The following is a 55776-nucleotide window of genomic DNA, read 5'->3' as shown; positions in this document are numbered from 1 at the left end:
CGCCGACGCCGACGAGCGCTGGTGGCTCCCCGCCCACCTCGGCGGCACCGCTCCCACCCCCGACGAGGCGGCTGCCCTCGACAGCCAGTCCAAGGGGGGTTAAGACCTGTTGAGGAATGCGACGGTGTCGCTGCTTCAGGTGTGGGACTCAGCTCGCACCGCCGCGGGTTCTGACACGTCGTCTGGGTGAGGACGCCGCGACGCCGTGCATTGGCATGCATCAGTCGTGGCCCCGGAGGCCAGACGGCGTGTCAGGTTCCGCTACCCGCACCGACAAGCAAAGCAATTCCTCAACAGGTCTTTCCGGTGTTGGATCAGATCGAGTAGTCCACGTTGGCCATGTGGGCGTTCCCGCTGCGCACCCGGACCTCGACCATCGAAGCGGTGTTCTTGGGCCACTTGATCTCGCCCGTGCCGAGGGTGCCGCACCCCAGCGACTGCCACTTGTCGGGGTTCTTCGCCTTGCTCATCCGCGCTGCGACGCACGCGTACTGGTTGGTGCTCTCCTGCACGTTCCAGGTGATCCGCAGCTTGCCGTCCCAGCCGCTGGCCGGACTGGTGTAGGAGCACTCCTTCGAGACCGGTCCCCACTTGCCCGGGAACCCGCTCGTTCGGCTCTTGCAGATCGCAGCGGACGCGGGAGCGGCGAAGAAACTCGCCGACAGCAGCGACAGCAGAGCGGTCATCATCAACGCGGTAGCGGTCTTCCTCATCTGGGCGCACTCGCTTTCGGTGAGAGGTCGGGTTGAGCTCGGCGGCCGGTGAATCCGGAGAACCGCCGGTGAACTCGACACTGTCCAGCGCGGAGAAGACCAGCAACCGGAACCGTTGTTCGCGGCCACCGGGCTTTGACCACGGCCAATTGAGGTGGACGTCCGCGCAGGTCAACGGCACTCATGTGCGCGTCGAGCTCGCGATTGGCCTGCTCGCGTGACCATGCCCCGAGGGCAGGCGCTCGAATGCTCTTCGTTCTCGAATCGCGAAGAGGTGGGGCGACGATGAAGCGAAGGCGCGCAGCGGTGCTGGCGGTGATGGTCGGCCTGGCGTGGTCGGTGGTCACACCGACCGCGGTGGCCGAAGAGGGGCCCGCGTGGGGTCCGTGCTCCGCGGACGTGAAGACGGAGACGGTCGTGCTGGAGTGCGCCGCGATTGCCGTCCCGCTCGACCACGCCGACCCCGGCGGTGAGCGCATCGAGCTCATGGTGTCGCGGCTGGCCAGCACGAACCCGGCCAAGCGGCGGGGCGTGCTGATGCTCAACCCCGGTGGTCCGGGCGGATCTGGCCTGGCGTTCCCGGACTTCCTGGCATCGCGCGGAATGCCGGCCAGCGTCCTGGAGAGCTACGACCTGATCGGCATGGACACCCGAGGCATCGGGCACTCGGCGCCGGTGAGCTGCGGATTCACCGACGAGCAGGGCTATCTCGGCAACATCCCGCCGTACGCGGTCGACGACGCGGCGGTCGTCGCGCAGGCCGAGTCGGCGAAGCGGGTCGCCGAGCAGTGCGCCGCGCACGACGTCGACGGCCGGATGCGGCACCTCTCGACGGCGAACATGGCGCGCGACCTCGATTCGATCCGCGCCGCGCTCGGCGAGGAGAAGGCGAGCTTCCTCGGCTACTCCTACGGATCGGCGCTCGGTGCGGCGTACGCGTCGATGTTCCCCGAGCGGTCCGACCGGATCGTGGTCGACAGCAACATCGGCGACACCCACCTCGACCACGACGGTCTGCGCAGGTACGCCCTCGGATTCGAGGAGACCTTCCCCGATTTCGCGAAGTGGGCGGCCGAGCGGCACCAGACCTACGGCCTGGGGCGCACGCCCGAGGAGGTGCGCGAGACGTACTTCCGGCTCGCCGAACGGCTCGACGCGGCGCCGGTCAACGGCATCGACGGACGCGTGTTCCGGCTGGGGACCTTCGCTGCCCTGTACGGGAAGACGAAGTACGGGCTCACCGCGCAGGCGTGGCAATCGGTGAGCAGCGGCGGCGAGACACCGAGAACGACCGCCGCAGCGGCTCCCACGGACAACCCGTGGTCGGTGTTCCTGGCGGTGACCTGCAACGACTTCGACTGGTCGGGGGACGTGCGGACCTACCAGCGCGCGGTCTCCGAGGACCGCGAGCGCTACCCGATGTACGGCGCTGCGAGCGCGAACATCAGCCCGTGCGCCTTCTGGGACGCTCCCGCCGAGCGGCCCGTCGCGATCGACCGGAACGGTCCGGAGAACGTGCTGGTGCTGCAGAACCGCCGCGACCCGGTGACCCCGCACCGAGGTGGCGAACTCCTCGACGAGAAGTTCGGCGACCGGTCCCGGCTGGTCAGCGTCGAGGGCAGCGGCCACGGCGTCTACGTGCTCGGCGACAACGCCTGCGCCCTCAACACCACGACGGACTTCCTGGTCGACGGGGAACTCCCGGAGCAGGACACCGCCTGCTGATGACCTGCGGTGGTGGCAGTTCCGCCCGGAACCGCCACCACCTCGACTACCAGGTCACGGGCAGGGAGGTGACGCCGCCGGTGATGGTCGGGCGGACCTCCAGCTCGTCCATCTCCCGGGCCAGGCGCAGGTCGGGGAGGCGCTGGGCGAGGGTTTCGAAGACGATCCGCAGTTCGGTGCGGGCGAGGCTGGCGCCGATGCAGAAGTGCGCGCCGTGCCCGAAGCCCAGGTGGGTGCGCTCCTCGCGGTCCGGGTCGAAGACTTCCGCGTCGGCGTAGGCGGTCTCGTCGCGGTTGGCCGCGTTGACCGACAGGATGACGGCCTCGCCGCGGCGGATCGTCACGTCGCCGATCTCGACATCGGTGTGCGCGTAGCGCAGCAGCCCGAGATCACCCGGAGCGCCCAGCCGCATGATCTCCTCGACCGTGCGGTTGACCCGGCCCGACGGATCGGCGGTCAGCGCCTTCCAGTGCTCGGGCTGGGTCAGCAGGAACAGCACGCCGAGACCGATGCGGTTGACGGTGGTCTCGTGACCGGCGAACAGCAGCCCGACGCACAGCCGGATCATCTCGCCGTAGTCGTAGGTCTCGTCGCTGTCCTGGGCGCGCACCAGGTCCGAGATGACGTCCTCGCCCAGGTCATCGCGCTTCGACTCGGCGAGTCCGGTCATGTAGGAGTTGAACTCCTCGCGCGCCCGGTGGGGGTCGTCGTCGGTGGCCAGCGTCGCCATCCGGCTCGACAGCGAGTGGAAGTGCTCGCGGTCGCTCTCCGGCACGCCGAGCAGTTGGCAGATGACCGCGACCGGCAGCGGGAACGCCAGGCCCGAGTGCAGGTCGACGACGTCGCCGGATTCGCGCTCGGCGATCAGCTGGTCGAGGTAGCCGTCGACCAGCTCCTGCACGTGGTCGGTGAGCATCCGCATCCGCTTGGCCGAGAAGGCCGGCGTCAGCAGCCGGCGCATGCGCGCGTGGTCGGCTTCCTCGGTCTCGTAGTTGCCCGTCGGACCGTCCTGCACCGCGGCGGTCGACACGCGCGACGCCCGCTCGGGTTCGGGGTGGGAGCGTCCGAACCGCTTGTCGCTCAGCAGCGTCCGCACTTCGTCGTACCGGGTGACCAGCCACGCGGGGTCGCCCGCCGGGGTGGTGACCGGGGCGACGGGCGCTTCGCGGCGCAGCACCTCGTACAGCGGAGCGAGGTCGAGGACGTTCGGCCTCGGGAAGGGGAGTTGCAGGCGCTCGGCGACTGAGCTCATGGGTCTCCTCGATGCATTAACTGGCAGTTACTGACAATAATGTTGGGCGGATTAGGGTGTGTCAACACGAATCCCGGCCGGCCTGAGGGAGCTCTCAGTGGTCGAACGACCCCGCCGCGGCCGTCCGCCGGCGAGCGACCAGCAAAGACAGCAGCAGCGACTCGACATCTCCCGCCACGCGGTGCGGTTGTTCCGCGAACACGGGGTGGCGGCGACCTCGGGCGAGCAGATCGCGCACGCCGCCGGGATCTCGGAGCGCACCCTGTGGCGCTGGTTCCGCAGCAAGGAGAGCTGCGTCGAACCGCTGCTGTCGAAGTCCATCGACGCCTTCGGCGCGGTGCTGCGCACCTGGCCGCCCGAGCTCGAACTCGCCGAGCACCTGCGCGCCGCCTACACGCCCGTGCTCGACGCGGGCGACGACATCGAAGCGGTCCTGGCGGTCATCCGCATGACCCACGACGAACCGGCGCTGCGCGCCCTCTACCTGGTGCTGCGCGAACGCGCCGAGCCCGCCTTCGCCGAAGTCCTGGCCGACCGCATGGGCCTCCCGGCCGACGCCCTCGAAGTCCGCATGCAGGCGGCGGCCACGAGCGCAGCCCTCCGAGAAGCCACCGACGACCTCGTCGCCACGGCCACCTCCGACGGCATCCCGCAGACGGTCCTGCAAGAGCACCGGGAGCGCGTCGCCGACGCCCTCCGCCACCTCACCCACCCCTCGGGCTGACGGTTCGGGGTTGCCGAACCCGGCTGACCGCTGGCACACTTTCGATACGCTACAGAAGCGTATCGAAACTGGAGGTGCGGCCATGCAGGTCGAAGCGTTCGCTGTGGACGGGCCAGGCGCCGAGCTCAGGTCGTACTCACCGTGACCACGGGACGACCGCGAGACCCGGACCGGGACCAGGCGATCCTCGCCGCGACCCGCGAACTGCTCGCCGAGCGCGGCTACGCCGGATTCTCGATCGAGGCCGTCGCCGCCAAGGCCGGAACGGCGAAGACGACCATCTACCGCCGCTGGCAGGACAAGCACGACCTGCTGGTCGCGGCGTTGAAGGACCACGTCCCGCACTACCCGGAGATCGCCGAGGCGGACTCCCTGCGCGGCGATCTCATCGCGCACGCGAGCAGGCTCGCCACGCTGATCAACGGCTTCGACGGCCGCCTGGCCCTCGGCGTCATGCAGGCCCGTCCCGATGTCGCCGGCATCGCCGAGGAGCTGGAGCGCAACACCCCCAGCGGCGCTCGGCTCCCGGAACGGGTCATCACCCGAGCCGTCGAGCGCGGCGAACTACCGGCCCCGGTCGATCGGGACCTCTTCGAGGAGATCGTCTCCTCGCTGCTGACCCTCAGGATGATCCGCCGCCAACTCGTCGACGACGACTACGTCGCCCACGTCGTCGACGACATCGTCCTGCCGGCCTTCAGGAACTCGGCCCGGGAAGCCTGAATCAGCCGGGCGGCCAGGTCAGGATTGAAAGCGGTTGCGCAGCTGGGTAGGAGGCCGGTCCGTCGGTGCAGCGCTCCAGCGCGCGGCGGAACAGCTCCTTGTGCCTCGCAGTCGATGGTCCTCGGGAGTGCACATTTCGACAGGGTTGTGAGAGCTACTCATGGATTTTCGTCACCGCGTGGCTAGCCCAAAGCGATTTTCACTTTATTCCACGGAAGGGCGAAGTCGAATGGCGATCAATGTGCGGCAACTCTAGCGTCCTTACTCCCAGTTGGTCACCCATTGCAAGGGGGTTCGGATGCGTCCTCGTGTCGCTGTTGCCGCTGGCGTGCTTGCCTGCGGGGCAGCTCTCCCGCTCGCTGGTACGGCTTTTGCGCAAGACCTTGACTGTGCGGATTTCGCTACGCAGCCGGAAGCGCAAGAATTCTTCGGACATCAGGGAAGTGGTGACCCGCATCGACTCGATGCGGACGATGATGGCGAGGCATGTGAAGACCGCCCTAGCGGCTCGGACTCGTCATCGTCGGTTGCGGTGCCCAACGAGGATGGGGGCGGATCAGACCAGGGCGCCATGCCATCTGGCGGAGTTGAAGCCGGTCATGGAGGGATGGCGGAGAACGCCAGCGATTCAGCGGGGCAATGGAGTCTCGCCGTAGGCGCACTCCTCACCGCGAGCGGTGTCGTTGTCCTGCGGCGTCGCCGAGTGGGCGGCACGGGCTAAGTCCCGTCACATGAAGCGGGCGGAAAAGATAACGGGTGTCGACCAGCCTCGTTTGCGATTGCTGGTCGGTTCCTGTTTTCTTCTCTTGCTGGGAATTGGTGGGTGCAGCGAACGGGCAATCCAGACCCTAGTGGTGAACGATCCGCGACCGGTATCGCAGAAGCCGTCGATGGAGCCTCATTACGTTACCGACGGTCAGGCCCCCGTTCCGATTCGAGTGAGAATTCCAGACATTGAAGTCGATGCCCCGATAATACCGCTGCAGGTAGGTGAAAGCGGAGTGCTGCTGCCACCCGCGAGAAATGATATCGCGGGATGGTGGAAAGACGGCCCCGAGCCTGGGGAAAGCGGTCCCGCCGTGATTGCCGGCCATGTCGATTCTCATACGGGCCCCGCAGTCTTCTTCCGGCTTCCTGATCTACCTCCTGGAGCACAAGTGTTCATCGATCGCGCAGACCGCACGACTGCGGTGTTCACGACCTATCGCCTCGAGAGGCACTCCAAAGACGAATTTCCCACCGATGCTGTCTACGGCTCCACCAGTAACGCTGAGATCCGAATCATCACGTGCGGTGGGGATTTCGATGACACGAACGATCGCTACCTGGCCAATGTCATCGCCTTCGCGCGTCGGAGCGGTTGATCATTCTCTGCCTAGTGCCACATGCGTTCGAAGCAGGGTGGTCCCCGACCTGCATGCCCCGGTGAGCACCGCACCTTGATGGATGAAGCGGAGAGACCGGTGCGCCAGTGGCCCGTGAACCACCCGCAAGCCATCGGCTTCAGCGATGCAACTGGTGGGCAGTCAGTGACCAAGCGGATCAGCATCGAGTGCTCCACGCCTGGTCAGGATCATCTTTCCGCGGCCAGAAGAAAGCGCCCCCGGCAGGATTCGAACCTGCGACACCGGCTTTAGGAGAGCCGTGCTCTATCCCCTGAGCTACGAGGGCCTGATCGGAGGGTACCTGGGTGGGGGTTCGGGTTCGGCACCTGGTGGCGTCTGCGGGTCGCTTCCTCCGCTGATCGCGGTCGGTGCTCGTGGTCGGGTGGTGTCACTGCTGGCGGGCTCTGAGGGGGTCGGCTCGTGGGGCGTCGTCGTTGACCACCTCGGCGTCCTCGGTGGTTTCTCGGCCTCGAACGCACATCGGGTGGATGGTCCATAGGGGATTGTCTGAAACAGGCTGCTTGGCAGCGGTTTCGGACTTCACCGGTCAAGTTCTTGGTCGGTCTCTGCTTGGTCGGTGCCGTTCTCCACTCTGTTCCGGCCTGCTCTTTTGGCCTTGTAGAGGCCGATGTCGGCGGCTGCGAAGAGCTGGTCCAGGTCGTGGGGGCCTGCGGCCACGCCGATGCTGACCGTGGGTTTCTGCTCCAGCCTGCCCAGGACCAGGCGCCAGTCGTGGGCGTTGACCGCTGCGCGGATGCGTTCGGCGACGGCCGGGCCGGCGTCGCAGGAGTCCTCGGCGGCGTCGACGAGCAGGACCACGAACTCGTCGCCCGCCCACCGGCAGAGCAGGTCGCCCGCGCGGCATTCGCGGCGCAGCAGGTTGGCCACCTCCTGCAGGACGACGTCGCCCGCGGTGTGGCCGGCGAAGTCGTTGACCTCCTTGAAGTAGTCGACGTCGAGCAGCACCAGCCACGGGACCCTGCCTGCGGAGGCGTTGCGTTCCAGCAGGACCGGGGCCATGCGTTCCAGGCCTAGGCGGTTGGCGAGGCCGGTGAGCGGGTCGCGCAGGGCGGCTTCGCGGGCCGCCATCGCCATGCGTTGCGCCTGGGTGGCGACTCTGCGCTGCTCCAGCGCTTGGCCGAGACCTTCTTTGAGGATGTCCACGGCCGACACGGCTGCGGACACCGCGCGGCGCAGGGCCGCTGCCTCGCCCACCGGATCGCCCAGCTGCTTGCAGATCTCGGCGAGCTCGCGGGAGAACCGCATCATCAAGAACGATTCGCGGATGTTCTCGGCGCTCTCCAGTGAACGGCTGGCGAAGGTGCGGGCCTCGGTCAGGACGCCCTGCGAGCGCCTGATGACGGCCAGCACCCAGTTCGCCAGCGCCATCGCGTAGCCGTCGGAGGTGTCGCGGCTGAGGATGAGCGTCTCGTGCGCGACGCGCTCTGCCCCCTCCACGTCGCCGGTGCCCACCAACGACCGGGCCAAGCAGGCCAGGGCGCTGCGCTTGACGCGTCCCGGCTTGGCCAGCGCTTGGGCTTCCTCGCAGAGCTCGCGGGCCGCGGCGAACTGGTGGGCGGCCTGCTCGGGCTGGTTCGCGGCGCGGAACACCCGGGCGATGCCTTCGCGGAGCTCGCAGTGGGCCAGCGAGGGCTGATCGCCCGAGTCGCGGGCGATCTGCACCGCCAGCGACATCAGGTCCATCGCCGGACCGCGCCGTCCGATGCCCTCCAGCAGGAAGCCCAGCATGCTGACGGTGTGCGCGGCCGATCCGCCGCTCGGCGGCTGCGTGTCGAGCTCGGTCCAGCCCTCGGCGATGAGCTCCAGGGCGAGCGGGATGCGGCCCAGCCGCCAGGCCAGCAGGGCGCGGTGCACCAGCACCGTGGAGCGGACCCAGCGGTCGTCGACGAAGTTCGAGCCGCCGGCGAGCAGCTCGTCGAAGGCGGCATCGGCCTCGGCGAAGCTGCCAGCGTCGAGCAACCGCCTCACCTGGCGGTCCTGGGCCGGGATGTGCCCGGCGAGCGGTTGTTCCTCCGGCTGCACCGCGACCTCGTCGTGAGCACGTCATCGTGGCCGCTCGGATGAGCGACCTGTCCGAGGTTACCGGTTGCGACCGCGCCCGTACGCTTCGTAGTGGATGACGTCGTCCAGAGGCATCCGCTGGCGCCAGCCGTGACGTTCCAGGTCCGGGGTTTCGGCGAGCTCGCGAACCGGTCCCACGCACAACCATGCCACCGGCCTGACCTCGGAGGGAACTCCTAGCAGCCGTCGCAGGAACTCCTCGCGGTAGAAGCTGACCCAGCCCACCCCGAGGCCTTCGGCGGTCGCTGCCAGCCACAGGTTCTGGATCGCCAGGCACACCGAGTACAGGCCGGCGTCGGCGATGGCGTGCCTTCCCAGCACCTGCGGTGCGCCCCGGCGCGGGTCGTAGGTGACGGCGATGCCCAGCGAGGACTCCACGATGCCCTCGACCTTGATCTTGCTGAAGGTGTCGGCCCGCTCGCCGTCGAGCTTGCTGGCGAACACGCTGCGCTCGGCCAGGACGTGCTCGCGGAACGTGCGGCGCGTGTTCGCGTCGCGGACCAGGATGAAGTCCCAAGGCTGGGAGAGCCCGACGCTCGGCGCGGTGTGCGCGGCGGTGAGCACGCGGCGCAGCACCGGCTCGGGGAGTTCGGCGCCGGAGAACTCGCGGCGGACGTCCCGCCTGCGGTTGATCACGTCGTAGAGCTCGGCGGCGGGAGCGGAATCGGTCAGGCTGGGGTTGTGTCCAGGGGTCTTCATCGCGATCAATGCTGCACCGGGGATACCGGCCACCCGGGTCCAGGGTGACCGGTATCGCACGGCGTTCGACCGGATCGTCCTATTTGTGGTGGTACGGGAGCAGCGCCATCTCGCGGGCGTTCTTGATCGCCTTGGCGACGTCGCGCTGCTCCTGCGCGGTCAGCCCGGTGACCCGGCGCGAGCGGATCTTGCCCCGGTCGGAGATGAACTTGCGCAGCAGCGTCACGTCCTTCCAGTCGACCTGGACGACGCCCTCGCGCTGCAGGAGGTTCGGCTTCTTGCGGCGTTCTACGGGTCGGCGCATGCGATCACCAGCTCGACTTCGTCACGCCGGGCAGCTCGCCCTTGTGCGCCATCTCGCGCAAGCGCACGCGCGACAGCCCGAACTTGCGGAAGTAGCCGCGCGGACGCCCGTCCACGGTGTCCCGGTTGCGCAGCCGGACCCGGCTGGCGTCCCGCGGCTGCCGCTGCAGCTCGCTCTGGGCCTCGAAACGGGCTTCCGGCTCGGTCTCGGGCGAGGCGATGATCCGCTTCAGCTCGGCCCGCCGCTCGGCGTACCGCTCGACGACCTCCTTGCGCTGCTCGTTCCGGGCGATCTTCGACTTCTTGGCCACGATGTCCTCTCTGCTGTGCGTCCTCGACCAGTGATTTCGTGATTTCAGTGGAAATCGGGACCCGGATTTCCACTGAAATCCGGTCACTCCCGGGGTGGGGGTGAGCTGGAGTTCCCCTGGGTTGGTGATCACCTGGGGTTCTTGTCGCGGTGATCGCCCAGGGGGTTGTCGGGTGGTGATCGGTTGGGGTCGGCTCGGCGTGAGTGATCGCCTGCGGTGTCCCCGGGGGTTGGTCAGCGTTCTTCTCGGAACTCGACGTGCTTGCGGGCGACCGGGTCGTACTTGCGGAGGCGCATGCGGTCGGGGTTGTTGCGCCGGTTCTTGGTGGTGACGTAGGTGAATCCGGTGCCCGCGGTGGAGCGGAGCTTGATCACCGGACGGGTGTCGGTGCTCTTGGCCATCAGATGCGTTCCCCTCGTGCGCGCATGTCGGCGACGACCGCGTCGATGCCGCGCTTCTCGATCGTCTTCATTCCCTTGGTCGACACCCGCAGCCGGATCCACCGGTTCTCGGCGGGCAGCCAGTAGCGCTTGTTCTGCACGTTGGGCAGCCAGCGGCGGCGGGTTTTGCGGTGGGAGTGCGAGACCTGGTTGCCGTAGCCCGGCTTCTTGCCGGTCACCTGGCAGCGGACTGACATGACCTACCTCTCGATAACGACATCCATTTTCATATAGCTGACGGCCAGGGTAGCGTGTCGACAGCGAAGATGAAAACCGTTGTCGATTGAGGTGGGGATGTTCACCGATCCGTCCGACCGGACGCCGCTGCTGCTGGTGGCCGGCCTCCGCGAAAGCCAGGTCGCCGAGGCGGCCGAGGTCGCGCGCCTCCGCGACCCGTCAGGAACCGCGCTGGTGCACGCCGACCTGCGCTCGGTCGCCGAAGGAGTGGTGCGCCGCGAGGTCCGGCACGGCGATCACGTCGACAGCCACGTCCTCGAACTCGCGCACGGCTGCGTGTCCTGCACGCTGCGCGAAGACCTGCTGCCGCTGCTGCGCAGGCTCGCCGCCGCGCCCGACATCAACTGCATCGTCATCCGGCTCGACCCGGCGCTGGAGCCCGAGGCGATCTGCTGGGCCCTGCGCCACGTCGAGGTCGACGGTCGCCCGCTGCTCACCGACGTCGCCATCGAGGCCGTGCTGACCACCGTCGACCTCGAGACCTGGCTGCCCGACGCCTCCGGCGAGGAGGAGCTCGCCGAGCGCGGACTGGGCGGAAGCGCCGACGACGAGCGCACGGTGGCTCAGGTGGCCGTCGGGCAGGCCGAGTTCGCCGACGCGATCGTGCTGGTCGGAGCCGCAGAGGACCGCTGGCAGCGGGTCCGCACCGAGGCCGTGCTCGCGCGGCTCACCCCGTCGGCACCGCTGGCCCACCTCGACGACCTGGACCTGCCCGCACTGCTGGCGCGCATCCCCGAGGACTCCCGGCGCGGCGAGGTCGACGGACCGCACGGCCGGCTGCTGCGCGGCCAGCCGTCGCTGGACACCGACGCGGGCGTGGCCACCGTCCTGTTCGAGGAGCGCCGCCCGTTCCACCCGAAGCGGCTGCACGAGGCCGTCGACATGCTGCTGGACGGCGTCGTGCGCACCCGCGGCCGGTTCTGGGTGGCCAGCCAGCCCGACGACTCGCTGTGGCTGGAATCCGCGGGCGGCGGGCTCGCCGTCGCCCACGCCGGACCGTGGCTGGCGACCGTCGACGACTGGGACGGCCTTTCCGACGACCGGCGGCTGCGGGCCGCGCTGACCTGGGACGACTACTACGGCGACCGGATGAACGAGCTCGTCGTCATCGCCCACGAAGCCGACCCGCACGAGATCGTCCGCGCGCTGCGCGACGCCGTGCTCACCGACGACGAACTCGCCGCCGGCGAGCAGGAGTGGGCGCAGTACCCGGACCCGTTCGCCGACTGGCGCACCGAACCGTGCGCCGAACCCGCTGAATCCGAATTGAAGGGAAACCAGTGAAACCCGACATCCACCCCCGATACGAGCCCGTGGTGTTCCAGGACCGCACGACCGGCAAGAGCTTCCTCACCCGCTCCACCGCGACCTCCGACGCGCGCATCGAGTGGGAGGACGGCAACACCTACCCGCTGATCACGATCGACGTGACCGCCTACTCGCACCCGTTCTGGACCGGCAACCAGCGGGTCATGGACACCCAGGGGCGCGTCGAGAAGTTCCGCCGCCGCTACGGCGACCGCCGCCGCTGAACCGCTCGACTCCCCGAAAGGACCCGACATGGCAGTTCCCAAGCGCAAGACCTCGCGGGCCAACACCCGGCACCGCCGCTCGCAGTGGAAGGCGAAGGCGCCCGAGCTGGTGCCGATCGTGGTGGACGGCGAGCGGAAGCTGGTGCCGCGCGCGTTGATCCGCCACTTCCAGGAGAAGTGAGCGCATCCGGCGCGCGTCGTCACGCCGAGTGTACGGCGCGCGCCGGACCGAGACGGCTGTCACCTCGACGGGCGAGGTCGGGCGGGGCTCTCAGCTCGTTCTCAGGGCAACGGGTAACACTGTCCGCATGCGCATCCTCGTCGTCGACGACGATCGTGCCGTGCGGGAGTCGCTGCGAAGGTCCCTGCAGTTCAACGGGTACCAAGTGGAGCTCGCCGCGGACGGCCAACAAGCACTGGACCACCTGGCCGACAACCGCCCGGACGCCATGGTCCTCGACGTGATGATGCCCCGGCTCGACGGTCTGGAGGTGGCGCGGCGGCTGCGCAGCACCGGCGACGACCTGCCGATCCTGGTGCTCACCGCCCGCGACGCCGTGTCCGACCGGGTTGCCGGGCTCGACGCCGGCGCCGACGACTACCTGCCCAAGCCCTTCGCCCTCGAAGAGCTCCTCGCCCGGCTGCGCGCGCTGCTGCGCCGCGCCACACCGCCCGAGGGCGGACCCGACGCGCAGCCAGCGGCGCTGCGCTTCGCCGACCTGGAGCTGGACCCGGGAACCCGCGAGGTCCGCCGCGGCGAGCGCTCGATCAGCCTCACCCGCACCGAGTTCGCCCTGCTGGAACTGCTGATGGCGCACCCCAAGCAGGTGCTCACCCGCAGCAGGTTGCTCGAGGACGTGTGGGGCTACGACTTCCCGACCTCGGGCAACGCCCTGGAGGTCTACATCGGCTACCTGCGCCGCAAGACCGAGGCCGAGGGGGAGACGAGGCTGATCCACACCGTGCGCGGTGTTGGCTACGTGCTCCGCGAGACGCCGCCATGATGGGCAATCCGATGGCCGTTCCCGCGCCGCCACCGCCCGACCTGGACAACCCGCCGCCGCCCAGCAGGTTGCAGCGGGTGTCGCTGCGCAACCGCGTCACCTGGCTGGCCGCGATGTGCGTGGCCGGTGCGGTGGCGCTGGTGTCGGTCGGGGCGTTCGTGACGGTGCGCGACAGCCTCTACCAGCAGCTCGACGACAGCCTCACCGAACGCGCGGTGGAGGCGGCCGAGGGCCCGCTGGTGCGCACCGCCGACTTGCAGCAGGTCCCGGTGGCGTTCTTCGTCGCCACCAACTTCAAGATCAACGTGCTCTCCGGCGACGGCACCGTGTTCGGCCCGGAGCAGCGACCGCCGATGAGCGTGCTGGAGCTGTCGGTGGCCAAGGGCGAGGTCCAGCGCTCGCTGCGCACCGACAAGGCGAGCAACAGCCGCGTCGTCGCGGTGCCCACCGGGCGCAACGCGGCCCTGGTCATGTCGACCTCCCTGCAGCCCACCCAGCGGACGTTGGCGCAGCTCAGCGTGGTCCTGGTGGTGATGGGCGGAGCCGGCATCCTGCTCGCCGCGGCCGCCGGAACCGCGGTGGCGCGCGCCGGTCTGAGACCGGTGCAGCGGCTGACCGCCGCCACCGAACGCGTCGCGCTGACCGGTGACCTGCGGCCGATCCCGGTCAGCGGGGACGACGAGCTGGCGCGGTTGACCGCGAGCTTCAACGGGATGCTCAGCGCCCTGGCGGAGTCCCAGGAGCGGCAGCGACGGCTGGTCGCCGACGCCGGCCACGAGCTGCGCACGCCGCTGACCTCGTTGCGCACCAACCTGGAGCTGCTGCTCGCGGCCGCCCGGCCGGACGCCCCCGCGCTGTCCGAGCAGGACCGGCAGGAGATGTTCTCCGACGTCCAGGCCCAGGTGGAGGAGCTGTCCGCGCTGGTCGGCGACCTGGTCGAGCTCGCACGCGAGGACACCCCGCAGGCCGTGCACGAAACGGTGGACCTGGTCGACGTCGTCGAGCGCGCGCTGGGCCGGGCCCGCAGGCGCGCGCCGCGCACCGAGTTCGACGTGCGGCTGCACCCGTGGGTGATGATGGGCGATGCGACCGCGCTGGAGCGGGCGGTGCTGAACCTGCTGGACAACGCGGCGAAGTGGAGTCCTGAGGGCGGCCACGTGCGGGTCGACCTGCACCCGGAGGAGGGCACCGGGCTGACGGCTCTGGAGGTCGCCGACGGCGGACCGGGCATCACCGAAGCCGACCGGCCCTACGTCTTCGAGCGCTTCTACCGGTCGTCGGACGCGCGGACGCTGCCCGGTTCCGGGCTCGGGCTGTCGATCGTCAAGCAGGTCGCCGAGCGCCACGGCGGATCGGTGCTGGCTGCGGAGGCTCCCGAGGGCGGTGCGCTGCTGCGCATGACGCTGCCGGGAAACTCTCAGCAAAACGAACAGCAATGAACACCCATTCGCCACTTCAAGCCCCAACTCCCCGGCTGTCGGGCCGGTAACCCGTCAGGTATTGTTGGTTTTTGTTGACTTGATGACGGAAAGCTGACGCCCGGCCAGGGAGTGGACGTGCTCGCACGACAACGCCAGGAAGTGATCCTCGACGAAGTGCGGCGCACCGGAGCCGTGCAGGTCGGCGAGCTGGTGCAACGACTCGGCGTGTCGGACATGACGATCCGCCGCGACCTGGACGCCCTCGCCCGCCGGGGCCTCGTCGAGAAGGTCTACGGCGGCGCGACCTCCACGATCGGCACCAGCACCGACGAACCCGGCTTCGAGGCCAAGTCCGTCCGGCAGCTCACCGAGAAGGAAGCCATCGCGAAGCTCGCCGCCGACGAGATCCAACCCGGCACCGCGATCGGCATGTCCGCCGGAACCACGACCTGGACGCTCGCGCGCCAGCTCGACGACATCCCGGACCTGACCATCGTCACCAACTCGGTCCGCGTCGCCGACGCGCTGCAGCAGCGCGGCCGCGTCGACCGGACCGTCGTGCTCACCGGTGGTGTCCGCACCCCGTCCGACGCCCTCGTCGGACCCGTCGCCGTGCAGTCGCTGCGCTCGCTGCACCTGGACCTGGTGTTCCTGGGCGTGCACGGGATGGCCCCGCGCGCCGGCTTCACCACGCCGAACCTCAACGAGAGCGAGACCAACCGGGCCTTCGCCGAAGCCGCGGGCCGGTTGGTGGTGGTCGCCGACAGCTCCAAGTGGTCGACCGTCGGCATCTCCACGATCGTCGACTTCGACGAGGTCGACCTGCTGATCAGCGACGAGGGGCTGCCGCCGGACGCGCGAGAGCTGCTGGGCGAGCACGTCGAACTGCTGCTGGCCGAGCAGCGGTCAACGGAGGAGGAAGAGTGAAGCGCACCGCGCGCCGCCTGGCCGACGGTCGGGAGATCATCTACTTCGACGACGAACCGGGACGGGAACGCACCGCGGAGGACACCCGCGAGCTCCCGCCCCAGGCGCCGGCGTCGGAGATGCGGCGTGATCCGCTGACCGGTGAGTGGGTGGCCATCGCCGCGCACCGGCAGTCCCGCACCTACAAGCCGCCGGCCGCGATGTGCCCGCTGTGCCCCAGCTCCCCGGGACGTCCCAGCGAGATCCCCGAATCCGACTACGACGTGGTCGTCTTCGAGAACCAGTTCCCGTCGTTCGCGCAGGGCATCCCCGGCGAGCCGACCACCGTCGACGGCATGCCGATGGTGCCCGCCGCACCGGCCCGGGGACGCTGCGAGGTCGTCTGCTTCACCTCCGACCACAACTCCTCCTTCGGCTCGCTGAGCGCGAAGCGGGTCCGCAGCGTCGTCGACGTCTGGGCCGACCGCACCGCCGCCCTCAACGAAACCCCGGGTGTCGAGCAGGTCTTCTGCTTCGAGAACCGCGGTGAGGAGATCGGCGTGACGCTGCACCACCCGCACGGGCAGATCTACGGCTACCCGTTCGTCACGCCCAAGACCGAGACCATGCTGCGCGTCGCCGAGCAGTACCGCGCCGAGCACGGCACCCACGTCATGGGCGACGTGCTGGCCGCCGAGCGCGCGAGCGGGGAGCGGGTGCTCATCGACTCCGAGCACTGGACGGCGTTCGTCCCGGCCGCCGCCCGCTGGCCCGTCGAGGTCCAGATCGTGCCGCACCGCAAGGTCCCCGACATCGCCGCGCTCACCGACGACGAGCGGGACGATTTCGCCACCACCTACCTCGACGTGCTCGGCCGCCTCGACCGGCTCTACGACAAGCCGCTGCCCTACATCGCCGCCTGGCACCAGGCGCCGGTGAACACCGGGCGCGATCTGTCGTGGCTGCACCTGGAGCTGTTCTCGGTGCTGCGCAGCGCGGACAAGCTCAAGTACCTCGCGGGGTCCGAGTCGGGCATGGCCGTCTGGATCAACGACGCGACCCCGGAGCAGATCGCCGCGCGCCTCCGCTGAGGCGTCCCGCCGTCGTCGGTGGGCAGGGGCGGTTCTGGTTCGAACCGTCCGTGATCGATGTCGGTCACGCCGGGTCGGTTCGGGCCGCAACCGCCCTCGGCCTCACCTCCCCCTGTCCGCATCCTGCGCCTTTGCCGGAATGGTCGGGGTGGGTGAGGACGATCATGGGACTTATCATGCGTGCCCACAGTCAGATCTCAGGCACTTCTCAGATGCCCGGAGCACAGTGGGAGCCATGACCGAACACACCCCGGAATTCGGTGACAAGCCGGAAGAGCCGAAGCCGAGCGGAGATGGCCTCGGCGCGGGCGACACCCCTCCATCCGGGGTGTCGTCCCAGCAGCAGAGCGCCCAGCCCGGCCCGTCGCAGCAGCCGACCCAGCCCGTCGGGCAGTACGGGACGCAGCAGTACCCGTACGGCATGCACCAGCAGCCGCAGCAGACCCAGCAGTACGCGCAGCCCTGGCCCGGGTACGCCTCCGGTCAGGCGCCGCAGCAGAAGAAGTCCGGCCGCGGCCTGGTGACCGGCGTGGCCGCGCTCGCGCTGGTGTGCGGCCTGGTCGGAGGCGGTGTCGGCGGGTTCGTCGGGTACCAGCTCGGTGGTGACAGCAGCACCGGTGCCAGCGCGCTCGACGAGTCCAAGCCCGCCCGCAGCGCCAGCACCGCTCCCCAAGGGTCCGTCCAGCAGGTCGCGCAGAAGGTCCTGCCGAGCGTCGTGCAGATCCAGATCTCCAGCGCGCAGGGCTCCGGCGAGGGATCGGGCATCGTGCTCAGCAGCGACGGCCTCATCCTCACCAACAACCACGTCGCGGAGGGCGCCCAGAGCGGGCGGCTGACCGCGCTGTTCCACGACAACCGCACTGCGCCGGTGCGCGTCGTGGGCACCGACCCGAAGTCCGACCTGGCCGTGGTCAAGGCCGACATCACCGGGCTGATCCCGGCCGAGCTCGGCCGCAGCGATGATCTGCCCGTCGGTTCGCAGGTCGTGGCCATCGGTTCGCCCTTCGGCCTGTCCGGCACGGTGACCAGCGGAATCATCAGCGCCAAGGACCGCCCGGTGCGTGCGGGCGGCGAGTCGGGCAGCCAGGACACGGTGCTCAACGCGCTGCAGACCGACGCCGCGATCAACCCCGGCAACTCCGGTGGCCCGCTGGTCGACATGGACGGCCGCGTCGTCGGCATCAACTCCGCGATCTACAGCCCCGGCAGCGGCCAGGAGCAGGCCGGCTCGGTCGGACTGGGCTTCGCGATCCCGATCGACCAGGCTCGCCGCATCGCCAATGAGCTCAAGGAGACCGGCTCCGCCACCCAGACCACGCTCGGCGTGACGATCACCAACGCCAACCAGCCCGGAGCGCAGGTCCGCGACGTCATCCCGAACGGACCCGCCCAGGCGGCCGGGATCAAGCCTGGCGATCTGATCACCAAGATCGACGACCGGGCCATCCTCGACGCGGACGCCCTGGTCGCGGCGGTCCGCTCGCACAACCCCGGTGACCACGTCCGGTTCACCATCGGCGGCCCTGGCGGGGAGCGCACGGTCGACGTGACGCTCACCGGCCAGAAGGGCTGACCCCCTGATCGCGTCGGCCGAGTTCCCGCGGCCCATGCCCCCTTCCTGCGTCGCGGGACCGGCCGACGTGCCCGAAGCCCGTTTGAAGAACCCGTTCTGCGCAGCGGCGGAGCCTCCGGCGCCCGCGGCGTCAGTGGTGGGTGGTTGTGAAGATCGATCGACACCTGGGGAGGACCATGTCCGACAAAACGACCACCGTGACCGGCATCGCGCCGAAATTGGTGGAGCTCACCGACTCCTATGAACTGACCGAACCCGACCTTGGCACTACGGTTACCGGCATGGAACGCAGCGCGCAGCGGCTGGGGCGGGCTCTCGTGGTCGTGGTGGACGACCGGGTCGCCCAAGGAGAGCAGGAAGACAACATCGGTCCACTGGTGACCGAGTTGCTGGAAGAAGCCGGATTCATCGTCGACGGAACCGTCGCGGTGGCCGGGGAGACGGTGGACATCCGCAACGCGCTGAACACCGCGGTGATCGGCGGTGTCGACGTGGTGATCACGGTCGGCGGCACCGGGGTCTCGCCCCGGGACGTCACTCCGGACGCCACCGCCGGGGTGCTGGACCGGCCGATCCCGGGCATCGCCGAGGCGCTCCGGGCCTCCGGGCTGGCCGCGGGTGCGGTCGACGCCGGGGTGTCGCGCGGTCTCGTCGGTGTCTCGGGCAGCACGCTGGTGGTGAACCTGTCCGGTTCGCGGGCCTCGGTCCGCGACGGCATGGCGACCCTGACGCCGCTGGTGGCCCACGTGATCGAGCAGCTCTCGGGGCTCGACACCCCCTGAGCCGGGAACGAAGAAGCGGTGGCGGTTCCCGCGCGGGAACCGCCACCGCTTTCCTCTGCAGAGCTGATCAGCCGGGCTTCGAGCCGCCGGTGGGGTCGTCCGGGCCCTTGTCCTGCGAACCGTTGGAGCCGGGTCCGTAGCCGGGGTCGTCCTTGGTGGAATCCCCGTTCGAGGAGTCCCGCTTGAGCACGCCCTCGACCTTGCCGCTCACCGACTCGATGCGGTCGTGGTACTTGCCGCCGGTGGCCTTGTCCAGGCTCGATTTGGCGGCATCGAGCCCCTTGGCGGCGCTGGGGCCCGCCTTCTCGGCGAGCTCCTCCGCCTTGCCCTTGGCTTGGCCGGCCAGTTCCTTGGCCTTGTCCAGGAAAATCATCGCAGCCTCCCTGCGTCGCTGTCTCCCGCGACGGCGAGACACGTACTCACTGTAACCGATTTCACACTCGGTGAGACCGGTCCGTGCGCGAACCGCTGCGATCGAGGCAGGATGGACGGGTGACCAGCGAATCGCCCCAGGCGAAGCCCGAACGCGAGAAGCGCCGCAGGCTCGCCGAGATCTTCGGGGACGTGCTGCCGGAGGCGACCTCCGACGACCGTCCCGAGCCGACCTCGGCGAACACCCGCGAGAGCTGGTACCGCGAGAACCGGCCGCCGCACCACGACGCCCGCTAAGGCGTCAGTTGCGCGAAGCGGCGTTGCCGTTGCCGGTGCCCGTGGTGGCCTGCTCGTCGGTGGCCAGGCCCTCGATGCGCGGCAGGCCCTGCTCGGCGCGCAGCAGGTTGCGGATCTCCATCAGCAGCTCCACGTCGGTGGGCTCGGACTGGCCCTCTTCCTTGCCCTTCTTGCGGCGCTCGGAAATCTTGTTCATCGGGACGACGAACAGGAAGTAAACGACCGCTGCCGTGATGAGGAACGTGATCACGGCGTTGATCACGGCGGCGAAGTCGATCGTCGAGGCCTTGTTGCCCGCGACGATCTCGATGCTCAGACCGGTGACGTTCCCGCCGCCGGTGGCCGCGATCAGCGGCTTGATGATGCTGGTGGTGAACGCCGTGACCAGGGCGGTGAAAGCGCTACCGACGACAACCGCGACGGCGAGGTCGATGATGTTGCCACGCATCAGGAAGTCCTTGAATCCCTTGAGCACGTGGAAACTCCTCTCGAAGAATGCGAGTCCGGATTTTCCGGATCGATGATCGCGCCGCATTCGCCGCGGATCGGCGCGGGCGCGGGCACTGGAAGGCAGCGTAACGGTAACCGAATGAGGGAAAGCAATTGCTCACCGTTGAGCCGTTCAGGTGGCGGCTGTGGCGATGTCCACAACGGAGTGCTGGCTGATCGCCAGAGCCAGGGCGAGCAGCAGCAAAATCGCGGCCGTGATCCTGCGCAGCCACAGCACGCCTCGCCTGCTCGGCAGCAGGTGGCGGAGCCGGTCGAGCGGCGTGGGGTCGAGCCGGGAGTCTGCGGGCATGTCGCCCCCTCGTGCCTTCGGGAGAGATCGGACGCGTTCGAAGTTAAGGACGTGCCCGGTGGCGAGGAAGGGGAAGCGCGAATCTGTGGATGGATTCGGCACCTGGGGACAACTCGTATCACCCGGAAGAATTAACGAGCGCCATTGTTGATCATGAAATGCCGTCGGGAATCGGACTTTTCGTGCGCATGACAAAACCGCCGGCCACATTCGAGTGACCGGCGGTTGAATTGTGCGGAATCAGGAAGCCGCGGCAGTGGTGCTGCTCGACGACGAGCTCGAAGCCGACGAACCCGAGGAGGACGAGCTCGACGACGAACCGGAGTCCGAGGAGCTCGACGACGAACCGCTCGCGCTCGACGAGGACGCGGACGACCGGTTGTCGGTGCGGTAGAAGCCGCTGCCCTTGAACACGATGCCGACGGCGTTGAACAGCTTGCGGAGTCGGCCGTTGCACTGCGGGCACTCGGTGAGGGAGTCCTCACTGAACGACTGCACCTGCTCGAATCGATGGTCACATTCGGTGCAGGCGTACTGATATGTGGGCACGGCCGCGAACCTCCGAAATCTGGGCTTGGCACTCAAACTACGGGAGTGCTAACCCGATAATGCTAGACAACGGGTGTCCAGTGCAAACAGTGCTACGTCACATCGGCAGCTCCACGACCCCGCGCGCAGGCGTGATGACGCTGGTCATCCGCACGTCGTGGTCTTCGCCGGGCAGCGATGGGACGAACTCGGAATCCCGCACCACGCCCAGCAGCTCCGCCGCCGGATCGCGAAACACCAGCGACCGGTCGTAGTGGCCGGCGCCGCGCCCGAGCCGGACGCCCTGGTGATCGATGCCCAGCGCGGGGACCAAGATCACCTCGGCCTGGCCGATCGCCGCAGCGCCCAACCGCTCGCCCGCGGGTTCCAGCAGCCCGAACGTGGCCGGTCGCAGCGAGTCCGGGCCGGTGTACTCGGCCCACTCCAGCGGCTGCTTGCCCGCCACGATCGGCAGCAGCACCCGCAGACCCGCCTCGCGCAGCACCGACGGGAGATCCGCTCCCGGCTCCGGGCCGACGGGCACGTAGGCGGCCACCACGCTCAGCTCGCGTTGGGCCAACCAGCCCAGCAGACTCGACAGAAGTGCCTGGTCGTCGGCTTTCCTGGCTGGTTCGTCCAGCTCGTCGCGTTGGAGCAGGAGTCGGCTCCGCCATTCCGCTTTCGACGTACGAAATTCATCCAGTGAGCTCACGGGTTCACTGTAGGTTTGACCGATAAGCTGCGGCGTCATGAGCAGCCCGACGAGCACGCCGACCGCGTTCCGGACCGCCATCGTGCCGGCGGCAGGACTGGGAACCAGGTTCCTGCCCACCACGAAAGCGGTGCCCAAGGAGTTGCTCCCGGTCGTGGACACCCCCGGGATCGAGCTGGTGGCAGCCGAGGCTGCCGAGGCCGGTGCGCAGCGCCTGATCATCGTCACGTCGCCCGACAAGGGCGCGGTCGCCGACTACTTCCAACCCAGCCCGGAGCTGGAGCAGACCCTCAAGGCCCGCGGCAAGGACGACCTGCTGGCCAAGGTGCACCGGGCCTCGGAGCTGATCGAGGCCGAGACCGCGCTGCAGGAGAAGGCCCTCGGCCTCGGGCACGCCGTGGGGTGCGCCGAATCCGCCCTCGCCGACGACGATGACGCGGTCGCCGTGCTGCTGCCCGACGACCTGGTGCTGCCGACCGGGGTCCTGAAGCGGATGGCCGAGGTCCGCGCCCGATACGGCGGCAGCGTGCTGTGCGCCTTCGACGTCCCCCGGGACAAGATCTCCGCCTACGGCGCCTTCGACGTCGCCGACACCGACGCCGACGACGTCAAGATCGTCAACGGCATGGTCGAAAAACCCGCTCCGGGCGACGCGCCGTCGACGCTGGCCGCCGCGGGCCGATACCTGCTGGACCGGGCCATCTTCGACGCGCTGCGCCGCATCGAGCCCGGCGCCGGTGGCGAACTTCAGCTCACCGATGCCGTAGCGTTGCTGATCTCCGAGGGACACCCGGTTCACGTCGTGGTCCATCACGGTGGGCGACACGACTTGGGAAATCCTGGCGGTTTCCTGAAAGCTGCGGTGGACTTCGCGCTAGCGGATCCCGAGTACGGGCCGGACCTGCGGGACTGGCTCGCCGACCGGATCGACAGAAGCTGATGCCGAGCGCCGGGTAGGCCGACCCCGGCGCCGGTGAGGAGCGGGGGAGAGGCGACAGCCATGAGGTCAGTGGACGAGCAGCTGGCGCGCGTGCTCACGGCCGCCGTCCGGCCCGCCCCAGTTCGGGTGGCGATCTCGGAGGCGCAGGGGCTGCTCTGCGCCGAGGAGGTCGTGGCCGAACGGGCGCTGCCCGGATTCGACCAGGCCGCGGTCGACGGCTACGCGGTGCGCAGCGTCGACGTGCAGACGGCCGCCGAGGAGTCGATCGTGCTCCCGGTGGTCGGGGAGATCCCGGCCGGTTCGCGGCAGCCGCGCAGGCTGCAGCCCGGGCAGGCCGTGCGGGTCGCCACCGGCGCCCCGCTGCCGACTCTCGCCGACGCCGTCGTCCCGCTGGGCTACACCGACGAGCACCCCGCCAAGATCACCGTGCAGCAGCCGGTCCCGTCAGCGGCGTTCGTCCGCCGCACCGGCGAGGACGTGCAGACCGGCGACGTCGCCGTGCGGCGCGGGGCGCCCATCGGCTCCGCGCAGGTCGGGCTGCTGGCCGCGGTGGGCCGCGACAAGGTGCTGGTGCACCCGCGTCCCCGCGTCTCGATCATCTCCCTGGGTGACGAGCTCGTCGACGTCGACCGCACGCCCGGCCAGGGCCAGGTCTACGACGTCAACTCCTACGCCCTCGCCGCCGCCGCGCGCGACGCCGGAGCCGAGGTCACCCGCGTCGGCATCGCCAGCAACGACCCGCGCCGGTTGCGCGAGGTCGTCGAAGGGCGGTTGCTGCTGTCGGAGATCGTGGTGATCGCGGGCGGCGTCGGCGGCACCGCAGGTGGCGACGTGCGCTCGGCGCTGGCCGACCTCGGATCCCTCGACGACGACCGGGTCGCGATGCAGCCCGGCTCGGTGCAGAGCTTCGGCCGGCTCGGTCCGGACGAGATCCCGACGTTCGTGCTGCCCGGCAACCCGGTCAGCGCGCTGGTGGTCTTCGAGGTGCTGGTGCGGCCGCTGATCCGCTCGGCGCTGGGCAAGGAGAACCCGAACCGCCGCAGCGTCTCCGCCGAACTGCTCTCGCCGATCACCGCGACCAAGGGCCGTCGCGGATTCCTGCGCGGGCAGCTGCTGCGCGACCCCAAGAACGGCTCCTACCTGGTGCAGCCGCTGGGCACCTCCGGTTCGCACCTGCTGGCGTCGCTGGCCGAGGCGAACTGCTTGATCGTCGTGGAAGAGGACATCACGGAGGTCGCGGCGGGCGAGGACGTGCAGGTGCGGTTCCTCTCGCAGCGTTCGTGAGCGCGGATGCAGCCCACCGACTCTGATGGGTTCCCGATCGGGCGCCACCCCGGCTGGCCCGCGCGGCTCGGTCCGCTGCGGACCGCCCGCGGCACCGTGGCCCTGCGCCCGCTCCGGCTCCGCGACGCCGGACTGTGGAGCCGGACCCGCCTGCAAGACCGCGACTACCTGCAGAAGTGGGAGCCGACCGCCCTCGGCGGCTGGCGGGAGCGCAACTCGCCCTCGGCCTGGCCCGCCCAGTGGGCGACGCTGCGGGGCATGGCCCGCCGAGGCCAGGCGCTGCCGTTCGCGATCGTCGTCGACGGCGAGTTCGCAGGTCAGCTGACCATCGGCAACGTCGTTCGCGGTGCGCTGCGCTCGGCGTGGGTCGGGTACTGGGTGGCCAGCAGGCTGGCCGGCGGGGGAGTGGCCCCGGCCGCCGTGGCGCTGGCCGTCGACCACTGCTTCGGCTCTGTCGGGCTGCACCGGCTGGAGGCCACGGTCCGCCCGGAGAACGACCGCAGCATCCGCGTGCTGGAGAAGTCCGGGTTCCGCCGAGAGGGGCTGTTCCAGCGGTACCTCGACGTCGCCGGCGCCTGGCGGGACCACTACGTCTACGCCCTGACCACCGAGGAAATCCCCGACGGAGCCGTCGCCCGCTTGATCCGCTCCGGCGGCGCCACCCGCTGCTGACTTCTGAGATCGAACGCACACCGTTACCACTGAGCTGCGGCAACGCGCCTGAGGTTGGGCCGGATGGTCGTTCGAACGAGCGCATTCGGCGGTGTGGAAGGCGACACGCCGGTGTCGATGTTGCTCGCGACTGCTCTGTTCGTGCGGTTCTGTAGTCGGAGGCACAACTGTTGCGCGGCGTGGCTGCGAGACACGAGTGACTGATGTGACTAGCGTGGCGATCGCAGATTTGTGCACTGCCGGTGGCCAGGGGAGGTGGCGAGGAATGCCGAGCTCATTGATCTTCGCTGCGCTGGCGGCGGCCTGGTTGGTCGTCCTGGTGCCCATGTTCGCCCGCCGCCGGCAAGAAGTGTCCAAGACCACCGATTCCGCGCTCGCCGCCCGAGTCGTGCGACGCGGCAGTGATCGGCGACCGGCGAGGTCGGAAGCCGCGACAACCGACAGGGTGGAGGTCGGGATGCCTGAACCCGGGCTGGACGTGGACGAGCAGGACGTGGACGAGACCTTCGAGGAACACGACGAGGACTGGCGCCCCGTCAACAGCGAGGACGTCCGCGCCGGGCGCCGCTACCGTCCTGGCCGGGGCGGCTACGACCCCGAAGCCGCGGCGCTGGTCGCCCGCGCCAAGTACGCGCGCAGGCAGCGCATCGTCCTCACGATGCTGCTGCTCGCGGTGACCACCGGGCTGCTGGCCGCGCTGCTGTGGCCGGTCCTGTGGTGGGGGCACGCCGTCGTCGACCTGTCGCTGGTCGGCTACCTCACCTACCTGCGCAGGCAGGTCCGCATCGAAGAGGACATCCGGGCCCGCCGCCTCGCGCGCATCAACGGCGAGCGCGACGACCTGGAGCCCGAAGAGGACGAGGTCGACTACGACGAGCGCGACGACTACCGCCGCGAGGACCTCGACGACGACTACGACTACGCCGGTGACCCGGAGTTCGACGAGCTCGACGAGTTCGTGGAGGACTACGAGGACGAGGTCGCCGACGACCGCAGGCCGGAGCCCGTGTCCGCCCAGGACCGCGCCGCCGACATCCGTCCCGTCGTCCCCGGCGTCCGCGTCGAGATCGACGACGAAGACCCGGTCTTCGACGAGCTCGACGAGCGCACCTGGGAGCCCTACCGGCGGGCGGCCGGCGAGTGATCCTCGCGAAGAGGGGGGTGCCGCAAGAGCCCGACGCGGGACTTGCTAAGCTTCCCTCACAACAAAGCCGGAGGGCTTGAACCTCTGGTGAGGGGCTGTAGCGCAGTTGGTAGCGCGTCTCGTTCGCATCGAGAAGGTCAGGGGTTCGATTCCCCTCAGCTCCACCGAACTCGGGGCGAGTTGTGTTCGCGGAATGCGCGAACCGGCTCGTCCCGTTGTGTTAGTTGCGGGGGCCGAGCCCCCGCAGGCCCCCACGGTGCGGTGGCCGCTTTCCGCAGGCTCCTCGTTTTGAGTGTCGTTCCCGACCTGCTCATGGACCAGCGCTTCGTGTGGTGTTCGTGTTGTGAAGCGTTGGGCCCACTCCGCGATGTTTTCGCTTTTTATCGCTCCCGTCATTGTTTGGGGAGCGACTTCCCCAAGCCCCCTACGGTGCGGTGGTCGCCTTTCTCCGGATCCCTCGCCCTTGCCCCCGCGCCCTGTCTGCGTTTTTGCAGGTGGGCTCTTTTTTCACGTGCAGCGGAGGGTGTGGGAGGGGGTTACTCCGTAGTGGTTCTTGTAGGCGGCTGCGAATCTGCCCAGGTGGGTGAAACCCCAGCGGTAGGCCGCTTCGGTGACCGAGTCCGCGTTGCCGGCCAGCAGGTCCGCGTGCACTCGTCGCAACCTGATCGCGGTCAGCTCCTGCGTCGGCGTGGAACCCAGGTAGTGCCGGAAGCCCTGTTGGAGGCGCCGGATTCCGACGCCGGCGGTGCGGGCGAGGTCCGAAGCCGTCCAGTCCCGGGCCGGGTCCTCCTCCATCGCCGCGACCACTCTGGACACGATCCGCGGGCGAATCTCGCCCTGCATCGGCTCTTCCGGGAAGCAGGCCGTGACGAACGCGGCCGACAGCGTGCCCGCCAGTCGACGGCTCACCCGAGGATCGCGCGCGAGCTCGGGGGAGACCAGCGCTTCCGCGCCGATCGAGGTCAGCAGCGCCATCCAGGTCCGGCCGCCACCGGTGCGCAGGTCCAGCTGCGCGGGCAGCCGGTCGACGTGCATGCCGACGAGCGCGGAGACCTCGTCGGCGAGGTAATCGCGGTCCACGCGCATCCCGACGATCGAGCAATCCGCTGACCAGCGAGTCATCCGGGTCGGCTGGTCCGGCGGGCAGACCGTCGCCTGCCCGTCCAGCGAGAGCACGTGCCGACCGCCGACGCGGGCCTCGAGGACCCCGCTGCGCGGCACGTTCACGGCCCAGGCACCCGGGTGGTCGGACTCGACGGCGACCTCCGAGCCCCAGCCGATGCGCGCCAGCCGGATCGGGCCGAGGTCCACGGCCCGGAGTTCAGCAGGGCCCGCCGCCTGCGCTCTGATCGCCAGGTCGTGGGGGAAGTAGGCGCGCGCGACCGAGGCCGAGAAGCCGTCCAGCTCCTCGGACGAGGCCGTCAACGTGCCGGTCGTGCTCATACCACTCCTTCGTGATGCACCGATCGTACGTGCTCGGGAGTGGCGCGCATAACAGTTCGACGCTGTCCGATGCGCAATCCGGATCGGTCGTTCGCAGAGCGGATCGCCCGGGCCAGCGGCTCGACCTAGCGTCACCGCTTAGTTCCGGACCGCGCATTTCCGCAGGTCCTGCCACTGCGAAGGAGCAGAACATGGATCCGCGCACCCTGCGATCGACCTTCGGCCGCTTCGCGACCGGAGTCACCGTCATCACCTGCCGGACTCAGGACGGGCACTACCACGGCGCCACGGTCACGGCCTTCACCCCGATCTCGCTCCAGCCGCCGCTCGTGCAGGTCGCGCTCACGCGCACGACGAAGGCCGCCGGTCACCTGGAGGGCACGTCGTTCGCCGTCAACGTGCTGGCAGCCGACCAGGTCGACGTCGCCATGCACTTCGCGGGACGACCGAGCCCCGATCCGCTGCCGTGGGTGGACGGTCCGAGCGCACCCGCGCTCGCGGGAACCGCCGCGTCGATCATCTGCGATCCCTGGCGCGCCGACGACGGAGGCGATCACGTGCTCTTCCTGGGCGAATGCGTCGAAGTCCGCACGACCGACCGGGCTCCGCTGCTGTTCCACGACAGCGCCTTCCACCACATCGGGCAGCGCACGTCCGACACGGTCTGGCTCGGATGCCAGGACGACCCGCACGCCGGCTGGTTCGACGAGACGGCGCGGTTCCACCCCGTTCCCGCGCGGTCCAGCTGAGGTCCCCGCACAACCATCGAGATCAAAGGAGAAGCAGATGGCTGACACCCTCACCTCCGCCCCCGAGGAGTCGGAGTTCGCGGCGAGCGCGCCCGAGGTCAACCCGGCGCAGGACTCTCCCGCCAACCGGCAGGCGAACTTCGCCTCGCGGCCGATGACCGGGGACGAGTACATCGAGAGCCTCCGCGACGGCCGGGAGATCTACCTGCACGGAGAGCGGGTCAAGGACGTCACCGCCCACCCCGCCTTCCGCAACCCCGTCCGCATGACCGCGCGCCTGTACGACGCGCTGCACACCGGACCGCACCTCGACGCGCTCACGGTGCCGACCGACACCGGCAACGGCGGCGTGACCATGCCTTTCTTCAAGACCCCGACCTCCTCGGCCGACCTGATCAAGGAACGCGACGCGATCGCGCAGTGGGCCCGCCTGACCTGGGGCTGGATGGGCCGCAGCCCCGACTACAAGGCGAGCTTCCTCGGGACCCTGCACGCCAACAAGGAGCTGTACGCGCCGTTCGAGGCCAACGCCGAGCGCTGGTACCGCGAGTCGCAGGAGAAGGTCCTCTACTGGAACCACGCGATCATCAACCCGCCCGTGGACCGGCAGCTGCCGCCGGACGAGGTGGGCGACGTGTACATGAAGGTGGAGAAGGAGACCGATGCCGGCTTGGTCGTCTCCGGGGCCAAGGTGGTCGCGACCGGATCGGCGATCACCAACTACAACTTCATCGCCCACTACGGGCTGCCGATCCGCAAGAAGCAGTTCGCGCTGATCTGCACGGTCCCCATGGACGCTCCCGGGGTCAAGCTGATCTGCCGCCCCTCCTACACCGAGCAGGCGGCTCAGAACGGCACGCCGTTCGACTACCCGCTGTCGAGCCGCATGGACGAGAACGACACCATCTTCGTCTTCGACAAGGTGCTGGTGCCGTGGGAGAACGTGTTCATGTACGGCGACGTCGACCGGATCAACGCCTTCTTCCCCCAGTCCGGTTTCCTGCCGCGGTTCACCTTCCAGGGCTGCACCCGGCTGGCGGTCAAGCTCGACTTCATCGCCGGCCTGCTGATGAAGGCCCTCGACGCGACCGGATCCGGCGGGTTCCGGGGCGTGCAGACCCGGGTCGGCGAGGTCATCGGCTGGCGCAACCTGTTCTGGTCGCTCACCGAGTCGATGGCGCGCGACCCCGAGCCGTGGGTCGGTGACGCCGTCATCCCGAAGCTGGAGTACGGGCTGACCTACCGGATGTTCATGATCCACGGCTATCCGCGGGTCAAGGAGATCATCGAGCAGGACGTGGCCTCCGGCCTGATCTACCTGCCCTCCGGCGCGGCCGACTTCCAGAGCCCCGAGGTCAGGCCGTACCTCGACAAGTACGTGCGCGGCTCCAACGGGGTCACCGCCGTCGACCGGGTCAAGGTGATGAAGGCGCTGTGGGACGCCATCGGGTCCGAGTTCGGCGGCAGGCACGAGCTCTACGAGCGCAACTACTCGGGCAACCACGAGAACGTCAAGGCCGAGCTCCTCTTCGCCGCGCAGAACCGCGGCGGCGTCGAGCAGATGAAGGGCTTCGCGGAGAGCTTCCTCGACGAGTACGACCTCGACGGCTGGAAGGTGCCGGACCTGTTCTGATCCCGGTCCGGGCAGCGGGCGCCGAACCACCGGTCCGGCGCCCGCGAGACCGCGCTGTGCTCGACATCGCGTCACCGCGTTCGATTACCGTGGCGACGTGACTCCTGCTCGCGTCCTCGTGCGGTACCTTCCTGCGTTCCTGAGGGCCGATGTCCGGTTGGAGGACGCCGAGGGCAGGGTGCTCGCGGACCTGACGCGAGTCGTCGTCGCCGCGGTGGTCGTGCTGGCGAACCTGATCGGGACCGTGGCGGTCCTCGCTCTCAACCTCGTGGTCATCCCGCTGCCGCCGGACCGGATGCTGCCCAACGGTTTCTACATCCTGGCCGCGGCCGCGTACATGCTGCTCGCGGCGCTGATCGGCGTCGTCGCGGGGATTCGGGGGCAGCGGGGGCTCAACCGGTGGCTCGCCTCCGGCGGCCCGGCCACCGCCCAGCTGCGAGCGGCGGTGCTGCGGTTGCCGCTGCGGGTGTTCTGGCTGCAGGTGTGGCTGTGGATAGGTGGCGCCGTCGTGTTCGCCGTCTTCGAGGCGAGCCGTGACGTCGAACGCGGCGCGTGGGTCGGCGTCATCGTGGTCCTCACCGGCGTGACCACGGCCGCGTGCGCCTACCTGCTGATCGAGCGGCTGCTCCGCCCCGTCGCGGCGCGGCTGCTCACCGGCGTCGACCCGAACGACCTGCGGGTCGGTCGCGGTGTGGCGGTGCGCAGCGTCCTGGCGTGGGCGCTGGGCAGCTGCGTGCCGATGGCGGGGTTGTTCATGCTCGGGCTGCGGACCTTGGCGCCCTCCCAGGTGACCGACACCCAGCTGGCCGTGGCGATGGTGGTGCTGGCCGGCACGGCCCTGGTGATCGGCATGCTCACGGTGTACCTGGCCGCTCGGGCGACGGCCGACCCGATCAGCGGTGTCGCCGACGCCCTGGCCGAGGTGCGCAGGGGGCGTTTCGACATCCGCATCCCCGTGTACGACGGCACCGAGATCGGTCGGCTGCAGTCCGGGTTCAACGAGATGGTCGTGGGTTTGGCGGAGCGGGAGCAGATCCGATCCGCGTTCGGCACCTACGTCGATCCGGCCATCGCCGAGCACGTTCTCCGGGAGGGCACCGATCTCGCCGGGGAAGAGGTGGAGGTGTCGATCATGTTCATCGACATCCGCGACTTCACCGGGCTTTCCGAGACGATCTCCGCGACCGAGATCGTCGGCACGATCAACCGGCTCTTCGAGCGAGCGGTACCGGTGATCCGCGAGCACGGCGGTCACGTGGACAAGTTCGTGGGGGACGGGCTGCTCGCGGTGTTCGGCGCGCCCCGGCGCGTCGCCGACCACCCGAGGCAGGCGCTGCTGGCGGCGCTGGCGATCGCGGCGGCCGTGCGCGAGGAGTTCGGCGGTGACCTGTCGGTGGGGATCGGGGTCAACACCGGGGTCGTCGTCGCGGGCAACGTCGGTGGCGCGGGTCGGTTCGAGTTCTCCGTCATCGGTGATCCGGTGAACGTCGCGGCGCGGATCGAGGCCGCGACCCGGCAGACCGGCGACACCATCCTGATCTCGGAGCGCACCCGCGAGCTGGTCGCGGGTGCTCCGGCGGAGCTCGAAGAACGGCCGGACGTGGAGCTGAAGGGAAAGTCGGAACCGGTATCCCTGTACGCGGTGTACGTATAGAGGTAGTTTTCGGTTCACCCGCGAAAATCACGGATTTTGATGGGCCGATTCGAGCGCATTCACATTTATCTGTCGGAATGTCGCCCTCGCCTTGCGCATTCAACGGTGAATGTGCGGTTGCGTTGAATAATGTTCAGGTGTGATGATTTCGGTCCTTTTGGGGGTATGGAAAGACTCGTCCAGAAAGGCAGACTTCGGGATCGATCACGAGAGAGGATCGGCTGCCCAACGAGGTGGTCCCGTTGTCTCTGGAGGTATCCACATGGTTTCTCGTCGGCGGTTTCTCGGATATTCCGCTGCGGCCCTCACGGCACCGTTCTGGGCCCAGGCGATCAGCGCTCCATTCGCCTCGGCGGCACCGGAAAGCATGAAGTTCGTGCTGCAGAACAACTCCGGCGGTCCGGCCAACGCCTACATCGCCGGATTCTCGGACGCCGAGAAGAAGGCCGTTTTCATCAAGGCGGACGGCACCCCGTACTTCCCCGAGGCGGGTGGCCCGGAGCCGGCGCCGATCGGCGACGACGTGGCCATCCCGGTCGACGGCACCGTCGAGGTCACCGTGCCCCGCATGTACGGCGCTCGCGTGTACTACTCCCTCAACGACACCCTGGAGTTCCAGGTCGTCCAGGGCGCCGACGGCACGACCTCGGTCGTGCACCCGAACTTCGTCTCCAGCGAGGACCCGAACTTCGGCAAGGACTGGACGTTCGCGGAGTTCACCCTCAACGCCGAGCAGCTCTACGCCAACATCAGCTACGTCGACTTCGTCGCCGCCCCGATCGGTCTGCACCTGACCACCACCGGCAGCGGTGAGCAGAGCGTTCCCGGCATGCCCACCGGTGGCATGGACAAGGTCGCCGAGGCCCTCAAGGGCATGGGCGGCAACTGGGCCACGCTGGTGCAGGAGGCCAACGGCAAGGTCGTGCGGGTGCTCAACCCGAACCACCGGCCCGACGACTTCGCCGGCTACATGGAGCCCTACGTCGACGAGGTCTACGCCAAGTACGCGGGCGAGTCGCTGTTCGTCGACACCCAGCGTTCCGACCTGGGCATCATCGAGGGCAAGGTCGAGGGCGAGGAGCTGGTGTTCGGCGCCGAGCGCTTCGCCAAGCCGTCCTCGGTGGACATCTGGGGCTGCAACAGCGGGCCGTTCGCCAACAACCCGGGCAGCGACTCGCAGGAGCGCCTGGCGATCGTGCCGCGGCTGGCGGCGGCGTTCAACCGCACGACGCTGCTGATCAACCCCAACCAGCCGCACGAGGAAGACCCGGCGACGTTCTACCAGAACGACATCACCAACCACTACGCGCGCGTGGTGCACGAGAACCTGCCCGACGGCAAGGGTTACGCGTTCGCCTACGACGACGTGAGCTCCAACGCCGGCGAGGACCACAGCGGCAAGGTCAACGCGGGCGACCCCGAGGTGTTCACCCTGACCCTCAACGCCCTGCGCTGACGTCCGCGCTCGCGGCGACGCGCTCAGCAGCGGTGAACGGCGGCCGATCCACGACGTGGGTCGGCCGCCGCTTTCGTCGGCTGGGCTCGGGGGCTCGGTGGGCGTTGCGCAAGAATGAACGGCGTGGACGGTTCTGTGATCAGGGAAGACGACTCGCGCAAGCGCGGTCGCAAGCAGCAGCGCCCGGACCCGCAGGAGAGCCCGGTCGCGGAGTTCGCCTGGCAGCTGTGCGAGTTGAAGGAAGCTGCGGGCGACCCGTCCTACGACCGGATGCGCAGCGAGTTCGGCGCAGCGGCGTCGAAGTCGGCGCTGTCGGCTGCTGCGCGCGGCAAGGACCTGCCGTCGTGGGAGACGACGTGGGAGTTCGTCCGCTGCCTCGCGGTCGGGGTGCTCGGCCAGGACGAGAGCACCGCGCGCCGGGAGTGGTCGAAGCGCTGGGAGTCGGCGCGGACCGTTCCCGAACCTGATCCGGAACCTCCCCGGCCGGAGCCCCGGCGATGGCCGAAGTGGCTGGTCGCGGGCGTAGCGGCGGTCCTCGTCGTGATCGGCGCGGTCTGGTGGTGGATGCCGGAGCAGCGCCCGATCCCCGGGGACGCGTCGCTGATGCTCAGCGAAACCGTCCCGGACGGCACCGAGTTCGCGATGCGGCAGAACTTCGCCAAGACCTGGGAGGTCCGCAACGTCGGCAGGGAACCGTGGGAGGGCCGGTACCTGGCGCAGGTCTTCCGCGAGGGCGACGCGGCGTGCACCGCTCCGCAGCGGGTCTCGGTCGGCGACGTGTCGCCCGGCGAGACGGTCACGCTCGCCGTTCCGGTCTTCACCGGGAACGAGCCCGGTCGTTGCAAGATCGCGTGGAAGATGGTCGACGAGGACGGTCGGCAGTTCTTCCCGGAGGACCTCCGTCCCGTCTTCTTCGACATCCAGATCCGGCCTTGACCCCCGCGGGACTCCCCGGCACCCCCTGTCGGCCGAGGAGTCCCGCTCGGGTCGACGCCCACGTTAGGCACCCGGCGGCCCGAGATCCACGGATCAATGGGCACACCTGCACCGCGAGACATTTCCGGATGTCTTCGCAGCTCACAGCTTTGGCCAACCGGGCCGCTCGGACAAAACCGCGGCCTCAGGAGCGGTCCGGAGCGAGGGTTTGGGTGCCGAGGACGCCCAGGAGGTCGAGCTTGTCGGCGGAGTCGGTGCCGACGGCGGGGGTGAACCACAGGAGGCGTTGACGGCAGTCCTCGCTCACGAGGTTCAGGCAGTTGACCTCGATCGTGCCGAGCTCCGGGTGGACCAGGCGCTTGCGCTCGTCGCGGCGGACGGCGATGTCGTGCCGGGACCACAGGTCGGCGAACTCGGCGCTGCGGACCTTGAGGTCGTCGACGAGTTCGCGGGCCTCCGCATCGTCGGGATTGCGGCGGGCGACCGCGGCGCGCAGGTCCGCGACGAACGTCCAGGCGTGGTGCGCGTGGTCCTCCTCCGGGTACAGCGCGCGGGAGCTCGGGTCGGTGAACCAGCGGTGGACGAAGCTCGCGCGCATCCCGCTGTCCGGCACCTTCGGCCCGAGCAGCGCGACGGCGAGGTCGTTCTGCACGAGCGTCACGTGCAGGTCGGTGATGACCTGCGCGGGCGTGCCCGACAACCGGTCCAGCAGGTCGAGCATCCCCGGGTGCACGTGCGCGGCCGAGCCGCCGCGCAGCGGTAGCGGGCGTCCGGCCAGCGCGTAGAGGTGGTCGCGCTCGTCGCGGGTGAGCCGCAGCGCGCGGGAGAGGGCGGCGAGCATCTGCTCCGACGGCTGCGCACCGCCGCCGCGCTCCAGCTCGATGTAGTAGTCCACCGAGGCACCGGTGAGCTGCGCGACCTCCTCGCGGCGCAGCCCCGGCACCCGGCGTCGAGGCCCGGAGGGCAGCCCCACGTCGGTGGGCCGGATCCGGTCGCGCCGCTTCTTGAGGAAATCGCCGAGCTCGCCGAGGTTCACGCCCTCCAGTCTCCGCCGGACGATCGGAGCCGAACCAGGGGACGGCGACCCCCGGGTCAGCGGCAACTGGATGGTCCCGTTGCCGCGCCGCAGGCTGGTGCTCGTCACCGACGAGAGGAACACCATGACACGCACAGCCATCGTCACCGGCGGTTCGCGCGGCATCGGCCGTGACGTCGTCACCCGGCTCGCCGCGGACGGCTTCGCGGTCGTCGCCGGTTACGCGGGCAACGAGCGGCTCGCGGAGGACGCCGTGCGGGCCGTCGATGCGGCGGGTGGGCGCGCGATGGCCGTCCAGGCCGACGTCGCCGACGAGCAGGCGGTGGCCGCGATGTTCGACGCCGCCGAGGCCGAGTTCGGCGGGGTGGACGTCGTCGCGCACGCGGCCGGGAAGATGGCGCTGTCCCCGGTCGCCGACCTGGACCTGGCCGTCCTCGACGACGTGTACCGCACCAACGTCCGGGGCGCCTTCGCCGTCGCGCAGCAGGCGGCCCGCCGGATCCGCGACGGCGGAGCGCTGATCACCTTCTCCAGCTCGGTCGTCGGCCTGGCCTTCCCGACCTACAGCCCCTACACGGCGACCAAGGGAGCCGTCGAGGCGATGACGATGGTGCTGGCCCGCGAGCTGCGCGGCCGCGACATCACGGTCAACACCGTGGCTCCCGGACCGACGGCCACCGACCTGTTCTTCGAGGGCAAGGACCAGGAGACGGTCGAGCGCCTCGCCGCCCAGCCCCCGCTGGAACGCCTCGGCACCCCGGCCGACATCGCCGCGGTCACGTCCTTCCTCGCCGGTCCGGACGGCCGCTGGATCAACGGCCAGGTCCTCCGCGCCAACGGTGGCATCAACTGACCACCGCCACACCCCGCCCTCCACGGGGCCGTGCGGATTACGGCCGTTTTCGGTCAACGGATGACGGCGGTTTTCCGACGGCGGACTGCCCCGGTTTTCCCGGTGGCGGATTACGGCCGTATTCGGGTACCGGATTGCGGCGGTTTTCCGGGTTGGGGAGTGAGGGTGGTCGTTGGGTTGTGGCGGTGTTGCCTGGTCAGGGGTGTGCGGAGTCCGGGTAGAGTGAAGTCAACAGTGTTGACTTGGCTTGTGGAGGTGCGCGGTGGGTGACGTGCTGAGCGGTAGGAGCTCGATCGGGGAGTGGCTCAGCCACCCCGAGGGAAGGCCGCTGATCGAGGAGCTGCTGGCCGGCTCCGGCCGCGACGCCGAGGCGCTGGCGCCGGTGAGCGGGATGCCGCTGGAGCAGTTGGTCGAGCTCAGCCAGGGCGCGTTCAGCCGCGAGGCCGTCGACGACCTGGTGCTGCGGGTCAACGGCGGGGTCATGCCGGAGGTCGAGGGCGTCGCGCCCGGCTGGCAGGAGCGCCTCGTGCCCGGCCGCTTCGAGGGCAAGACCGTCATCGTCACCGGTGCCGCCTCCGGCATCGGGCGCGCCACGGCCTCGCGCATCGCGCGCGAGAGCGGCCGGGTCGTCGCCGCCGACATCAACGCCGGTCCGCTCGACGAGCTCGCGGCCGAGCTGCCCGGCGCGGTCGCCGTGGCCGGGGACATCTCGCAGGCGTCCGACGTCGAGCGGATCATCGCCGCCGCGGGCGAGCGCATCGACGGGCTCGCCAACGTCGCCGGGGTCATGGACGACTTCAGCCCGCTGCACGAGCTCGACGACGCCGTCTGGGAACGCGCCTTCCGGGTCAACGTCGACGGCCTGATGCGGCTCACGCGCGCCGCGCTGCCGTCGATGCTGGCGGCCGGCAGCGGTTCGATCGTCAACGTCGCCTCCGAGGCCTCGCTGCGCGGCAACGCCGCCGGGGTCGCCTACACCGCCTCCAAGCACGCGGTTCTCGGCATCACCCGCAACACCGCCTTCATGTACGGGCCGTCGGGGATCCGGGTCAACGCGGTCGCGCCGGGTGGCGTGGCCACCGGCATCAGCGCGTCGATCGGGGAGATGTCGGAGTTCGGCAGGCAGCGCACGGGCGGGTTCACGGGGCTGATGCCGCCGGTGGCGACGGCGCCGCAGCTGGCCGCCTCGATCACGTTCCTGCTCAGCGACGACGGGGTGAACCTCAACGGCGCGATCCTGCCCTCCGACGGCGGCTGGTCGGTGCAGTGATCAGGGCGTGAGCAGTCGCTGCAGGAGTTCTCCGTAGCGTTCGACCAGGCCGGCTCGGTCGGCGGCCAGCTGCTGGTCGCCGACCACCCACAGCGCGTAGAGCAGGCCGCCCACCAGGGCTGCGGCCGAGCGGGCGCGGTCCTCGGCGTCCGGGCCGCGCATCCGCACTCGCAGCGGCTGCACGAACGAGGTCTCGTGGGTCTCGCGCAGCCGCGCGGCGATCTGCGGGTTGCCGCTGCCCTGCACCATCGCCAGGTAGATCGCGCGGCTGCGGCTGTCGGAGTCGAGCAGCACCTCGACGAACCGCGAGCCCAGCCGTTCCAGCGGCACGTTCAGCAGCGGTTCGTCGTCGATGCTCAGGTGCATGGTGTCCAGGAACAGCAGCTCCTTGCTGCCGAAGTGCCGGATCACCAGCGCCGGATCGGTGGCGGCCAGCGAGGCGATGTCGCGGACCGAGGTGTCGGCGTACCCGTGCTCGGTGAACAGCCGGGTCGCGGCGTCGCGGATCGCCTCGCGCGTCTGGGATCCGGACCTCCTGGCCATGTCGCAGAGGATATCGGCACGACCCTTCCGCGTGACCTCTCCCGCGTAGGATTCACGGCACCACGGTGGAGGGAGCTGGAAGCGGTGGAGATCGACATCAACACGCCGCAGTCGGCGCGGATCTGGAACTACTGGCTCGGCGGCAAGGACCACTACGCGGTCGATCGCGAGGCCGGGGACGCCGTGATCGCGCACATCCCGGACATCCCGGAGGGCGCCCGCGCCGAGCGCGCGTTCCTCGTGCGCGCCGTGCGCCATCTGGTGAAGACCGAGGGCCTGCGGCAGTTCCTCGACGTCGGAACCGGTCTGCCGACCGCCAACAACACCCACGAGGTCGCCCAGCGCCTCGCTCCCGAGAGCCGCATCGTCTACGTCGACAACGACCCGACCGTGCTCGCGCACGCCCGTGCACTGCTGACCAGCACCCCCGAGGGCACGACCGATTACCTCGACGCCGACATGCGGCGACCCGAGGAGATCATCGAGGCGGCCAAGCGGACCCTGGACTTCAGCCGGCCGATCGGTCTGATGATGCTCGGCGTGGTCAACCACCTGATGGACGACGAGGAGGCGTACCGGGTGGTGCGCGAGCTGGTCGACGCGCTGCCCGAGGGCAGCTTCTTCGTGCTCACGCACTCCTCCGCCGAGGTGCACGGCGAGCCGATGCTGCGCGCGATGCGGGAGACGACCGAGCGCGGCGGCACGCCGATCCGGGCGCGCACCGCCGCCGAGATCGAGGACCTGTTCGCGGGCACCGAGCTGCTGGAGCCCGGCGTGGTCAGCTGCTCGCAGTGGCGCCCGGACACCGAAGGTGCGACGCCCAAGCCCGTGTACCTCTTCGGAGGCGTCGGCCGCGTCGGCTGATTCCGCGGATTCTTCTGCTCCAAGGGTGGAGTGCACCCGGAGCAGAAGAATATCTTTCGTTCATGCGGACGATCAGCTGAAGTATCTTGCTCGAACCACGGCTTCCTGTGTAATTCTTGTTGTGTGCGTGAGACCCGCGCACACGCAGCCGGGAGGCCGAATCATGACCGCTCAGCACGAGACCGTTTCGACCGCAGTCCCCGCCCAGCGGGCCGGAACCGACCCCGTAGCCGCGCTGAAAGCGCAGGTCACCGGCGATCTGATGGACATCGTCGTGGATCTCGACGCCGGCGAGGGCTGCCGCCTGCGCGACGTGCGCGACGGCACCGAGTACCTCGACCTGACGATGTTCTTCAGCTCCGCGCCGCTCGGGCACGGGCACCCCGGCCTGCGCACGCCTCAGTTCGAGGCCGCCCTGCTGCGCGTCTCGCGGGTCAAGCCGTCCAACCCCGACTTCGCGACCGAGGAGCAGGCGCGCTTCGCCGAGACCTTCCAGCGGGTCGTCGGGATCCCCGATCTCCCGCTGCTGTTCTTCATCGACGGCGGCACCCTCGCCGTGGAGAACGCCCTCAAGGTCGCCTTCGACTGGAAGACCAAGGTCAACGCGCGACGCGGGGTCGCCGTGCGCGGCAGCCGCGTGATGCACCTGGAGAAGGCGTTCCACGGGCGCAGCGGGTACACGCTGTCGCTGACCAACACCGACCCGTCCAAGATCCGCGACTACCCGATGTTCGACTGGCCGCGGATCCCGAGCCCGGCCATCGAGCCCGGTGAGCGGTGGGACACCGCTGAGCTGCTGCCCGAGGAGGTCCAGGCGCTGGGCGCGGCCGAGGCGGCGCTGCGCCGCTACGGCGCCGAGATCGCCTGCTTCGTCTACGAGCCCATCCAGGGCGAGGGCGGAGACCGGCACCTGCGCCCGCAGTTCCTGCAGGCGGTGCAGCGGTTGTGCGTCGAGCACGACGTGCTCACCGTCGCCGACGAGGTGCAGACCGGTGCGCTGACCGGTCAGGCGTGGGCGCACCAGGCGCTGGGCCTGGAACCCGACCTCGTCGCCTTCGGCAAGCGGCTGCAGGTCTGCGGGGTCATGGGCGGTCGCCGGGTGCTCGACGTCGCCGACAACGCCTTCCGCGAGCCCAGCCGGATCAGCTCCACCTGGGGCGGATCGCTGACCGACATGGTCCGGGCGACCCGGATCCTGGAGGTCATCGAGGCCGACGACCTGTTCGCCCACAGCCGCGCCATGGGACAGCTCCTGCTGGGCGAGCTGCGGGACCTCGCCGCCGAGTTCCCCTTCCTGATCCACTCGCCGCGCGGCCGGGGCCTGATGTGCGCCATCAGCTTCCGCGATCCGGACCACCGCGCCCGAGCCCTGGAGATCGCGCGGGACCAGCACCGGACGCTGTTCCTGCCGTCCGGACCCGACTCGCTGCGCGCCCGGCCGCCGCTCTCGGCCCGCCCGGAGGAGATCCTCGACGCCGTCGCAGCCCTCCGGAAGACCCTCACGTCCCTCGCCTGAGTGAACGATTCGAATTTCGCGCGAAGTTCGACCGATATCTTTCGGATTCAAATTTCGCGCGAAGTTCGAATCCCGCCCACGCGCCCGGGCGTGTATCCGCAGGTCAGGGGCGTTTTGGTGGTGGGTTGGTCGAACTTCGCGCGAAATTTGAACGCTGCGGTCCCGGGTCGAATTTCGCGCGAAATTCGAATCCTCCTGCGGTGGGTGGGTCAGATCCAGCCCTCCTGCCAGGCCCGCCGGGCGGCTTCGTGGCGGGTGGTGACGTCGAGCTTGGTCATCGCGGCCGACAGGTAGTTGCGGACCGTGCCCTGGGCGAGGTGGACCTCGGCGGCGATGCTGGCGATGGTGCCGCCCTTGAGGGTGTGCCGGAGCAGCTCCAGCTCGCGATCGGTCAGCGGGCAGGCGTCACCGGTCAGGGCCGTGGCCGCGATCTCCGGGTCGATGTAGCGCCCACCGGCCTGGACGTCGCGGAGGATCGCCGCGAGCTTGGTCGCCGGCGTCGTCTTCGGGACGAAACCGCGAATCCCCGCCGCCAGCGCCCGCTTCAGCACGCCCGGCCGCGCGTGCCGGGTGACCAGCACGATCGGGAGCTCCCCGGTGAGCCGCTTGGCGGCCTCGACCCCGTCGAGCTCGGGCATCTCCAGGTCGAACACGGCGATGTCCGGTCGGTGCAGGCGAACCGCCTCCAGCGCTTCGGCGCCGTTGCTGCACTGGGCGACGACCTCCAGGTCCGGCTCCAGCGCCAGCAGCGCGGCCAGCGCGCCCCTGATCAGGTCCTCGTCGTCGGCCAGCACAACGCGGATCACAGCGCAGCCCCCGGTTCCTCGGCCGTGCCGATGAGTTCGAAGCGCTCGCCGTCGTGGCGGGAGTCCACGTGCCCGTTCAGCGTGGCGAAGCGGTGCCGCAGCCCGTCGATGCCCGAACCTCCTTGCCCGCCAGCGGGATTCGCCGCATCGTTGCTCAGGGCCACGCGGGTGCGCGACCCGTCGACGGCGATGTCGAGAGTGCAGCGGCGAGCTCGGGAGTGCCGCAGGATGTTCGTCGTCCCCTCCCGAACGAGCGCCCCGAAGAGCGGTTGCAGCGGTGGCGGGACCAGCGTCGCGTCGCCGCGCACCTCGGTCTTCACGCCTGCGGCCTCCAGGATCTCCCGCGCGTTGGTGAGCTCACCGGTCAGGTTGCTGCGCCGGTAGCCCTGCACGACCGCGCGGGTGTCGCGCAGCGCCGTGCGGGCCAGCTCGGCGACCTCCGCGGCCTGCGCGCGTGCGGCGTCGTCGTCGTTGCCGACGAGGCGTTCGGCGAGCTCGGCCTTCAGCGCGATGGCCTGCAGGTGGTGGCCCTGCACGTCGTGCAGGTCGGCGGCGAAGCGCAGCCGCTCGCGGGCGATCGCCAGCTCGCCGCTGACCGACCGGGCGCGGTCCAGCGTCAGCACCATGTCCCAGAACCACACGACGCCCACCGTCAGCGCCGAGATCATCGACACGATGACGATCGCGTAGAAGGCGAAGAACATCCCGACCATCGGGTGCGGGCCGCCGAGCGCGCCGCCCACCCACGCGACCGCGGTGGTGACCACCAGCGCGACGAGCTGGATCGGCCAGCGCAGCCGGGGCGTCGCCAGAGACACGTGCACGCCCACCAGCCCGCCGACCGGAAGCACCCAGAACAGCCCGTACGGGTTCGTCGACATCGCGTAGCCCGCGGCGGCCAGCCCGGCGACGAGCACCAGCCCGCGGGCGACCGGGTAGCGGGGGCCGTGCCCGAAACCGCTCATCAGCAGCGTCGACAGCTGCGTCCCGTCCACTGCGACCAGCAGCGCGACCAGCGCGAGCACCACGACCTCGGGAGCGCCGTAGCCACCGGTGGCCAGGTCGATGGCCGGGAACACCGCGTAGACCGGCATCATCGGCACGATCGACCACCACGTGTAGCGGCGCAGCCGCGCGAGCCGACGCGGGTCGAACTCGGTCGGGTCCTCGTTCACCTCCCCAGCATCGTGCATCCGCCGCTGCGGCGGCACCGGATCGCCGAGCTCATGACAACAGTCATCGGATCCGCTGACACCGCACCCGCGCAGCGCTGACGGAACGCTCTACCGGCGCGAACCCCGGATGACCAGGCTGGACGCATGACACCAGTGATCGAAGCCCGCGGCCTGCGCTGCCGCTACGGCGATGTCGAGGCGGTGCGAGGAGTCGACTTCGACGTCCTGCCCGGCGAGCTGTTCGCGCTGCTGGGGACCAACGGGGCGGGCAAGACGACCGTGCTGGAAACCGTCGAGGGCCACCGGGCCCCGGCGCAGGGTCAGGTGCGCGTCTTCGGCGTCGACCCGCTGCGCGACCGCTCGATCCGCAGCCGCACCGGGATCATGCTGCAGGACAGCGGATTCGCCGGAGACCTCACGGTCGCCGAAACCGCCGAGTTGGCCCGCCGGATGCGCACCGCCGAGTCCGATGTGGACGCAACGCTCGACGCGCTGGGGCTCGACCCGCGCCGCGACGTCCGCGTCAAGCAGCTCTCCGGTGGTGAGCGCCGGCGCCTCGACCTCGCGCTGGCCCTGCTCGGCGAACCCGAGCTGCTGTTCCTCGACGAACCCACCGTCGGCATGGACCCCGAATCCCGCCGCACCACGTGGGAACTCGTGCGCGGCCTGCTCTCCGCGGGAACCACGGTGCTGCTGACCACGCACTACCTCGAAGAGGCCGAACGCCTCGCGCACCGGCTGGCGATCATGCACGAAGGACGCATCGCGGTCGCCGGACGGCTCGTCGACGTCCTCGCCGACCACCACGCGTGCATCACCTTCACCGCCGCGGAAGACCTCGGCCTGCCGCCGCTGATCGGCACCGCGACCCGGCGCGACAGCCGCGTCGACATCCGCACCCCGCACCTGCAGCAGGACCTGCACGCCCTGCTGACCTGGGCCGACGGGCGCGTGGACCTCGCGGGTCTGCGCGCGCAGCCGGCCTCGCTGGAAGAGATCTTCCAGTCCGTCCGAGAGGAGACCCAGGCGTGACGATGGTCCTGGCTCTGGCCCGAGCCGAGCTGAAACTCCTGCTGCGCAACAAGACCGTGGCGGTCAGCTCGCTGCTGATGCCGATCCTGGTCGGACTGTGGGCCGGCTCCACCCTGCCCGATGACGCCCCGCCGCAGGCCTGGGCGATCACGCTCTGCCTTCAGCTGCTGATGGTCCTCGGCTTCACCGTCTACTTCGCCGTCACCGCCGCGCTGGCCTCCCGCCGCGAGGACCTCTACCTCAAGCGGCTCCGCAGCGGCGAGGCCTCCGACGCGGTGATCCTCGCCGGGCTGCTCACCCCGGTGGTGCTGCTCGGAGTGCTGCAATCGACGCTGATGCCGGTCATCTCGATCAGCATGGGCGCGCCGGTGCCGGAACCGCTGCCGCTGCTGGGTGCCCTCGTCCTGGGCACGGGGCTCTGCCTGGCGGCCGGTGTCGCGACCAGCGGCCGCACCTCGTCGTCCGAGCAGGCCCAGATCACCACGCTGCCGATGTTCCTCGGCCTGATGGGCGGCGTCCTGGTCACCGTCGTCGGTCCGATGTGGTTGCTGCTGCCCGGCGGAGGCATCGGCGGCCTGATCCACCACGCGGTGACCGGCGAGGGCGTCCCGCTGTCGTCGGCGGCGTCGCTGCTGGTCTGGATCGCGCTGTTCAGCGTGCTGGCCAAGTCCTGGTTCCGGTGGGAACCGCGCTGATCAGCGCCAGGACGGCAGCCACAGCTCGGCCTGCCACTGCTCGTGGGTGATCGGATCACCGTTGAGGATCGGCCACAGCCACGCGAAGTTCGCGACCACCAGTCCGATGTAGAGCGACACGGCCAGCAGCCCGGTCTTGCGCCGCTCGAAGTGGTCGTCGACGGAGCCCAGCACGTGGCCGAGCACCAGCACGATCCCCAGCACCAGGAACGGGACCAGCGGCGTGGCGTAGAAGTAGTACATCTGCCGCGACAGGTTCGTGAACCACGGCAGGTACCCGGCGCCGTAGCCGACCAGGACCGCCGCGTAGCGCCAGTCCAGCCGGAACGCCGCGCGCCACACCGACCACGCCGCGACCGGCAGCGCCAGCCACCACATCGCCGGGGTGCCGATCAGCATCGTGGCCTGCACGCAGCTGTTGCGGCCGCAGCCCGGCATCCCGCCCTCGTAGTAGTAGAGCATCGGGCGCATGCCCATCGGCCACGCCCACGGCTTCGACTCCCACGGGTGCGGGGTCGACGGCGTGGTCAGGTGGGTGTGGAAGTCCAGCACGTTGAGCTGGTAGTACAGCAGCGATCGCAGCGCGTCGGGCAGTCCGCTCATGCCGACGTCGTCGCTCAGCAGCACCGCGTGCCGGTCGGTCGCGGTCTCGCTGGCGAACCAGCCCGACCAGGTCGCGAAGTACACCAGCAGCGGGAGGCCCACCAGCGCCCACAGCGCCGGGGCGGTGTCGCGCACCAGCGCGGCCCGCCACGGCCTCCGCACCCCGGCGGCCCGCCTGGCCAGCGCATCCCAGATCACGCTGAGCAGGCCGAACGCCATGATGTAGTAGATGCCGTTCCACTTGACCCCGCAGGCCAGGCCGAGCATCAGCCCGGCGCCCAGGCGCCACCAGCGGAAACCCAGCCGCGGGCCCCAGGTCGACGGGTCCAGCCGTCCGTCCGAGCAGACCTGCCACAGCCGTTCGCGCACCTGGTCGCGGTCCACCAGCAGGCAGGAGAACGCGGCGAGCAGGAACAGCGCCTGGAAGATGTCGAGCATCCCGACACGGGACTGCACGTGGCTGAGGCCGTCGCAGATCAGCAGCACACCGGCCACCGCGCCCAGCAGCGTCGAGCGGGTCATCCGGCGGGCGATGCGGATGATCAGCAGCACCATCAGGGTGCCGAACAGGGCGGCCATGATCCGCCAGCCCCACGGCGTGTAGCCCAGCAGCCACTCGCCGATCGCGATCATCTGCTTGCCGACCGGCGGGTGCGCCACCAGCTCGTAGCCGGGGTTGTCCTCGTAGCCGCCGTTGCGCAGCATCTGCCACGCCTGCGGGACGTAGTGCTTCTCGTCGAAGACCGGAGTGCCCTCGTCGGTGGCCCGGCCCAGGTCCCAGAAGCGGACGAGCCCGGCGACCAGGGTGATCACCAGCGTCACCACCCAGCCGCGCCTGCGGTCGGTGGGCATCGAGGAGTCCAGCAGTGGCAGCGGGTCGGTCTCCCCCGGGCGGCGAGCCGCCGGTGCGCGGCCTACCTGGACGAGTTCGTCGGCACCGCCGAACCTGCGGACTGGGACGCTCACACCGTCGATCGTAAGGGTCAGGCACGCCTCGACCGGGGGACGCCCCGCTGGGAGCCGTTGAGCGATCGCCTCCCTCAGCGGTGGCGGCGGAAGCCCGGCCCGCACGGCTACGCCGCGTTCTCGCCCGGGGTCAGGCGGCCTACGCTGTGCGGTCATGGACTCCGGCACCTTGCTGCTCGCCGCCACCCCGCTCGGTGATGCCCGCGACGCGTCCGCGCGGCTGATCGAGGCGCTCGGCACCGCCGAGGTGGTGGCCGCCGAGGACACCCGCCGGGTGCGCAACCTCGCCAGCGCGCTGGGCGTCACCCCGGCCGGCAAGGTCGTCAGCTACTACGAGGCCGTGGAGTCCGCGCGCGCTCCGATGCTGCTCGACGCGCTGCGCGAGGGCAGGACCGTGCTGCTGGTGACCGACGCGGGCATGCCGAGCGTGTCCGATCCCGGCTACCGGCTGGTCTCGGCGTGCGTGACCGAGGGACTGCCGGTGACGTGCCTGCCCGGCCCGTCGGCGGTGACCACCGCGCTCGCGGTGTCCGGGCTGCCCTCGGACCGGTTCTGCTTCGAGGGGTTCCCGCCGCGCAAGACGGGGGACAGGCGGAAGTTCTTCGGCCGCCTGGCCGCCGAGGAGCGCACCAGCGTCTTCTTCGAGGCGCCGCACCGGCTGGCCGACACCCTCGCCGACGCCGTCTCGGTCCTGGGGGAGCAGCGGCCTGCCGCGGTGTGCCGCGAACTCACCAAGACCTACGAGGAGATCAAGCGCGGCAGCCTCGGTGACCTGGCCGAATGGGCTGCGGAAGGCGTTCGCGGCGAGATCACGGTGGTCCTCGGCGGGGCCGAGCAAGCGGCGCCGACCGACCCCGCGGAGCTCGTCGAGCAGGTCGAGGAGCGCGCTGCGGACGGCATGCGCCTGAAGGACGCCGTGGCCGAGGTCGCCGAACTCGCGGGAGTCCGCAAGAAGGAGCTCTACGACGCGGTCCTCGCCTCGCGGAAGTGATCTGACCGTCAGGCGAGCGACGTAGTCGCTTTCTCCTTCACCACCTGAGCAGCCTGCACCGCGGGGGTTCTGAGCGGCTTCGTGGCGAGCACGCCGCGACGCCGTGCATTGGCATGCATCAGGAGTGGCGCGCGGAGTCCACGGAGCCGCTCAGGTTCCCCTACCCGCACCGCTCCGCAGGTTGAGCAGGCGATTACGCTGGCGGGCATGAGCGCCTCTGTGTTGACCGCTGTGGCCTGGCCGTATGCCAACGGTCCGCGGCACATCGGTCATGTTTCCGGCTTCGGTGTGCCTTCGGACGTCTTCTCCCGGTACCAGCGAATGGCCGGCAACCAGGTGCTCATGGTCTCCGGGACGGACGAGCACGGGACCCCGATCTCGGTCCAGGCGGAGAACGAGGGCCTGACCACGCGACAGCTCGCCGACAAGTACAACCGGGTGATCACCGAGGACCTGCAGGGCCTCGGCCTGTCCTACGACCTGTTCACCCGCACCACCACCGGCAACCACTACAAGGTGGTGCAGGACCTCTTCCTCGCGCTGCACCGCAACGGCTACGTGCTGCCCAAGACCACGACCGGCGCGATCAGCCCGTCCACCGGCCGCACGCTGCCCGACCGCTACATCGAGGGCACCTGCCCGATCTGCGGTTACGACGGCGCGCGCGGCGACCAGTGCGACAACTGCGGCAACCAGCTCGACCCGGCCGAGCTGAAGAACCCGGTCTCCCGGATCAACGGCGAGAAGCCCGAGTTCGTCGAGACCGAGCACCTGTTCCTGGACCTGCCCTCGTTCACCGAGTCGCTGGGCAAGTGGCTGTCCACCCGGGACGGCTGGCGGCCGAACGTGCTCAAGTTCGCGCAGAACCTGGTCGAGGACATGCGCCCGCGCGCGATCAGCCGCGACCTCGACTGGGGCGTGCCGATCCCGCTGGACGGCTGGCGCGACCAGCCGATGAAGCGCTTCTACGTGTGGTTCGACGCCGTCATCGGCTACCTGTCGGCCAGCGTCGAGTGGGCCCGCCGCACCGGCGACCCCGACGCCTGGAAGCAGTGGTGGACCGACCCGTCGGCCCAGGGCTACTACTTCATGGGCAAGGACAACATCACCTTCCACGCCCAGATCTGGCCGACCCTGCTGATGGGGCACAACGGTCAGGGCGACAAGGGCGGCACGACCGGCCCGTTCGGCGAGCTGAACCTGCCCGGCGAGGTGGTCTCCAGCGAGTTCCTCACCATGAGCGGCTCGAAGTTCTCCACCTCGCGCGGCACCGTGATCTACGTGCGCGACTTCCTGCGCGAGTTCGGCCCGGACACCCTGCGCTACTTCATCTCGGTGGCCGGCCCGGAGAACCAGGACACCGACTTCACCTGGGACGAGTTCGTCCGCCGCACCAACTTCGAGCTGGCCAACGAGTGGGGCAACCTGGTCAACCGGTCCATCTCGATGGCGGCCAAGAACAACGGCGCGGTCCCCGCACCGACCGCTCCCGCTCCCGCGGACGAGGAGCTCAAGGCGCAGGCGCGCGCCGCCTTCGACACCGTCGGAGCGCACCTGCGCAGCTCGCGGTTCAAACTCGCGTCGCAGGAGGCGATGCGGGTGGTCTCGGCGGCCAACAAGTACCTGTCCGACCAGGAGCCGTGGAAGCTCAAGGAGGACCCGGACCGCCGCGACGCGGTGCTGCACACCGCGCTGCAGGTCGTCTCCGACGCCAACACCCTGCTCACGCCGTTCCTGCCGCACTCCGCGCAGAAGGTGCACGAGCTGCTGGGCGGCACCGGGGTCTGGGCGGCGCAGCCGGAGATCCGCGAGGTCGACGACCTCGACGAGCCGTCGATGTCCTACCCGGTGCTGATGGGCGAGTACGCCGCCGAGCAGGCCAAGTGGGAGTCCACCGACATCGAGGTGGGACGCCCGCTGGACAAGCCGAAGCCGCTGTTCGCCAAGCTCGACGCCGAACTCGGCGAGACCGGCCCGGAGTGGGCCCCGATCCAGCAGTCCTGATGAGCAAGAAGGACAAGAGGCAGGAGCTGCCGCCGGTGCCCGAGGCGCTGGCGGCAGCTGCCGTCGACGCTCACACTCACCTCGACGCCTGCGGCGCCAAGACCGCCGAGGACGTCCGCGAGATGCTCGACCGCGCGCAGAGCGCCGGTGTCGGCCGCGTCGTGACCGTCGCCGACGACATCGACTCCGCGCGCTGGGCCGTTGAGGCCGCCACCTGGGACGACCGGGTCTTCGCCGCCGTGGCGCTGCACCCGACCCGCACCAAGGACTTCGGCGACGAGGACCGCGCCGCGCTGGAGGAGTTGGCCGCCCACCCGCGCGTGGTCGCCGTCGGTGAGACCGGGCTCGACTACTACTGGGACTACTCGCCGCCGGAGCCGCAGCAGCAGGCGTTCCGCTGGCACATCGACCTCGCGAAGCGGATCGGCAAGCCGCTGATGATCCACGACCGCGAGGCGCACGACGACATCCTGCGCATCCTCGACGAGGAGGGCGCGCCGGAGACGGTGGTCTTCCACTGCTTCTCCGGTGACGCCGAGTTCGCGAAGTCCTGCGTGGACGCCGGCTACGTGCTCTCCTTCGCCGGCACGGCGACCTTCCGCAACGCGAAGGGCCTTCGGGAGGCGGCGGAAGCGGTCCCGCTGGAGCAGATGCTGGTGGAGACCGACGCGCCGTTCCTGACGCCGCACCCGTTCCGGGGGCGGCCGAATCAGCCTTACTGCGTCAATTACACCCTTCGTGACCTCGCCGAACTCCGTGGCATGAACGTCGATGAGCTCGCTGTAGCCACCACGGCCACGGCTGAGCGAGTGTTCGGCCTCGAACAGGGGTAATCACAGCCCTGTAGTCCCCTACGCTGCGGTTTCTGGTAGGAGGTCTCCTCCTGCGCCCGCTTGCGGTCCGCACGCCGACTCCTACCGTCCACAGTGGAAGCCGGAACGGGGGGACACCCCGAACTCCGCGGGGAACTCGACTGCGGAGGTCCTCCCACACCGGAACCATCGGTTGTGAGGATGTGCAGTGAAGTTGCATAGATTCACGAAGTGGACCGTGGCGGCTGCTGTCGCCATCAGCGGTAGCGCCCTGGTCGCGGTGGCCCCGAACGCCGCGGCAGCCCCGAATGACGATCGAGCTGCGGTGTGGGACCGGCTCGCGAGGTGCGAGTCCGGCGGCAACTGGGCGGCCAACACCGGAAACGGCTACTACGGCGGCCTGCAGTTCAACCGCAGCACCTGGGCGGCTCACGGCGGTGAGCGGTACAACCGCTACCCGCATCGCGCGTCGCGCGAGCAGCAGATCGAGATCGCGCAGAAGGTGCGCGACGCCCGCGGCGGTTACGGCGCCTGGCCGGCGTGCTCGCGGAAGCTGGGTCTGCCGCGATGACGTGAAGTCGCCGCAACAACGCGAAAGATCGTCGCGAGGGGAATTCGTTTCCCTCGTGCGTGGGGAGGGGAGGTTCGGCCCGAGCGCGCTCCGTGCTCGGGCCGAACCGATGTCTGGAGCCGTTCTCGCTGGCCCGCACCCCCGTTGATCATGGGTTACAGCGCCTTTCGGCCGCGTGTTATATGTCACGCAAGCGACTCAGGTCGCGGCTAACGAATCCTGTAGGTGCCCCCCGAATGGACTAATTTTTACCGATCTTGATTACAGATCGTGTCGGGTTGCGTGGCAAACAAGCGTAATCGGACTCACATGTCCGAATCGGGTCCTTGGCGGCCCCGCATGATCACGGTAGAGTCTCGGCCCCGTAACCGATGACAACCAGTCATGGGGAACGCCCGTTAGTCTCGCCGGTGTACGTCGGGGAAGTCTGCGGTGAGCGCAAGGAGCTCGCGGCGGACTAGGCGGCAATTGGCTTGCGGGAGTCGGATACAGACACGAAGCACGAAGGTTGTGCGCACGCGAGGACCGAGAGGGGTTGCGCGAGAAACATGAACTCGCCCAACGCTTCTCACGTTCAGTTCTTCGCGGTCGCGACTTTGCGCCTTCGGGAGGTAACGACCCTGTGAACGGACGTGGCGAGCCCAGCCATGCCGGTTTCGCGACCCCGCGGAACGACGGCTACTGGGCCGATTCCTTTGACGCGGCGACTGACTGGTTCACCCCGGTCCAGCCGACCGAGCAGCACACCGCGGTAGGACTGCTCGACCGCCCGGACCCGCAGTGGTCCGACGAGCACCCGAGCTTCCCGCCGGGCGCTTTCGAGATCACCCCGCAAGACGTCTACGACGTGCTCGGCCCCGACGCCGAGGACGTGCTCGCGACGGCCGAGATCGACGTCGACGAGGTCATCCGGCTGATCAACGCCGAGACGACCGTCCTGCCGCCGATGGACTTCCTCGAGGCGATGCCCGAGGGCGAGGCGGGCGCCGTCCCGCCGCAGCAGGTCACCGAGGCGATGACCGTCTGGAAGCGCCGCTTCCTCAAGGGCGCGGTCGCCGGTGTGCTGCTGAGCTTGACCGGCACCGGTGGCGCCGCCGCCGCGATGGACAAGTCGGTCACCGTCGAGGTGGACGGGCAGACGCGCACCGTCAACACCTACGACGACACCGTGGGCGAGGTCCTGGAGGACCAGGGCATCCGAGTCGGCGCGCACGACGCGCTGAGCCCCTCCCCGCAGGCCGAGGTCGGCCACGGCGAGACGATCACCCTCGACCGCGGTCGCCTTCTCAAGCTCAACGTCGACGGCGAGGTCCGCGAGGAGTGGGTCCGCTCGGTGACCGTCGAGCAGGCCCTGCGCCAGCTCGGCGTCAACGCCGACGGTGCCGTCCTCAACGCCGACCGCAACATGCCGGTGCCCGAGCAGGGCATGGAGCTGTCGGTCCGCACGCAGAAGGACATCACGCTCATCGACGGCAGTGGTGCGCCGCAGCAGCTGACCACCACCGCCGCCAACATCGACGAGCTCGTCAAGGAGCGCAAGCTCAAGCTCGGTCCGGATGACAAGGTCACCCCGGGCGCCGACGCCAAGCTGGTCACCGGCGCCGAGGTGCGCATCGACCGGCTGCAGAGCTCCGTGATCAGCGTGACCGTGCCGGTTCCGCCGCCGGTCCGCGAGATCGTCGACAACTCGATGTTCAAGGGCGAGGAGCGGGTCGAGTCTCCCGGCGAGGCCGGCGAGAAGATCCAGTTCACCCGCGTCTCCACGCGCAACGGCGAGGAGTCGGGGCGCGAGGTCATCGACGAGAAGGTCACCAAGGCGCCGGTCGAGAAGGTCGTCCGCGTCGGTGGCAAGGCCGCGCCCAACAGCGCGGTCTGGGACAAGCTCGTCCAGTGCGAGGCGACCGGCAACTGGGCCATGAACAGCGGCAACGGTTACTACGGTGGCCTGCAGTTCGACAAGTCCACCTGGGACGCCTACGGCGGCGACCAGTACGCCCCGTACCCGCACCAGGCCAGCCGCGAGCAGCAGATCGCGGTCGCCGAGAAGGTCCGCGACGCCCGCGGAGGCAGCTACGGCGCCTGGCCGTCCTGCTCCTCCAAGCTCGGCCTGGACTGACGAGAACTGTGCACCGCTCATCGTGCGTAGCGGTGCGAGTAGCGGAACCTCAGCGGCTCTCTGGACTGCGGGTGCCACTCCTGATGTATGTCCAATACACGGCGGAGTGGCTGTCCTCGCCAGAGAGCCGCTGAGAACCCGCGGCGGTGCGAGTTGCCAGGTGGGGCGAAGAGAGAGCGGCTTCGCCGCTTCGACCTGGTGAGATTGGTCGAAACCGGCGCGGGTAGGTTCATCGGCGTGGATGAGCAGGGGGCGTCTTTGCTGGGGCCGGCCGACGTGCGCCGGTTGGCCGACGAGCTCGGCATCAAACCGACGAAGAAGCTCGGTCAGAACTTCGTGCACGACCCGAACACGGTGCGCCGCATCGTCTCGGCGGCCGAGGTCGGCCCCGACGACGTCGCGCTGGAGGTCGGTCCCGGCCTGGGCTCGCTGACGCTCGCGCTGCTCCCGGTCGCCGGTGCGGTCACCGCCGTGGAGATCGACCCGGTCCTGGCTGAGCGGCTGCCGCGCACGGCTCAGGAATTCGCGCCGCAGCTGGCCGACCGGCTGACCGTGCTGCCCGCCGACGCGCTGCGGGTCCAGGCGGCCGACTTCCCGAAGCCGCCGACGGCGCTGGTCGCCAACCTGCCCTACAACGTCGCGGTGCCCGTGGTGCTGCACCTGCTGGCCGAGTTGCCGAGCCTGCGCAAGGGGCTGGTCATGGTCCAGTCCGAGGTCGCCGACCGGATGGCCGCCGAGCCCGGCAGCCGCGTCTACGGCGTGCCGAGCGCGAAGGCGGCCTGGTACGCCGACGTGCGCCGCGCGGGCCCGGTGCCGCGCAAGGTGTTCTGGCCGGTGCCGAACGTGGACTCCGGGCTGGTCTCCTTCCACCGCGTCGACCCGCCGTCGAGCGCCTCGCGGCAGGACGTCTTCCGCGTGGTGGACGCCGCCTTCGCGCAGCGGCGCAAGACGTTGCGCGGCGCGCTGTCCGGGTGGGCCGGTTCGGCGGCTCGGGCGGAGGAGCTGTTGCGCGCGGCCGGGATCGACCCGACGACGCGCGGAGAGCAGTTGCGGATCGCCGATTTCGCCCGGATCGCGGAGGCCGCGTCATCCGGGTCGAGCAGCTGAACCACTCGTCCGGCGGCTTGCGGCCACGCGCTGCTACATCACTGAGGGTGACGAAAACGCCACCCTCTGCGGAAAAATTCCCGCTCCGCTCGGTATGTGATGTGGCAAACGATTTCGGTCAGTGACTGCTATCAGCTTGCGTCGGGCCCTGTCGATGGGGTCTACTATTCGGGAAATCCATCCCGAGCGGCTGAGAGACCTGGCTTGTTGACGCCGCAGCAACCACCCATCGCGGGCAGGTGCTAACGCCAGGACCGATGGAGTAGCTGTGGATTCCAACGCGCGGTTAGCGAACCTGTCTGCCACCGGCGACGCCCGGTTCGAGGTACCCCACATCAGGGAACTGCTCACGCAGCGACGGTTCATCGACCACGGAAGGCGCACGACCTGCGCCTGTCGTCGCGAGATGTGACCTGGCCCTTCCCCTCTTCCTTTTCCCTTAGAAGTTCCCCATGGCTGCTGCCCGAACGCGGGCGCGGCCATCGCGAGCTGATGTGGAGCAGATCGTGATCTCAGTCGAGAACCTGACCAAGTCGTTCCAGCACAACGGCAGCACCGTCCGCGCCCTCGACGGCGTGTCGATGGAGGTCAACGCGGGTTCGGTGTGCGGCGTGGTCGGACCGAGCGGAGCGGGGAAGTCGACGCTGGCCCGGTGCATCGCGCTGCTGGAGAAGCCCGACGGCGGTGCCATCCGCGTCGACGGCACCGACCTCGTGTCGCTGGACGGCAAGGCCCTGCGCGCCGCTCGCAGGCAGATCGGCGTTGTGCCGCAAGGTGATTCGCTGCTGCGCCAGCGCACCGCCGCGGGCAACGTCGCGCTGCCGCTGGAGGCCGCCGGCATCGGCGGTCCGCAGCGGCGCAACCGCGTCGGCGAACTCCTCGACCTCGTCGGCCTGACCGACAAGGCGTCGGTCTACCCGGACCAGCTCTCCGGTGGGCAGCGCCAGCGCATCGCGGTCGCCCGCGCGCTGGCGGCCAAGCCCTCGGTGCTGCTGGCCGATGAGCCGACCTCCGCGCTGGACCCGTCCACCACCGACTCGGTGCTGACCGTGCTCGACCGCGCGCGTGCCGAGCTCGGCGTCACCGTCCTGGTGGTCACCCACGACATGGCGGTGGTGCGCAAGATCGCCGACGACGTCGCGGTGCTCGAAGACGGCCAGGTCGTCGAGCACGGCAAGGTCCTGGACCTCGTCTCCGAGCCCGGCAGCAAGGTCAGCGGCACCCTGCTGCCCCAGACCGACCAGGCCGAGTCGCTGCGCCCGACTTCGGGCCGCCACGACGTGGTCGCCGAGATCGTGCTGGTCGGCTTCGCCGCAGTGGGAGCGCTGCTCCCCGAGGCCTCCAACCGGTTCGCCGTCGACCTGGCGATCCTGGGCGGTGGCCTGACCCGCCTCGGTGACACCCCGGTCGCCAAGTTCAAGATCGGCCTGACCGGTGAGCGCTCCGAGGCGGCGCTGAAGTGGATGATCGAGCGGGACGCGCACGTCCGGCGCGCCCCGGTGAGCGTTGACGGAGTTGCTGCTGCGTGACTGATGTGACCCCCTGGTCGGAGGTCGGCGAACTACTGGGCGAGGCAACGCTCGAAACGCTTTACATGGTGCTGGTGGCGACCGTGCTGGCCGTGGTCGGCGGGTTGCCGCTGGGTGTGCTGCTGCACCTGACCTCTCCGGTCGGGCTGAACCCGAAACCGGTGCTGAACAAGGTGCTCGGCGTGATCGTGGACGTGGTGCGCTCGGTGCCCTTCGTGGTGCTGCTGGTGGTGCTGGCGTCGTTCACCCGGCTGCTGATCGGGACCTCGATCGGCAGCAGCGCGGTGATCGTTCCGCTGACCATCGGTGCGATCCCGTTCTTCGCGCGGCTGACGCAGAACGCGTTGCGCGAGGTCGGTTTCACCGTGGTGGAAGCCGCGATCACGACCGGTTCCAGCAGGCTGCGGATCGTGTGGACGGTGCTGCTCGGCGAGGCCCGAGCCGCGCTGGTCGGAGCCGTCGGCGTCACCGCGGTGGCGCTGATCGGCTACGCCGCGATGGCCGGCGCCATCGGCGGCGGTGGCCTGGGCACGACCGCGATCCAGGACGGCTACCAGGGCTACGACGACCGGATCCTCTACGGGTCCGTCGTCGTGCTGGGACTGCTGGCCTTCGCGATGCAGCTGATCACCGATCGCACCGCCAAGCTCGTCGACCGCCGGCGCACCGCCGCCGGCTGAATCCCCGGGAACCGAACCCGTTTTCTCCCGCGTCCGTCCCACGAGGACGGTGCGCGACGTCTGCCTGCCTGAAAAACAGGCTCGTTGAAAGGACGCACGACATGCGTTTGCGCTTCGCCGCACTGCTCGCCTCGGCCGGGGTTCTGCTGGCCGCTTGCGGTGGTGGTTCCGCCGCCGAAGACCCCAACGCGCCGCTGAAGATCGGCGTCAGCCCCACGCCGCACGGCGAGATCCTGCAGTACGTCGACGACAACCTGGCCCAGCAGGCCGGGATCGACATCGAGATCGAGAAGTTCGACGACTACAACCGGCCGAACGAGGCCGTCGCCAACGGCGAGCTGGACGCGAATTACTTCCAGCACGTGCCGTACCTGGAGGAGTACCGCAAGGAGCGCGGTGGCGAGTTCACCTGGATCGAGCCGGTGCACCTGGAGCCGCTGGCCGTCTACTCCAAGCAGGCCAAGTCGCTGGCCGACCTGCCCGCGGGCGCCACGGTGACGCTGTCCAACGACCCGGCCAACCAGTTCCGCGGCCTGAAGCTGCTGGAGCAGGGCGGTCTGATCAAGCTCAAGCCGGAGGCCGCCGTCGGCACCCGGCTGGACGCCGCCATCGCGGAGAACCCGAAGAACATCCAGCTCAAGGACCTGTCCCCGGACCAGCTGCCGCGTTCGGTCGACGACGCGGCCGCCGCGGTGGTCAACGGCAACTACGCGATCAAGGCGAAGCTGTCGAACCCGCTGCTGGTGGAGAACGCGCAGGGCAACCCCTACGCCAACGGTCTGGTGACCAGCCCGGCGCTGGCCAAGGACCCGCGCGTGCTCAAGCTCGCCGAGCTGCTGCGCAGCCAGCAGGTCAAGGACTTCATCAACGAGGAGTGGGGCGGCGTCGCCGTCGTCCCCGCCTCCTGACTCCCGCGGCGTGATACGAGGGCCGGAGCGGTCGACCATCGACCACCCCGGCCCTCACCCGTCCGATTACCGCCGTGTTCAGGTGACGGATTACTGCGGTATTCGGGGACCTGAATACGGGAGTAATCCGGGTCTGAACACGGCGGTAATCGGGGAGCTGGGGGTGGCGGGTTCGGG

The 55776-nt window shown here is 69.6% G+C and carries 58 protein-coding genes, 2 tRNA genes, 1 pseudogene and 1 riboswitch (1 of these 62 only partly in view); of the genes and pseudogenes, 41 read left to right on the top strand and 20 right to left on the bottom strand.

Annotation, left to right across the window (positions count from 1 at the left end; translation table 11 throughout):
• Nucleotides 1-103, top strand: the end of a protein-coding gene (locus E1181_RS10805; RefSeq protein ID WP_132673849.1) for a lysophospholipid acyltransferase family protein. Its footprint begins 638 nt before the window's first position; 103 of the gene's 741 nt are visible here — the last part of the coding sequence; its start codon lies off the left edge, out of view; the stop codon is at nt 101-103.
• 211 nt (nt 104-314) lie between these two features.
• On the opposite strand, the gene E1181_RS10800 is transcribed toward E1181_RS10805, so the two are convergent.
• Complete coding sequence (locus tag E1181_RS10800; protein WP_132673848.1) at nt 315-713, bottom strand: hypothetical protein; 399 nt, start codon at nt 711-713, stop codon at nt 315-317.
• Between the two features lie 285 nt (nt 714-998).
• On the opposite strand from E1181_RS10800, the gene E1181_RS10795 reads away from it, so the two are divergent.
• Nucleotides 999-2438, top strand: coding sequence for an alpha/beta hydrolase (locus E1181_RS10795; RefSeq protein WP_132673847.1), 1440 nt, complete (start codon nt 999-1001; stop codon nt 2436-2438).
• A 46-nt stretch (nt 2439-2484) separates the two neighbouring features.
• Here E1181_RS10795 and E1181_RS10790 read toward each other — a convergent pair whose 3' ends face one another.
• Nucleotides 2485-3690: a cytochrome P450 gene (locus tag E1181_RS10790; protein ID WP_132673846.1), complete on the bottom strand. Its 1206-nt coding sequence runs from the start codon at nt 3688-3690 to the stop codon at nt 2485-2487.
• 97 nt (nt 3691-3787) lie between these two features.
• Between E1181_RS10790 and E1181_RS10785 the strand changes: the two genes are divergently transcribed.
• The 4 genes from E1181_RS10785 (at nt 3788) to E1181_RS10770 (ending at nt 6501) form a co-directional block, all read left to right on the top strand.
• Nucleotides 3788-4414 carry a TetR/AcrR family transcriptional regulator gene (locus E1181_RS10785; RefSeq protein ID WP_132673845.1) on the top strand — a complete coding sequence of 209 codons (627 nt, stop codon included), beginning with the start codon at nt 3788-3790 and terminating at the stop codon, nt 4412-4414.
• Nucleotides 4415-4555: 141 nt separating this feature from the next.
• Entirely contained in the window at nt 4556-5137 is a 582-nt protein-coding gene (locus tag E1181_RS10780) for a TetR/AcrR family transcriptional regulator (RefSeq protein ID WP_132673844.1), read from the top strand.
• Between the two features lie 298 nt (nt 5138-5435).
• Nucleotides 5436-5858 (top strand): excalibur calcium-binding domain-containing protein, encoded by a 423-nt coding sequence (locus E1181_RS10775; RefSeq protein WP_132673843.1) that lies wholly within the window; start codon nt 5436-5438, stop codon nt 5856-5858.
• A 10-nt stretch (nt 5859-5868) separates the two neighbouring features.
• Nucleotides 5869-6501, top strand: a complete 633-nt coding sequence (locus E1181_RS10770; RefSeq protein ID WP_207922102.1) for a class F sortase — start codon at nt 5869-5871, stop codon at nt 6499-6501.
• 234 nt (nt 6502-6735) lie between these two features.
• On the opposite strand, the gene E1181_RS10765 is transcribed toward E1181_RS10770, so the two are convergent.
• From E1181_RS10765 to rpmB, 7 genes are all read right to left on the bottom strand, one after another.
• Nucleotides 6736-6808, bottom strand: a tRNA-Arg gene (locus tag E1181_RS10765).
• 254 nt (nt 6809-7062) lie between these two features.
• The gene (locus E1181_RS10760) at nt 7063-8565 is read right to left on the bottom strand and encodes a GGDEF domain-containing protein (RefSeq protein ID WP_132673842.1); all 1503 of its coding nucleotides are present in this window, start codon (nt 8563-8565) and stop codon (nt 7063-7065) included.
• A 57-nt stretch (nt 8566-8622) separates the two neighbouring features.
• Nucleotides 8623-9303 carry a 5,6-dimethylbenzimidazole synthase gene (bluB, locus tag E1181_RS10755; protein WP_132673841.1) on the bottom strand — a complete coding sequence of 227 codons (681 nt, stop codon included), beginning with the start codon at nt 9301-9303 and terminating at the stop codon, nt 8623-8625.
• 79 nt (nt 9304-9382) lie between these two features.
• Nucleotides 9383-9607 carry a 30S ribosomal protein S18 gene (gene rpsR, locus E1181_RS10750; RefSeq protein WP_132673840.1) on the bottom strand — a complete coding sequence of 75 codons (225 nt, stop codon included), beginning with the start codon at nt 9605-9607 and terminating at the stop codon, nt 9383-9385.
• Between the two features lie 4 nt (nt 9608-9611).
• A complete protein-coding gene (rpsN, locus tag E1181_RS10745; RefSeq protein ID WP_132673839.1) occupies nt 9612-9917 on the bottom strand; it encodes a 30S ribosomal protein S14 in 306 nt (101 codons plus the stop codon).
• Nucleotides 9918-10150: 233 nt separating this feature from the next.
• Complete coding sequence (gene rpmG, locus E1181_RS10740) at nt 10151-10318, bottom strand: 50S ribosomal protein L33 (protein ID WP_132619411.1); 168 nt, start codon at nt 10316-10318, stop codon at nt 10151-10153.
• The gene (gene rpmB / locus E1181_RS10735; RefSeq protein ID WP_132673838.1) at nt 10318-10554 is read right to left on the bottom strand and encodes a 50S ribosomal protein L28; all 237 of its coding nucleotides are present in this window, start codon (nt 10552-10554) and stop codon (nt 10318-10320) included. Before rpmB ends, rpmG begins: the two co-directional genes overlap by 1 nt.
• Nucleotides 10555-10633: 79 nt before the next feature.
• Between rpmB and mrf the strand changes: the two genes are divergently transcribed.
• The 9 genes from mrf to E1181_RS10690 all read left to right on the top strand — a co-directional run bounded on the left by mrf (nt 10634) and on the right by E1181_RS10690 (nt 18903).
• Nucleotides 10634-11878 (top strand): ribosome hibernation factor-recruiting GTPase MRF, encoded by a 1245-nt coding sequence (mrf, locus tag E1181_RS10730; RefSeq protein ID WP_408009610.1) that lies wholly within the window; start codon nt 10634-10636, stop codon nt 11876-11878.
• Entirely contained in the window at nt 11875-12126 is a 252-nt protein-coding gene (locus E1181_RS10725; protein WP_132673837.1) for a type B 50S ribosomal protein L31, read from the top strand. Before mrf ends, E1181_RS10725 begins: the two co-directional genes overlap by 4 nt.
• Nucleotides 12127-12154: 28 nt before the next feature.
• Nucleotides 12155-12307, top strand: coding sequence for a 50S ribosomal protein L32 (gene rpmF, locus E1181_RS10720; protein WP_132673836.1), 153 nt, complete (start codon nt 12155-12157; stop codon nt 12305-12307).
• A 127-nt stretch (nt 12308-12434) separates the two neighbouring features.
• Nucleotides 12435-13130 (top strand): response regulator transcription factor, encoded by a 696-nt coding sequence (locus tag E1181_RS10715; protein WP_132619419.1) that lies wholly within the window; start codon nt 12435-12437, stop codon nt 13128-13130.
• Between the two features lie 11 nt (nt 13131-13141).
• Complete coding sequence (locus E1181_RS10710; RefSeq protein ID WP_132673896.1) at nt 13142-14569, top strand: sensor histidine kinase; 1428 nt, start codon at nt 13142-13144, stop codon at nt 14567-14569.
• 117 nt (nt 14570-14686) lie between these two features.
• Entirely contained in the window at nt 14687-15478 is a 792-nt protein-coding gene (locus E1181_RS10705; protein WP_132673835.1) for a DeoR/GlpR family DNA-binding transcription regulator, read from the top strand.
• A complete protein-coding gene (galT, locus tag E1181_RS10700; protein WP_132673834.1) occupies nt 15475-16548 on the top strand; it encodes a galactose-1-phosphate uridylyltransferase in 1074 nt (357 codons plus the stop codon). The genes E1181_RS10705 and galT overlap by 4 nt, the downstream gene beginning before the upstream one ends.
• A 235-nt stretch (nt 16549-16783) precedes the next feature.
• Nucleotides 16784-18121, top strand: coding sequence for a S1C family serine protease (locus E1181_RS10695; RefSeq protein ID WP_207922101.1), 1338 nt, complete (start codon nt 16784-16786; stop codon nt 18119-18121).
• A 281-nt stretch (nt 18122-18402) separates the two neighbouring features.
• Entirely contained in the window at nt 18403-18903 is a 501-nt protein-coding gene (locus tag E1181_RS10690) for a MogA/MoaB family molybdenum cofactor biosynthesis protein (protein ID WP_132619691.1), read from the top strand.
• A gap of 67 nt (nt 18904-18970) precedes the next feature.
• Here E1181_RS10690 and E1181_RS10685 read toward each other — a convergent pair whose 3' ends face one another.
• Nucleotides 18971-19276 carry an antitoxin gene (locus E1181_RS10685; protein ID WP_132673833.1) on the bottom strand — a complete coding sequence of 102 codons (306 nt, stop codon included), beginning with the start codon at nt 19274-19276 and terminating at the stop codon, nt 18971-18973.
• A 119-nt stretch (nt 19277-19395) separates the two neighbouring features.
• Here E1181_RS10685 and E1181_RS31410 point away from each other — a divergent pair, with 119 nt between their 5' ends.
• Nucleotides 19396-19572: a hypothetical protein gene (locus E1181_RS31410; RefSeq protein ID WP_165944588.1), complete on the top strand. Its 177-nt coding sequence runs from the start codon at nt 19396-19398 to the stop codon at nt 19570-19572.
• Between the two features lie 4 nt (nt 19573-19576).
• Here E1181_RS31410 and mscL read toward each other — a convergent pair whose 3' ends face one another.
• From mscL to E1181_RS10670, 4 genes are all read right to left on the bottom strand, one after another.
• Nucleotides 19577-20047 carry a large conductance mechanosensitive channel protein MscL gene (mscL, locus tag E1181_RS10680; protein ID WP_132673832.1) on the bottom strand — a complete coding sequence of 157 codons (471 nt, stop codon included), beginning with the start codon at nt 20045-20047 and terminating at the stop codon, nt 19577-19579.
• Between the two features lie 147 nt (nt 20048-20194).
• Complete coding sequence (locus tag E1181_RS31405) at nt 20195-20371, bottom strand: hypothetical protein (protein ID WP_165944587.1); 177 nt, start codon at nt 20369-20371, stop codon at nt 20195-20197.
• Nucleotides 20372-20611: 240 nt separating this feature from the next.
• A complete protein-coding gene (locus tag E1181_RS10675; protein WP_132673831.1) occupies nt 20612-20920 on the bottom strand; it encodes an FmdB family zinc ribbon protein in 309 nt (102 codons plus the stop codon).
• Nucleotides 20921-21017: 97 nt separating this feature from the next.
• On the bottom strand, nt 21018-21611 hold the full coding sequence (locus E1181_RS10670) for a 5-formyltetrahydrofolate cyclo-ligase (RefSeq protein ID WP_132673830.1): 594 nt from the start codon (nt 21609-21611) through the stop codon (nt 21018-21020).
• Nucleotides 21612-21648: 37 nt separating this feature from the next.
• On the opposite strand from E1181_RS10670, the gene E1181_RS10665 reads away from it, so the two are divergent.
• The 5 genes from E1181_RS10665 (at nt 21649) to E1181_RS10645 (ending at nt 25815) form a co-directional block, all read left to right on the top strand.
• On the top strand, nt 21649-22551 hold the full coding sequence (locus tag E1181_RS10665; protein WP_132673829.1) for a UTP--glucose-1-phosphate uridylyltransferase: 903 nt from the start codon (nt 21649-21651) through the stop codon (nt 22549-22551).
• 60 nt (nt 22552-22611) lie between these two features.
• Complete coding sequence (gene glp / locus E1181_RS10660) at nt 22612-23835, top strand: molybdotransferase-like divisome protein Glp (protein WP_132673828.1); 1224 nt, start codon at nt 22612-22614, stop codon at nt 23833-23835.
• A 6-nt stretch (nt 23836-23841) separates the two neighbouring features.
• Nucleotides 23842-24507, top strand: coding sequence for a GNAT family N-acetyltransferase (locus tag E1181_RS10655; RefSeq protein WP_132673827.1), 666 nt, complete (start codon nt 23842-23844; stop codon nt 24505-24507).
• A gap of 265 nt (nt 24508-24772) precedes the next feature.
• Entirely contained in the window at nt 24773-25651 is an 879-nt protein-coding gene (locus E1181_RS10650) for a gephyrin-like molybdotransferase receptor GlpR (RefSeq protein WP_132673826.1), read from the top strand.
• Nucleotides 25652-25742: 91 nt separating this feature from the next.
• Nucleotides 25743-25815: transfer RNA gene (locus tag E1181_RS10645), tRNA-Ala, on the top strand.
• Between the two features lie 343 nt (nt 25816-26158).
• Here E1181_RS10645 and E1181_RS10640 read toward each other — a convergent pair.
• Nucleotides 26159-27094, bottom strand: coding sequence for an AraC family transcriptional regulator (locus E1181_RS10640; RefSeq protein ID WP_132673825.1), 936 nt, complete (start codon nt 27092-27094; stop codon nt 26159-26161).
• Between the two features lie 191 nt (nt 27095-27285).
• On the opposite strand from E1181_RS10640, the gene E1181_RS10635 reads away from it, so the two are divergent.
• The 5 genes from E1181_RS10635 (at nt 27286) to E1181_RS10615 (ending at nt 33522) form a co-directional block, all read left to right on the top strand.
• A complete protein-coding gene (locus tag E1181_RS10635) occupies nt 27286-27843 on the top strand; it encodes a flavin reductase family protein (protein ID WP_132673824.1) in 558 nt (185 codons plus the stop codon).
• A 154-nt stretch (nt 27844-27997) separates the two neighbouring features.
• Entirely contained in the window at nt 27998-29476 is a 1479-nt protein-coding gene (locus E1181_RS10630) for a 4-hydroxyphenylacetate 3-hydroxylase family protein (RefSeq protein ID WP_235876678.1), read from the top strand.
• 97 nt (nt 29477-29573) lie between these two features.
• Nucleotides 29574-31130, top strand: coding sequence for an adenylate/guanylate cyclase domain-containing protein (locus E1181_RS10625; RefSeq protein WP_132673822.1), 1557 nt, complete (start codon nt 29574-29576; stop codon nt 31128-31130).
• Between the two features lie 262 nt (nt 31131-31392).
• A complete protein-coding gene (locus tag E1181_RS10620) occupies nt 31393-32586 on the top strand; it encodes a glycoside hydrolase family 64 protein (protein WP_132673821.1) in 1194 nt (397 codons plus the stop codon).
• A gap of 123 nt (nt 32587-32709) precedes the next feature.
• Nucleotides 32710-33522: an NBR1-Ig-like domain-containing protein gene (locus tag E1181_RS10615; protein ID WP_235876671.1), complete on the top strand. Its 813-nt coding sequence runs from the start codon at nt 32710-32712 to the stop codon at nt 33520-33522.
• Nucleotides 33523-33706: 184 nt separating this feature from the next.
• Here the strand turns inward: E1181_RS10615 and E1181_RS10610 are convergent, their stop codons facing one another.
• Nucleotides 33707-34699 carry a helix-turn-helix transcriptional regulator gene (locus tag E1181_RS10610; RefSeq protein ID WP_328590872.1) on the bottom strand — a complete coding sequence of 331 codons (993 nt, stop codon included), beginning with the start codon at nt 34697-34699 and terminating at the stop codon, nt 33707-33709.
• Here E1181_RS10610 and E1181_RS10605 point away from each other — a divergent pair.
• Both E1181_RS10605 and E1181_RS10600 read left to right on the top strand, forming a co-directional pair.
• Nucleotides 34683-35411, top strand: a complete 729-nt coding sequence (locus E1181_RS10605; protein WP_132673819.1) for an SDR family oxidoreductase — start codon at nt 34683-34685, stop codon at nt 35409-35411. The two genes, E1181_RS10610 and E1181_RS10605, sit on opposite strands and share 17 nt — an antisense overlap.
• A 262-nt stretch (nt 35412-35673) precedes the next feature.
• Nucleotides 35674-36681, top strand: a complete 1008-nt coding sequence (locus E1181_RS10600; protein ID WP_132673818.1) for an SDR family NAD(P)-dependent oxidoreductase — start codon at nt 35674-35676, stop codon at nt 36679-36681.
• Here E1181_RS10600 and E1181_RS10595 read toward each other — a convergent pair whose 3' ends face one another.
• Nucleotides 36682-37224 (bottom strand): TetR/AcrR family transcriptional regulator, encoded by a 543-nt coding sequence (locus tag E1181_RS10595; RefSeq protein WP_132673817.1) that lies wholly within the window; start codon nt 37222-37224, stop codon nt 36682-36684. It lies immediately after the preceding gene.
• Nucleotides 37225-37308: 84 nt separating this feature from the next.
• Between E1181_RS10595 and E1181_RS10590 the strand changes: the two genes are divergently transcribed.
• Nucleotides 37309-38088, top strand: coding sequence for an SAM-dependent methyltransferase (locus E1181_RS10590; RefSeq protein WP_235876670.1), 780 nt, complete (start codon nt 37309-37311; stop codon nt 38086-38088).
• Between the two features lie 163 nt (nt 38089-38251).
• A complete protein-coding gene (lat, locus tag E1181_RS10585; RefSeq protein ID WP_132673816.1) occupies nt 38252-39604 on the top strand; it encodes an L-lysine 6-transaminase in 1353 nt (450 codons plus the stop codon).
• Nucleotides 39605-39813: 209 nt separating this feature from the next.
• On the opposite strand, the gene E1181_RS10580 is transcribed toward lat, so the two are convergent.
• A complete protein-coding gene (locus E1181_RS10580; RefSeq protein WP_132673815.1) occupies nt 39814-40410 on the bottom strand; it encodes a response regulator transcription factor in 597 nt (198 codons plus the stop codon).
• Nucleotides 40407-41585, bottom strand: coding sequence for a histidine kinase (locus E1181_RS10575; protein WP_165944586.1), 1179 nt, complete (start codon nt 41583-41585; stop codon nt 40407-40409). The genes E1181_RS10580 and E1181_RS10575 overlap by 4 nt, the downstream gene beginning before the upstream one ends.
• 144 nt (nt 41586-41729) lie before the next feature.
• Here E1181_RS10575 and E1181_RS10570 point away from each other — a divergent pair, with 144 nt between their 5' ends.
• Both E1181_RS10570 and E1181_RS10565 read left to right on the top strand, forming a co-directional pair.
• Nucleotides 41730-42617 (top strand): ABC transporter ATP-binding protein, encoded by an 888-nt coding sequence (locus E1181_RS10570; protein ID WP_132673813.1) that lies wholly within the window; start codon nt 41730-41732, stop codon nt 42615-42617.
• Between the two features lie 2 nt (nt 42618-42619).
• Nucleotides 42620-43312, top strand: a complete 693-nt coding sequence (locus E1181_RS10565; RefSeq protein WP_235876677.1) for an ABC transporter permease — start codon at nt 42620-42622, stop codon at nt 43310-43312.
• On the opposite strand, the gene E1181_RS10560 is transcribed toward E1181_RS10565, so the two are convergent.
• On the bottom strand, nt 43313-44767 hold the full coding sequence (locus E1181_RS10560) for a dolichyl-phosphate-mannose--protein mannosyltransferase (RefSeq protein ID WP_132673892.1): 1455 nt from the start codon (nt 44765-44767) through the stop codon (nt 43313-43315).
• A gap of 268 nt (nt 44768-45035) precedes the next feature.
• Here E1181_RS10560 and rsmI point away from each other — a divergent pair, with 268 nt between their 5' ends.
• From rsmI to E1181_RS10515, 9 genes and pseudogenes are all read left to right on the top strand, one after another.
• Entirely contained in the window at nt 45036-45872 is an 837-nt protein-coding gene (gene rsmI / locus E1181_RS10555; RefSeq protein ID WP_132673811.1) for a 16S rRNA (cytidine(1402)-2'-O)-methyltransferase, read from the top strand.
• A 207-nt stretch (nt 45873-46079) separates the two neighbouring features.
• Nucleotides 46080-47876: a methionine--tRNA ligase gene (gene metG / locus E1181_RS10550; protein ID WP_132673810.1), complete on the top strand. Its 1797-nt coding sequence runs from the start codon at nt 46080-46082 to the stop codon at nt 47874-47876.
• A complete protein-coding gene (locus E1181_RS10545) occupies nt 47876-48709 on the top strand; it encodes a TatD family hydrolase (RefSeq protein ID WP_132673809.1) in 834 nt (277 codons plus the stop codon). Before metG ends, E1181_RS10545 begins: the two co-directional genes overlap by 1 nt.
• A gap of 298 nt (nt 48710-49007) precedes the next feature.
• Nucleotides 49008-49259 (top strand): annotated as a pseudogene (locus E1181_RS32070) (transglycosylase family protein); the annotation flags it as partial.
• A gap of 622 nt (nt 49260-49881) precedes the next feature.
• Entirely contained in the window at nt 49882-51375 is a 1494-nt protein-coding gene (locus E1181_RS10535) for a resuscitation-promoting factor (RefSeq protein ID WP_132673807.1), read from the top strand.
• Between the two features lie 237 nt (nt 51376-51612).
• A complete protein-coding gene (gene rsmA / locus E1181_RS10530) occupies nt 51613-52482 on the top strand; it encodes a 16S rRNA (adenine(1518)-N(6)/adenine(1519)-N(6))-dimethyltransferase RsmA (protein ID WP_235876669.1) in 870 nt (289 codons plus the stop codon).
• Nucleotides 52483-52656: 174 nt separating this feature from the next.
• A riboswitch (SAM riboswitch) is annotated at nt 52657-52746 on the top strand.
• A gap of 242 nt (nt 52747-52988) precedes the next feature.
• Complete coding sequence (locus E1181_RS10525; RefSeq protein WP_132673806.1) at nt 52989-54011, top strand: methionine ABC transporter ATP-binding protein; 1023 nt, start codon at nt 52989-52991, stop codon at nt 54009-54011.
• A complete protein-coding gene (locus E1181_RS10520) occupies nt 54008-54691 on the top strand; it encodes a methionine ABC transporter permease (RefSeq protein ID WP_165944585.1) in 684 nt (227 codons plus the stop codon). Before E1181_RS10525 ends, E1181_RS10520 begins: the two co-directional genes overlap by 4 nt.
• Nucleotides 54692-54792: 101 nt before the next feature.
• A complete protein-coding gene (locus tag E1181_RS10515) occupies nt 54793-55599 on the top strand; it encodes a MetQ/NlpA family ABC transporter substrate-binding protein (RefSeq protein ID WP_132673805.1) in 807 nt (268 codons plus the stop codon).
• Nucleotides 55600-55776: the final 177 nt, after the last annotated feature.

The sequence above is a fragment of the Saccharopolyspora terrae genome (assembly GCF_004348435.1).
GTDB classification, from domain to species: domain Bacteria; phylum Actinomycetota; class Actinomycetes; order Mycobacteriales; family Pseudonocardiaceae; genus Saccharopolyspora; species Saccharopolyspora endophytica.
The sequence above is the reverse complement of the archived record's forward strand: the minus strand, read 5'-3'. Positions and strand labels throughout refer to the sequence as shown.

Bases quoted from the DNA above. Each gene is read 5' to 3' on its own strand.
- E1181_RS10800 (WP_132673848.1), bottom strand. From the start codon at position 713: ATGAGGAAGACCGCTACCGCGTTGATGATGACCGCTCTGCTGTCGCTG.
- E1181_RS10650 (WP_132673826.1), top strand. From the start codon at position 24,773: ATGCCGAGCTCATTGATCTTCGCTGCGCTGGCGGCGGCCTGGTTGGTC.
- E1181_RS10605 (WP_132673819.1), top strand. From the start codon at position 34,683: ATGACACGCACAGCCATCGTCACCGGCGGTTCGCGCGGCATCGGCCGT.
- E1181_RS10690 (WP_132619691.1), top strand. From the start codon at position 18,403: ATGGAACGCAGCGCGCAGCGGCTGGGGCGGGCTCTCGTGGTCGTGGTG.
- rpmG (WP_132619411.1), bottom strand. From the start codon at position 10,318: ATGGCCAAGAGCACCGACACCCGTCCGGTGATCAAGCTCCGCTCCACC.
- rpmF (WP_132673836.1), top strand. From the start codon at position 12,155: ATGGCAGTTCCCAAGCGCAAGACCTCGCGGGCCAACACCCGGCACCGC.
- E1181_RS10630 (WP_235876678.1), top strand. From the start codon at position 27,998: ATGACCGGGGACGAGTACATCGAGAGCCTCCGCGACGGCCGGGAGATC.
- E1181_RS10620 (WP_132673821.1), top strand. From the start codon at position 31,393: ATGGTTTCTCGTCGGCGGTTTCTCGGATATTCCGCTGCGGCCCTCACG.
- E1181_RS10545 (WP_132673809.1), top strand. From the start codon at position 47,876: ATGAGCAAGAAGGACAAGAGGCAGGAGCTGCCGCCGGTGCCCGAGGCG.
- rpmB (WP_132673838.1), bottom strand. From the start codon at position 10,554: ATGTCAGTCCGCTGCCAGGTGACCGGCAAGAAGCCGGGCTACGGCAAC.
- E1181_RS10565 (WP_235876677.1), top strand. From the start codon at position 42,620: ATGGTCCTGGCTCTGGCCCGAGCCGAGCTGAAACTCCTGCTGCGCAAC.
- E1181_RS10685 (WP_132673833.1), bottom strand. From the start codon at position 19,276: ATGATTTTCCTGGACAAGGCCAAGGAACTGGCCGGCCAAGCCAAGGGC.
- E1181_RS10595 (WP_132673817.1), bottom strand. From the start codon at position 37,224: ATGGCCAGGAGGTCCGGATCCCAGACGCGCGAGGCGATCCGCGACGCC.
- E1181_RS10770 (WP_207922102.1), top strand. From the start codon at position 5,869: ATGAAGCGGGCGGAAAAGATAACGGGTGTCGACCAGCCTCGTTTGCGA.
- E1181_RS10640 (WP_132673825.1), bottom strand. From the start codon at position 27,094: ATGAGCACGACCGGCACGTTGACGGCCTCGTCCGAGGAGCTGGACGGC.
- E1181_RS10775 (WP_132673843.1), top strand. From the start codon at position 5,436: ATGCGTCCTCGTGTCGCTGTTGCCGCTGGCGTGCTTGCCTGCGGGGCA.
- rsmI (WP_132673811.1), top strand. From the start codon at position 45,036: ATGGACTCCGGCACCTTGCTGCTCGCCGCCACCCCGCTCGGTGATGCC.
- E1181_RS31405 (WP_165944587.1), bottom strand. From the start codon at position 20,371: ATGCCCGCAGACTCCCGGCTCGACCCCACGCCGCTCGACCGGCTCCGC.
- E1181_RS10795 (WP_132673847.1), top strand. From the start codon at position 999: ATGAAGCGAAGGCGCGCAGCGGTGCTGGCGGTGATGGTCGGCCTGGCG.
- E1181_RS10790 (WP_132673846.1), bottom strand. From the start codon at position 3,690: ATGAGCTCAGTCGCCGAGCGCCTGCAACTCCCCTTCCCGAGGCCGAAC.
- E1181_RS10655 (WP_132673827.1), top strand. From the start codon at position 23,842: ATGCAGCCCACCGACTCTGATGGGTTCCCGATCGGGCGCCACCCCGGC.
- bluB (WP_132673841.1), bottom strand. From the start codon at position 9,303: ATGAAGACCCCTGGACACAACCCCAGCCTGACCGATTCCGCTCCCGCC.
- rpsR (WP_132673840.1), bottom strand. From the start codon at position 9,607: ATGCGCCGACCCGTAGAACGCCGCAAGAAGCCGAACCTCCTGCAGCGC.
- E1181_RS10635 (WP_132673824.1), top strand. From the start codon at position 27,286: ATGGATCCGCGCACCCTGCGATCGACCTTCGGCCGCTTCGCGACCGGA.
- E1181_RS10710 (WP_132673896.1), top strand. From the start codon at position 13,142: ATGGCCGTTCCCGCGCCGCCACCGCCCGACCTGGACAACCCGCCGCCG.
- E1181_RS10610 (WP_328590872.1), bottom strand. From the start codon at position 34,699: ATGGCTGTGCGTGTCATGGTGTTCCTCTCGTCGGTGACGAGCACCAGC.
- E1181_RS10560 (WP_132673892.1), bottom strand. From the start codon at position 44,767: ATGCCCACCGACCGCAGGCGCGGCTGGGTGGTGACGCTGGTGATCACC.
- lat (WP_132673816.1), top strand. From the start codon at position 38,252: ATGACCGCTCAGCACGAGACCGTTTCGACCGCAGTCCCCGCCCAGCGG.
- E1181_RS10515 (WP_132673805.1), top strand. From the start codon at position 54,793: ATGCGTTTGCGCTTCGCCGCACTGCTCGCCTCGGCCGGGGTTCTGCTG.
- E1181_RS10695 (WP_207922101.1), top strand. From the start codon at position 16,784: ATGACCGAACACACCCCGGAATTCGGTGACAAGCCGGAAGAGCCGAAG.
- glp (WP_132673828.1), top strand. From the start codon at position 22,612: ATGAGGTCAGTGGACGAGCAGCTGGCGCGCGTGCTCACGGCCGCCGTC.
- E1181_RS10570 (WP_132673813.1), top strand. From the start codon at position 41,730: ATGACACCAGTGATCGAAGCCCGCGGCCTGCGCTGCCGCTACGGCGAT.
- E1181_RS10715 (WP_132619419.1), top strand. From the start codon at position 12,435: ATGCGCATCCTCGTCGTCGACGACGATCGTGCCGTGCGGGAGTCGCTG.
- E1181_RS10665 (WP_132673829.1), top strand. From the start codon at position 21,649: ATGAGCAGCCCGACGAGCACGCCGACCGCGTTCCGGACCGCCATCGTG.
- metG (WP_132673810.1), top strand. From the start codon at position 46,080: ATGAGCGCCTCTGTGTTGACCGCTGTGGCCTGGCCGTATGCCAACGGT.